This is a genomic window from Chthonomonas calidirosea T49 (assembly GCF_000427095.1).
Classification (GTDB): domain Bacteria; phylum Armatimonadota; class Chthonomonadetes; order Chthonomonadales; family Chthonomonadaceae; genus Chthonomonas; species Chthonomonas calidirosea.
Genome location: NC_021487.1, coordinates 932266 through 989936, shown reverse-complemented (window position 1 = coordinate 989936; position 57671 = coordinate 932266). Strand labels below are relative to the sequence as shown.

Sequence of the window (57671 nt, the reverse complement as noted above, 5' to 3'; positions counted from 1 at the left end):
ACAGGGAGGGGCTGTAGGCTGGCAGGCATCGCGTCTGAGCGCTTTGGCGAAGGCTTTGGCCGCATTCTGGCGTGATTTGGGGGCGCTGATGGCCGAGGTAACCGTGGTTGTTATGACCGAGTTTGGTCGTCGGGCCTATGAAAACGCTGCGGGCGGCACCGATCATGGCCGAGCTGGGGTGATGATGGTGATGGGTGGAGGGATACGTGGCGGAAAAGTTTTTGCGAAGTGGCCTGGGCTTCAAACGGAACAGTTAGAAGGGCCTGGAGACCTAAAGGTTACCACGGATTACCGGGATGTCCTGGCCGACATTCTGCTTCACCGTTTACGAAATGCACAGATAGGCAGCGTGTTTCCAAACTTTGAGCCTCACCTATTGGGGCTTAGCCTGCCAAAAGCCGTGTAGACCCTTATGGCCTAATCAACAAGGAGGTCTAGACGCGGGCCCAGTTGCCGTCGTCTTGCAATGGCGCGTAGGTAACTCGCTTCGAGCTGAGGGCCAATGCGCTCGGCACTATATTCTTGGAGCACCCTCATTCTTGCTTTTGCGCCTAGCTCGCTGCGCAAAGAGGGGTTTTGGAGAAGTTTCAGGATCGCTTGTGCCAGCCTATCCGGGCGATTCGGAGGCACGAGCAGGCCAACCTCTCCATTGGCTAAAATCTCTTTCATTCCTCCGGCATAGCTGCCTATAACGCCTCTACCGGCCGCCATCGCCTCTAGGCAGACATAAGGGAAGTTTTCCCACAGGCTTGGAAACACACAGAGGTCGGTTGTTGCGAGCAGAGCGGGGATTTGCTGGAGAGGAACTGGGTCGTGAAACTCCACACGATCGCGCCATGCCCAGAGTTGTCGCATAAGGTAGGCGCGCATATCTAGTGTGGGACAAGGCGATTCGAGCGGCCTCCCCACAAAACGAAAGCGCGCCTGTGGAAAGCGGTGCAGCACTTTAGGGATGGCTTTCGCCAGATCGAGCACCCCTTTACGAAGTTGCAGGCGTCCATGGAAGGTGATGGTATGTGTGCAGGTGTCTAGAGGGATATGAAGAAGCTCCTGGCTTGGTACATAGGGGTTAGGAATGCGATGGATGCGGCTTTGATCGAGGTGAGCCATTTTAGTGACGAGGTTGGTTATGGCCTCTGAGATGCCCACGATCTCGTCGGCTTGATGGAGATAGATGCGCTCAATGCGATGGAGTTCGCTATAGGGGTTCCACGTTGGCTTCTGTCCATGACGCACAGCGCGGTGGCGAAGACGCGCTCGCCGCCACAAGGGCAGCTGCGCATCCCTTACGCGGCGTGCGAGAAAGTTGGGGGTATGCAGTCGCACCACAAACGGAATATTAGGGGCCGCGCGGACGGCCTCGTAGGCTTCCGCCTGATAGTCGGGCCCTTCAAGCACATCGAAGTTCACCTCACGATGTCGCTGCAGAAAGACGGGCGCAACGAGGCGGGGAAATTCGGCGCGGTCAGGGGTAAGCAAGCGATGAACGTAGAGATCCTGTTCCTGCGTGGAGCAAGTGCGTTGACGACTTGCGGCAAACACCTCTACATGATGCCCACGTTGAGCTAGGAGCGTGGCCGCTTGCTGCACATAGGTGGCGATGCCGCCATCTGCGGTGTCTGGTGGATACTCGTAGCTAATAAAGGCGATTTTCATTTTATGGCAAGTTGGCAGTCTAGCGGTGGCGCTTTGCTGAGGAGCTCTAGATGCTATTTGGCCTCATGGCATTGTTTGTTCAAGAATGTCTCGAATCTCCCCTGGGTTTTTCGCGACGTCATAACGCCAGCAGCCGAAGCCGCCATGTGCGTTGATGGCCCGAACCCATTCGCCGAGATACTGAAGCTTCCCCCGATCCTGTTCCGTGTTCTGTCCTTTCGTTTCCAAGATCAACATTTTGCCGCTCTTAAGCCGCACGAGGAAATCGGGGCGGTACTTGTGCACCACACCGCCATAGACATAGAGTACCTCAAAACCGAGGTGATCGTTCTTTGCCTCGGTGGCCACCGCGTCGCTATTATCTAGCGCGAAGGCATCCGACGCTTCCCAGGGTGTTGCCGTACACACAGACGTTGATGTGGGATTTTTTAGTCCTTGCACACGGCTTATATTGCGATTAAAGGCGGAAGACCATCTTGCATAGTTCTCCAGTGAATGTTAGATCAATGTCAAAATAGGTACAGACCAACCGGTGGCGCATGTCCGTGATCTTTCGCCAAGGGATCGCAGAAATTTGAGCTTTTGTTTCTACGTTTATTTCGCGCAAATGCCTACACATGCTGCGCGGTGTCCAGCATATGGTTGTAGCCTTATGCGATCAACCCTCCGCATACTGAACATCGGCCTCTTTCAACACCTTCTCGCGGAAATAGCGGCTTAGATCACCTAGAGTGCGCAAATCCACTTTCCGCCCACCAAACAGGTCCGATAACTCCTGTTCCATCCCTGCAATGCCGAAAGGGTGGGGATTCGATCGGGATGAAACTCCACCAGCACATCCATATCGCTATCGGCAGAAAAGTCTGGGCGCAGGGCTGAACCAAAAATCGCAATGGGATTCCGTCTGCTTTTTTCGCGTCATCCGCCCTAACCCTCCTGCAAGATTGCAGGGAACTTTATTTTAGCAGTTCGATAACGAATTTCATGCGATAAAAGTGTACCACACGAACCTTAAGGAGGTTCGAGGAGGCGCGTGTTGCGGGGCGTTATTTAGGAAGAGCTCTCTAGAACGTGCTAAGGGTTTTCGAGGTCAGGGTCGGCGATGACCCCTTGGGGGAAAGGTTGGAGGGTAACGGTAACTTTCCGTTCGCCGCGGGCATCGGGCTTCAGAATAAGTAGTTGCACCCTATCGCCAGGTTTGTGTTGCTGAATGACCTCTACACCATCTTCTACGCCCATCACCGCGTGACCATCTATTTTCAAAAGCACATCGCCTTCCTCTAAACCGGCCGTGTCTGCCGGGGATTCCGGCGCAACGCGGGCGATAAAGGCACCCTGATCGGAGCCGAGCCCAAGCTCTCTGGCCAAGTTTTCCGGCACCGGGCCTAGCACGACACCCAGCCAAGGGCGTTTGCTGGGGGGTTCCGACGGTTTCCCATGCTCAATAAGTTGTAGCGCGATTTTTCGCACCTTGTTTGAAGGGATGGCAAAGCCTAAACCGATGTTGCCACCGTTAGGGTCCGAGCTAAGGATGGCGGTGGTGATGCCGATGAGTTGGCCGGCTGTGTTGGCGAGAGCGCCTCCCGAATTCCCTCGATTGATGGGGGCGTCGGTTTGAATGGCACCGTCGAGATAGCGCCCTTCGCTAAGCTGAAGGTGCTGCCGATGCAGCGCCGAGATCACGCCGGCGGTAACGGTGGAACCTAGCCCAAGTGGGTTGCCAACTGCGACACAGGTTTGCCCCACTTCGAGCCGATCGGAGTCGCCAAACTCGGCTGCAATAAGGTGCGAAGCCGGCACGCGTAGCACCGCGAGGTCGTTAGAGGGATCACGGCCAATGACGCGTGCGTAGTAATCGCGTCCGTCGGGGAAGACCACACGAATGCGTTCCGCTCCATCAATAACGTGATCGTTCGTAACGATGAACCCATCGGGGGAGATAACGACCCCCGACCCGCGGCTGCGCACCTCCCGATCGATGTAAAAAGGCTGTCCACGGTCATCTCGTGCCGATTCCTTGCCCACGGTGTCGAGGCTAACAACAGCCGGGGCGATGCGCCGTACGGCGGTGACGATGGGCGATTCCTCGGTAGGCACCTCACGCGGCGGTTGCGAGAGGATGGCGATGGCGCGCCGACGCGCCTGGTCGAGAGCCAGGGGGTGTGGAGAAACCAGATAGAGAACAAGAGCGCCGACGAGGGTACCGATGATAAAGCCGATGAGCGTTGGGAGATAACGTGCTGTTTTCATACCGTTTTTCTTTCACCCGAACTTCCTTCTGAAAGGATGGTACGTAAGAGATTAGCCATTTCAATGGCGGCGAGGGCGGCTTCTGCCCCCTTGTTACCCGCTTTCGTTCCTGCTCTTTCAATGGCCTGCTCGATACTCTCCACGGTAAGGATTCCGAAGGCGATCGGTAGGCCGGTGCGTTCTATCACGCGATTGAGACCGTTCACCACGGAAGAGGCCACATATTCGTAGTGATCGGTGGCGCCCCGTATGATGCATCCGAGGGCGATAAGGGCATCGAAACGGCCAGTACGTGCCATCGCATGGGCTGCCAAGGATATCTCAAAGCTCCCCGGTACGGTCACGACCTCGATCTTATCGGTTTGGGCGCCATGCCGTTTTAAAGTGTCGAGCGCTCCCTCCAGAAGTTGCTTGGTGATAAACTCATTAAAGCGGCTCACCACAATGCCGATTCGCAGGTTTTGGGCGGACAAGTGCCCCTCGATGGTGCGATAGGTGGGTGGCAAGCTCATTATTTCTCCTCCTTTGTTGCAACCGCCTCAACCGTGGGCGACTCGGCGGTATTGTCACGAAGAACAAGGTCTTCCGGGGTGAAAATGTGGCCGAGCTTCTCGCGCTTAGTGCGCAGGTAAGCGATGTTATGTGGGTTGGGAGGAACGCGCAGCGGGACGTGCTCCACAATAGAAAGGCCATACCCTTCTAGCCCAGCCACTTTTCTCGGGTTGTTGGTCATGAAACGAATCTTCTTCAGCCCTAGGTCTACCATGACCTGTGCACCGATGCCATAGTCGCGCAGGTCGGGTTTAAAGCCGAGCATCTCGTTGGCTTCTACCGTGTCAGCCCCTTTTTCCTGCAGTTCGTAGGCACGCAGCTTGTTAATCAGCCCAATACCACGTCCCTCCTGTTCGAGGTAGATCAGCGCCCCACAGCCCTCTTCGGTGATCTTTTGTAGCGCGAGCTGAAGCTGACTACCGCAGTCGCAACGGAGCGAGTCGAGAAGGTCTCCGGTCACACAAGAGGAGTGTACGCGCACAAGAGGAGCTTCCACGCTTTGCAGATCGCCTTTTACGAAGGCCACGACAGCGGTAGGCTCTAAGTCGGTTTCATAGGCATGAACAATAAGTTCGCCATAGCGTTGCGTAGGAAGTCGTGTTGTGGCCACGCGACGGACAAGGCGTTCGGTACGACGGCGGAAGGCAATGAGATCGGCTACGGTGATGATCTTGAGATCGAAGCGCTGGGCGAGCCTTTGCAGTTCCGGCAGTCGCGCCATGCTGCCGTCCTCGCCGACGATCTCACACAGCACGCCAACCGGTTGAAACCCAGCCAACCGGCAGAGATCTACGGTCGCTTCGGTATGCCCTGCGCGGCGCAGCACTCCACCCTCTACGGCCTGTAGGGGGATGATGTGGCCTGGGCGCATGAGGTCGGAGGGTTTGGCGTGAGGATCTGTGAAAACGGCCACGGTGCGGGCGCGATCGTAGGCAGAGATGCCGGTGGTGGTGCCGTGGCGTGCATCCACGGTAACGCTCATGGCGGTGCCGAGACGTGCGGTGTTTTCGCTCACCATTGGGGGCAACTGCAGCTCTTCAAGCCGTTTTCGGGTGGTGGCCACACAAGGAATGCCTTTGCCATAGGTGATAAGAAAGTTCATCACCTCTGGGGTGCACTTTTCTGCGGCGACGACGAAGTCTCCTTCGTTTTCCCTATCCTCATCGTCCACGACGATGATCACCTTACCCTGCTTCAGGTCTTCAATTGCCTCTTCAATGGTGTTAAATGCCATGTAATAGCCTCCAAACCGCTGTTGAACGATCATCTTTAAATTAGCTTACGTTAGAACAAGAGAGTAGGTTCAAACACAGGTGGTTAAGGAGGATTGGCCACTCTCAGATCTCTCGACGCCACTGGAGAGCCGAGATAAGGGTTGCCTGGTCGGCATAGTCCAACTCCCCTCCTGCCGGCAGTCCATGGGCGATTTGAGTTACCTTGACCCCAAGCGGTTTCAGGCGACTGGCGAGATAGAGTGCCGTTGTTTGCCCCTCGGTCGTTGAGTTAAAAGCGAGAATCACCTCTCGAACGCCGTTGGCCACGCGTGGAAAAAGCTCCCGAATGCGCAACATTTCCGGGGTGATGTTATCCATCGGCGAGATCAACCCCTGCAAAACATGGTACAGGCCGTTGTACTCGTTGGTTTTTTCCATGGCGATCAGGTCGCGGGTTTCGGCAACGACGCAAAGCAGAGAGCGGTCTCTTTTCGGATCACGGCATATTTCACAAAGCTCTTGATCGGTAAAGTTCGAGCACTCTTTGCAAAGGCGAATGGTCTCTTTGACCTGCAAGATGGCTTCTGCAAGTTTAGCGGCCTCTTCCTTCGGCTGGCGCAGAAGGTAGAAGGCCATACGTTGCGCCGATTTGGGGCCAACTCCCGGCAAACGCTCTAACTCAGCCACAAGCTTTGCAAGTGGTTTTGGGTAGTGCAGCATCCGTCTCTTAACCTAGCAGTCCTGGTGGAATAGAGCCGAGTGCTCCGGTAATCTCTTGGGCGCGGGCCTCTTGTTCGTTTTGAGCGAGTTGAGCGGCCTCCTTGCTGGCGGTAACAATGAGGTCTTCAAGCAGCTCCACGTCGCCCATCTGGAGGACGTCGGGTTTAATTTTCACTCCAACGAGATGCCCATAGCCGTTGACGGTCACAGTGACCATGCCCCCGCCGGCTTCGGCGGAAAACTGAGCGTTCTTCAGCTCCTCCTGCATCTTTTCTACATTCTCTTGCATCTGCTTGGCCTGTTGCATCAGCTTTTGAAAATCGCCCATGCCAAAGCCACCCGGCAATCCACCAAAACGAGTCATGATTCTTGGTCTCCTTGTGTAGCGTTAGGGTTCTGTTTTCCGTTACGAGTTAACGGCTCCTCTTTTACTTCAACGACGGGAAAAACTTTGCAGACTTCCGCGAGGAAAGGGTCGGTCTCTGGTTTTGGATCGGGGGGTGTGGCCAACACCTCGCTCGTTTCCGCTGGGGGTGTTTGGGCAGGTGTTTCAGCCGAAGGAGCGGTGTGCTCTAAGGGCGAACGAGGTGCTCCCGGTTGCAGTGAGGGCGCGAGCGATAGGGTAGAAGGCGATGGCGACTGCGCTCGTGCTGTGGGAAGGGAAGTCTGCTCTGATGAGGGAATGCAGACGACCTGAATTCCCTGTGTGCGCAACACCTCGTTGATCTTTTTGATGAGCAGGTCGCGCCCTTTGGTGTGTATGCGCTCTCTGGCGAAGTCGTCCTTGAAAGCGAGCACCACCTGATGGCCTTGCAGGTCAATCACTTCCCCTTTTTCGAGAAAGGCTTTGCCGGCCGGGCTTGTTTTCCCGAATCGCTCCACGACCGTTGGCCAAGCACGGCGAATGACCTCAAGGCTTATCTCTTCGGCAAAGCGAGGGTCGGAGGCCTCGGTCTTGGGCGATGGCTCGGAAGATGGCGCCTCCGCGGACTCATCGGCAGGTGATGTTTTTTCCGATGGGGTTTGAGGGGTGCCAAGCGACGTCGGTTTTGGCACAGGGGTAGCCGTTGCGGAGGTTGGGGGAAGGCTTGACCTAGAAGGAGCGGGTTCTTTTGTGCTGACGGGTTCGGCTGGCGCGGATTGTGGACCAGACGCTGTAGAAAGCGATTCCCGTGCAAGCCGATGGAGGGTTGCGAACGCGCGCTCAATGATCCAACGATGATGATTGCTGAATCGCACCTCTTGTTCCGCCTCGGCCAGCACGCGCATCATCTCGAGGAGGGTATTGGTGGAGAAGAGGCTGGCTTGCGGCTCTAACCATTTTACCCTTTCTTCGCCCATCTCCTGCAGTGCAGCCTGTTTAGCGCCTGCCGCGAGAACGGCCAAGTCACGCAGATGCCCCTGAAGAGAAGCAAGCAGCTGACGTGCATCCGCACCTCCCTCCAGCAGCTCACCGGCTAGGCTGAAAACGGCGCCGAGGTCTTCTGTAACGAGCACCTGTGTAACATGGGCGAGCGTATGGAAGTCCACTGCGCCAATGGCCTGCTGCACGGTCTGTGCGGTGATGGTTCCTTCGGAATAGGCCATGATCTGCTCGAGGAGGGAGAGCGCATCGCGCCAGGAGCCTTCGGCCGCGCGAGCAATTTGGTAGACGGCATCCCGCTCAATTTGAAACCCCTCGGCTTTCGCCACACGCTCAATGGCGGTACCAAGGTCTTGTAGGCTGCCGCGTCGGAACTGGAAGCATTGACAGCGAGAGCGGATCGTGATCGGTACTTTATGAAACTCGGTGGTCGCGAGAATGAACACGACGTGAGCGGGGGGCTCTTCGAGGGTCTTTAGGAGGGCATCAAAGGCTTTAGCCGAGAGATCGTGCACTTCGTCAATGATGTAAACTTTATAGCGCGCCTCGGTTGGGGCGTACTGCACGTTTTCAATGACCTTTTCACGAACGTCGTCAATGCCCGTTTCCGAGGCGGCATCCATCTCGACGACATCGAGACAGGTTCCTTCGCGAATGGCCACGCAGAATCGGCAGGTTCCGCAGGGGTTGGGGGTTGGACCCTTTTCGCAGTTCAGGGCACGGGCGAATAGACGGGCTGTGGAGGTTTTTCCGCATCCGCGCGCGCCGTAGAAGAGATAGGCATGCCCAAATCGTTTCGTGGCGATGGCGTTACGGAGGGTCGTTGTGACGGCATCTTGCCCCATCAGTTCCTCAAAATTTTGCGACCTGTATTTGCGATAGAGCGCAACGTAGGCCATAGGGCACCCATCCTATCCCCACAGTAGGCACTGGAAAGGGCACAGGGCGCTCAGAGCCGGGTGAACAGGCCGCACCGGGCAGGCTAATCTTAAGGCTGCTTTCTTCCGAACCTGACCTGGTTCGATTGCCTACCTGTGCAGCTGGCCCGGCTCTCAACGCCCTGCGCTGTCAGAACGTAGACACACTTATTATACTCTAATTCCTAGGAGGACGTCGAAAAGAGGCGTTTCAGACGCCTACCGAGATTTTCAAGGCCTCTTGAGTATGGGCAATCAGTTCCTCAATGATGCTATCCGTCACAATGCCCTCGGCCTGACCTTCGAAGTTAAGAAGGATGCGATGTCGAAGAGCCGGTTTTGCTATCTCAACGATATCCTCTATGGCCACGTTATAGCGCCCTTTGGTGAGCGCACGAATTTTAGAGGCCAGAATCAGCGCTTGCGCGCCACGGGGGCTAGAGCCGAATCGCACGAACTGCTTCACCATGCGAGGGGCCTCGTCGTTCGTGGGATGAGTGCCGAGAATAAGGCGTAGTGCGAACTCTTGCACGTTGGGGGCAATGGGCACAGCGCGTGCTAACTGGCGCCACTGTAGAATGGTGGGCCCGTCAAGCACAGGGCGTACCGTCTCTGTTTTCTCGCCGGTTGTGCGGTCTACAATGGCCGAAAGCTCCTCGAAGTTGGGCGGATAGACCAGCAGTTTAAAAAGGAAGCGATCCAGTTGTGCTTCCGGCAGAGGGTAGGTTCCTTCCATCTCGATAGGATTTTGAGTGGCCAGCACGAGGAACGGCTCCTCAAGTTTGTGAACGACGCCGCCAACGGTAACGGAACGCTCTTGCATGGCCTCTAACAGAGCGGACTGGGTTTTGGGGGTCGCCCGGTTGATCTCATCGGCGAGGAGCACATTGGCAAATACGGGGCCAGGCTGAAAGCGGAATTCCCGTTTCCCATCGGGGGTTTCTGAGAGGATGGTCGTGCCGGTGATGTCGGCAGGCATGAGGTCGGGGGTGAACTGAATTCGGTTAAACTTCAAGCGTACGGTTTCGGCGAGGGTGCGTACCAAGAGGGTTTTTCCAAGGCCAGGCACCCCTTCAAGGAGCGCATGCCCGCCCATGAAGAGGCATATAAGCGCGCCCTCTACGATCTCCTTGTTGCCGACGATAACCCGTCCGATCTCGGTGCGTATCTCATCAAAAGCATGTTGAAACTGTTCCACTTGCTGTGTAATATCCGACATCGTTCTACTTTCCTTCTCCATGGAGGGTATCGAAATAGGCGCGTACTTGCTGCCGCAGCGTTACCGGAACATGCTCTTGGTTGAGCACGCTCTCAGCTTGGCGCTGGTTTGTGATCAGGGCTTGGTAGTAGGGCTGTGAGGCCACGCCCCCTTCGGGATCACCTAAAAACTGGATGGAGAGTTCGTTGCCCTTCTGGGTACGTGTACCCAGAATCATGCCGTTGGGCGCATGGCTGGGCGTGTGAGGATGCATGGCCAGGTAGTGGATAAACTCTTGCAGCGAGCCGGATTTCCCTTGTCCCATTTTATCGCTTTTGCTGTTGGCGATCAGCAGATGCGCTTTGGTTTTTCCTGGGTCTTTCATGGCGGAGAAGCGTCGGTGGCTGCCGAAAAGGGCCGCCCCGTTCGACATACCGCCTGGGATAAGGCCTAACCCAGGAATACCAAACCCAAACTTTCCGTTCTTCTGAAAAGCCGCAAGCAGAGCCAAGAGCGCCTCTTGGTCGAGAGGACTAATCTGCCACCATTGCGCTTGACACTCTCCTAGGCACATACTGGCAATTTGGGCGAGGAGCTTTTGAAGAGATGCCAGCTGCTCTGCGTTGAGGCTGTGCGCGTTCTGGAGCATTTTTGCGATTTGAGCCAGCTGCTGAGCGGTGCGATTTAAGCCGGCCAGCTGCAGTGCCTGCGCGAGGCTTTGGAGCTGTTGCCCCATCTGTTGGGCGAGTTGAGGGTTTCCCATGCTCTGTTGAGCAAGTTGCGATAGCTGCTGCATCGCCTGCTGCATGGCCTGACTGTTCTGCATCTGCAGAGCCTGCTGCATAGCTTGGAGGGCTTGCTGCATTTTTTGTAGGCTGGCCAGCTCCTTTTTAAGCTGCTGCATCTGTTCTGCGTGCTTCTTAAGGGCGTCCAAGCCGTTTTTCTGAGCGCCATGTTGTTGGCGAGCTTGCTGACCATTGCGGAGGGCGTTGTTGGGGTTCATCTGTTGGTTTGCCGCCATCCGTTGCAGAACTTGTTGACGCTGTTGAAGCTGCTTATCTAGTTTTTGCAGTGACTGCTTCAGCTGCTGTGCGGCCTGCTGCGCTTGGGCGGCGTTCTGCTTCTGAGCGGCCAGTCGACGCTGCTGCTCAGCCAGCTTTTGAGTGAGCTTATTCATGGCCACCATGGCATGGACTTTGTCCAACTTGCCCTCGCGCATCTTCGTCCCCAGCTTTTTCAGCTCCTCTGCGGCCTGCTTGGTCATCGGCAGATGCTTTTGGGTGGCCTCTTTTTCTGCCTGTTGTGCCAGGCGCACAATGCGAACGCCCTCCTTCTTCACCTCGTTCATCTCGGCTTTTTTCTCCTTTGACCAAAAGAGCGGAAGGGACGGCAATAGAGTGACACCGGCCAACAGAGCCAAAGCCAGCAGGCTAAGCCAAAACGTGCGAGGAATGCGCAGCGGATAGATAGCTTTCAGATCGACACTGGCGGCGTGGCGCTCGGCATCGTCACGCAGCGCGGGGTAGAAGGGCGACATGCTGTCGGAGGTTTCGAGCGCGATGGCGCTGCTGAGCCGCTCTTTGAGGTCGGCGCGCTGCTCGGTAAGGCGCGCCACGGAGAGAGTAGAGAGGCGAGGTAGCAGAGCAACCGCGGCGCCAATGAACAGACCGAGAAGAATAGGGCCGAACTCCAGCCAGAGTACGGGCGGAAGCAGACGAAGTTTACTAGCACCTAACAAGAGAACGGCGAGCCAGCTGCCCGCGCAGAGCCCGGCTGTGCCGAAGCGGAGCAGCCGTGCCGCCCGTATACGCAACGTGGCTCTGCGAAGAAGCACGTTAAGCGGTGAAGGAACGTATCGCGGAGAGAGATTAGCTTGTAGGCTCATGAGGAACCTCCGACAAGGTCAGAAAGTCAGATTTTTGAGCGATTCGATGCCTACGTAGGACGAGCAGGCAGAGCGTGAAAGAGACAACGCCAATGAGAACCCAAGCGGTGGCGATGTTGAGGAGGGTGTTCGGGTCGAGAGTGCGGAGATTTTCGAAGATGAGGTAGCTTGGCAAGAGCTGTAGAATGGCCTCGCGCAAGCCAGAAAAAGGCAGCAGCCAGGGAATGCCAAAGAACAACCATATCGCTAGAATGGCAATTCGTTGTACATAGAATGAGAGAAACAGGCACACGAACGAGAGGCCAAAGATGTAGGCGAAGGTAAGCCCCAAGAGCGCTAAAAAAGACGATGACGGCCCAAACGCTGCGTCTATCACATTGTGAAGTCCATACACCCAACTAAGACAGAGACAGATTGTAAGGAAGGCCAGGAGGGTTAAAATGGTGACATAGGCTGTGCCCGATGCTGGATAGGCACGTCGAAGGCCGCGCCATGTCCAACCGGAAAGGAGATAGCGGCCGAAGCCAAGCTTCGCGATATCTTCAGGATAGAGCGCGCTGGTTGCACAGCAGGGAACGAGAATCAAAAGATAAGCACACCAGATGCCGGTGAATCGATTAAAAAGCTTTTGTAGCAACGTAGACAGAACGTTGGAGTTGTTTTGGAGGGGACTTGAGCTGATAGCGAAGGGAGAGACGATGGGTAAGTTTGGCCAATGTTGCAACATCCATGCGATAGATACGATGAAGAGGAGGTTCAGTAAAAGAAAAAGGAGGCGTGGCCAGCCAGCATGATCGGCCGGTTCTGCATAGAGTCGTGACAGGGTAACCGCATTCATGCAGAGGGATGCGGGTATAGAGACGATGAAGAGGTATTCGAGGGCAAATTTAAAAAGCATGGACTCATTGCTGGTGACGAAAATGGCAACGGTGTAGGTGGTCACATAAAAAAAGCTATAAATGCTGATCGGAATGGCTGAAAGATAGGTGAAAATAGCCGCCTGCGCCGAGGTTTTTGTAAGGGAAGACCACATCAGCCCTAAGGCGCTGCTAAGGAGGCTAAAGCTGATCAGAAAAATGTAGTAGGTTGCCACGCGTAGGCTGGAGACACCGCCAAATAGGAAGCAGATGGAAACGATCGGCAGGCTCGTGGCGATCATCAGCAAGACAAAGGCGGTGGAGGAGAGCAGCTTGCCGTAGACAATGCGGGCGCGTGAGAGAGGGGTGACTAGCAGCAGGTCGAGGGACTGCTGCTCTTTTTCTTGCGCGATGGAGCTGCTGGTAATGGCCGGAATAATAAAGAGAATCAGGAAGAACTGCACGGCAATGGTGGTGTTAAAGATGCTGTTACTCATTTCGTGGGCGGCGCGTAGATGGCCTGTTGTTGGCGAGTTGAGTCGAATGAGAAGCCCCCAGTAGGTGAAGAGCACAAACAGCACAAGGATCAGCAGATAGCCAAATAGAGTCCAGTAGGCGCGCGTTCCTCGCATACGTGTGCGCATCTCGCGCACGAGCAGGGGTTGGTCTGTAAGAGCTGCTAGCACATTGCGTATCATGCTACCTGTCCCTTGGTGTAGCGCAAGAACACGTCTTCGAGGTCGGTTTTCACGGGGTGGAAGGCTCGCACTTTGACTCCGGCCTGCACCAGAGCGGTCAGCACCTCGTATTCGCCTTCGGGCTCTCCGATATAACCGATGCGCAACGTTCCCCGCAGCGGAGGCGGGGCGGAGACATCCGCATTGGCCATATCCACACCGCACCGTTGCACAGAGTGTACCCATTCCGGCATATTTTGCAGAAGTTGCTCGGCGGTTGGCAAGCCATCCGCGATCGTGATCTCGATAAACTGCTGGCCGCGTATCTGGCGCGCGATCTGCTGTACATCTCCGGCCACTACCATCTCTCCCCGCTCGATGATGCCTATCTTGTTGCAGAACTCCTCCATCTCTGGAAGGATATGGGAAGAGACGATGATGGTTTTGCCCATCGCCTGCAACTCTTTGAGCAGTTCCTTCAGCTCGATGCGCGCGCGTGGGTCGAGACCGGAGGCAGGCTCGTCGAGCAGCAGCACTTTGGGATCGTGAATAAGCGTTTTCGCTAGACAGAGCCGTTGTTTCATTCCTCTGGATAGCGATTCAACGTAAGAATCCTTCTTATCAGTGAGATCGGTAAGAGCAAGCACATCATCAATGATGCCCGCTCGGTGTGCTTTAGGGATGCGATAGGCGGCGGCAAAAAAGTCGAGATACTCCCACACCTTAATATCGTCATAGACCCCAAAGAAGTCGGGCATGTAGCCAATGACCTCGCGCACGGCATCCGGTTCGGCGACAACGTCATGACCTGCGATAAGAGCCGTGCCGGCTGTTGGAGGAAGAAGGGTGGCCAAGATTTTCAGGGTTGTTGTTTTTCCTGCGCCGTTGGGGCCGATGAAGCCGAAGATATCGCCCTGCTCCAGCTCGAGATCGATTCCTTTCACCGCATGGAGCTTTTGGCGCCCCACACGATAGACCTTTTCCAACCCTTTTACCTGCACGATAGCCGTCATGAACCTATTCCCTATGGCGTCGCAAATTGTGGATGATATGATAGATCATTAATGTCCCTAAGACAAGATAGACGAACAGGCCAACACCAAGCTGATAAAGATGATCGGTTGGCTTTTCAAAGAGCAGGCTAAAAAGGTAGATGGGGTTAAGCCAAAGCCAGGGCAGTTGGGAAGAGCTGTTTGTTGTGCCTGTTGAGATGCTGGATAGCACCAGTACGGCGGCCGTTAAGAGAGATGTGCCGATGCATAGTATCCCAATAAGAACGGTATAGGATACGATCTGGGCGTAGAGCGTGCGACTGAGGCACCATGAGGCATAGAGGCTTAGAGAGATGAAGAAGAAGGTGAAAATAAGCAGTGTTAACAGGGTGAGAAAGAAAAGACCGTTTGTATAGTAGCCAAGTGCGAAAGCGATGAGAATTTCCAACGGCAAGATAAGCACGATGGGCAAGAGAAAAATGGCAAAACGCCCCATGAGCTTTCCGAGCACGATCTCGGAGGCTGTAAGCGGAGTCGTTAACAGCAGATCCCAGGTCTGTTGCTCTTTTTCGCGGGAAAAGGCGTTGGCCGCATAGGCAGGCGCAGCAAAGAGCGTGAAGAGAAACTGTACCCATACCAGAATCGCCCATAGGATGTCGGCATCGGAGTTGATGTTCCGTTGAGCCAGCTCGGTGATCATCCGCAGGTAGACGGTGAGGAGGAAAACGGCGGCCATTATCAAAACCCCGATGCGAACGCCTCGGTGTTTTGGAAGTCGAATGCGCATCTCACGTAGAAAAATAGGGTTCTCCCACATGGTTAGCGTCCTCCAGGCAAGGGCATGGTATTAGTGGCCGCCGGACGGTTGCTGGGAATATCGGTCAGGGGTTGTTCTGAAAACGGAGAGATGCCCGGGAAATTGCTAGGCGCGTTTGGAGGCGTAGGAAGATGTACGCACAACAGCGCCGTCTCGTCGCCAGCAACATCGTGGCCGTCTATTTGGGCTGGAACGACGGGTACATCCAGCCAAGCTGTAAGCAGTAGAGAGGCCCGGCCAAAGCCATCGTCCGCTAACATATTTGGGGCACCGCCGAACCCAAAAGACCCCATAATGGTGTTGGCGACATTTGTGCCGCTTAAGAGGTCGGCTAGCGCTTGAGTTAGGAGTCGCTTTTGTGAGTCGGTCGCGGTAAGAGGAGGGGGAGAGACCGTGACCGTGTTTGTAAACCCGTAGTTGGCGGAATAATAGAGAAGAGAAGACATGGGAAGGGTAATGTGAGCGGTACTGTTCGGCGCAATGTCCCCAATACCATAGGATCGGCGCAGCACGGAGACTTCGGCGTTTTTGAGTGCAAAACGGGTTCCATTGTGGATGCTGAGCTGAATAGTATGTGGGGTATACCAGCGCGCCGTAGTTTCTACGCTACCCCCTAAGGCCAGTTCAAACGGCGCTTCAAAGTTGCAGGTGCTCCAAAACGGCACCTGCACATTGCGAAGCTGCACACCCGCATCGTCCACCACCAAGGTACCGGAATTAGGAAGGAGAGAAGGATCGGATACCGCCATAAACTGAGGATAGTAGAGACGATTGTTGGGGGTAGCATCGGTGGAGGAGAGGGTAATGCTCACATTAGCGGGGGTAGGCAAGTAGAGGGCCATTTGCGCCAGGCCGTAGGCCCGATCGGAACCGGCCTGTGTTTCCAACACGGCCACACGATTAAAGGAGACGATATGCGCGCGCATGCTGGCTCCAATGGCGTAGGAGCCGATGGAGAACAGCAGGATGATGGCCGGGGTCGTTAGCCAGGCCAGCTCTTTCCGATCCATGCGTTTTAGCACAAGATAGTTGACGGGAACCAGCAGCAGAACGTAGCCTAGGGTAAACAGAGCGATGAGGCCGAGAGAGGGAAGTTGGGTAGCTTGCGGGTTGGCCAGTGCATCGAGAAGACCATCCATGAGATTGGTTGAGCCTGTCCACATCCCGTCATTAGCGAGTATCTCTACAGGAGAGACCTCAAAATTGCCGCTAAGAAGCAGGTCGCGCCAAAAAGAGGCGGCAGCAGGCCAGGTGGTGAAGGCGGGATCCATATAATCGAACGTTGTAAAGAGCACAACACCGTTGCCATAGGGGCGTTCGAGCACTAAAGGATTCCCCTGTTGATCTGTGAGCAGTACTTTGGCATCGTGTTGAAGCGTGCCGGTGGTGAGGGCGATGGGGTGGTGTAGCAAAAGAGGAGTTTGATAGCGTGTGACCAGCGTGGGCAGTTGGGTTAGGGTGCGAATGCCATTAGGAATCAGTGGGAAGAGATCGTGGAGTGGGCAGCTTTTTAATCGGTTGATATCGGGGCCGCCGGAGACGATGAGCGTGCCACCAGAGCATACGAAGCCGCGCAGGGCGTCCACCTGCGCTTGCGAGGCATGGTTTTCAAGATCGAGGTCGCCAAGGGCGACCGCATCTACCGGGGCATAGGCCTGTGGTGAGGAGGGCAGCAGGGCTGGTGAGGTGGTAAGCAAGACAATGGGGTTGATCATGGCATTTATATTGCCAGAACCGAGAAACGTACCTCCTAAGCTGCCTGTATCTTGACCACGATGGACGATGTCGAATAGATGGTTGGCAAGGAAGTGGAGTGCGGCCGGATGGGAATCGAGCACGAGCAGGTTATAGGAGATATCGCTTAGCGGCACGGAGAGGGGCACCTGCGTTGGGCCTGCCAACAGGTGTCCATCCTGTATCAACTGCACGCTGATCTCTTGCTTCTGTAAGGGATAGGTGAAGGGGTTATCGAGCTTTAGGGGAGACAGGTCAATAGAGAACGTCTCTGTCTGGTCAAGCGGGCCTCCGTCGAACAGTAGGTTACGAATGTAGGTGTCTTGGTGATCACCACGGCGCACGATGACTTGCAGTTGAGTAGCCCCCTTTGGCGCGGTTCCGACCAGGTGAACCGCAAGCAGGTTCCACGAGTGGGGGCGGTAATAGGTGATACCGCCGGTGAACGAGCCAAACCCAAGCAACGGCTGCAGAGCAATGGTAGGCGCGGCGGAGAGAGGCGCGCACAACCCTAGCCACAGCAGTCCGAAGACTGCAACGCAAAGTGGACGTAGATCTGCAATGCGTCTAGGGGTCATCGCCCCTCCCTCATCCTAAGCGTAAGTCTAGTGGTGGCCGGCCGGTGGTGAAGGCATAGAGACAAAAAGGCGGATGCCAACAACGTTCTGTTGTTTAAAGGACAGACGAAGTACGAAGGCCGTGCGTTTCATTTTTTTGCAATGTTCCCGATTCACCCCTCAGAGGCCTCCAGCACCTCGTCGGCAATATCGAAGTTAGCATAGACATGTTGAACGTCATCGTCTTCTTCAAGGCGTTCTAAAAGGCGGAGCATCTGTTGGGCTTCTTTCCCTTCAAGGTGAACCAAGTCCAGCGGCTCCATTGTGTATTCGGCTCGCAGCATCGGGATGCCGGCATCTTCGATAGCTTGGCGCACTTTGGCAAAATCTTCCGGTTGGGTTACGATCTCGTAGTTCTCCTCATCGGTGCGCATATCTTCCGCACCGGCTTCTATGGCAAGTGCGAAGAGTCGGTCTTCCTCCACTGCCGTCCGTGGGATGACAATGAGCCCGATGGGCCTAAAACGATAGGCCACCGATCCCGATTCTCCTATGCGCCCGCCATGTTTGCTGAAGATGCTACGCAGGTTGGCCACCGTTCGGTTGCGGTTATCGGTGGCACACTCCACCAAAATCGCCACACCTCCGGGGCCGTAGCCTTCATAGGTGACCTCCTCATAGGCTTCGCCTTCCAGTTCACCGGTGCCGCGCATGATGGAGCGGCGAATGTTCTCTTGGGGCATGGAGTGTTCGCGAGCCTTTTGAATGGCAAGCCGCAAACGTGTGTTGGTTTCTGGGTTTCCACCGCCTGTTTTCGCCGCAATGATGATCTCACGAGCAAGTTTGGTGAAGAGATTTCCGCGTTTTGCATCCTGCGCGCCTTTGCGCAGGCGAATGTTGTGCCATTTGGAATGTCCCGACATAGTGAAATCGTTCTCCTTACTCCTACAAACCGGCGAGCACGGTGAAAAGCGCTCCCGGAATTCCTATCAAAAATGACTTAATCGCAACTCGGATTATATCACAAACGCCCTTTAGGGAACAACTTCTGTTGAATGCAAGTCCTTCTTTAGAGAAGGCTAGCGGGTATACTGCCTTAGAGATCGTTTGTGGGAGAGGTAACTCATAGCATGCCCCGTGCATTAGTGACGGGTGGGGCCGGATTTTTAGGGTCCCATCTCTGTGATCGGCTGCTCGCCGAGGGCTTTGAGGTGATCGCGATGGACAACCTGATCACCGGAAATACGGATAATATCGTTCATCTTCTGGACAACCCTCGTTTTCGGTTCGTGCGCTACGACGTCACCGAGTATCTCTACATTGATGGTCCCATAGACTATGTGTTTCACCTTGCCTCCCCGGCAAGTCCGGTGGACTTTCCCACGAAGCCCATCCAGATTATGAAGGTAAATGCACTCGGCACGCACAAGGCACTTGGGCTAGCCCGCGCCAAAAACGCCGTTTTCTTTCTTGCGTCCACGTCGGAGGTCTATGGCGACCCTCTGGTTCACCCTCAAAGTGAAGAGTATTGGGGCAACGTGAACCCTGTGGGCATTCGCGGAGTTTACGACGAATCAAAGCGCTTTGCAGAAGCGCTGACAATGGCGTATCATCGTTATCATGGGGTGCCAGTGCGCATTGTACGCATCTTCAATACCTATGGGCCTCGCATGCGCCTCGATGATGGACGCGTGGTGCCCAACTTTGTTGGTCAGGCGCTGCGAGGCGACCCCATCACTGTCTACGGCGATGGCAAGCAGACGCGCTCCTTTTGTTACTGTTCAGACCTCATAGAGGGTTTTTGGCGGTTGGCCCTGTCGGATCTAACGGGGCCGATCAACATCGGGAACCCAACGGAGCGCACCATTTTAGAGTTTGCCCAACTGATAAAGCAGCTCACCAACAGTAAGAGTGAGATCGTTTTTGAGCCGCTTAAAACGCCTGACGATCCCAAACAACGTCGTCCAGACATCACCAAAGCCCGAACGCTTTTGGGCTGGGAGCCAAAAGTGGGATTGGAGGAGGGTCTCCAGTACACGATCGCCTATTTTGCAAAGAAACTAGGCCTTAGTTAAGGAGAAGCCTGGTGCGCGCTGTGGAGTTTATCGCCAAGAAGCGCGATGGTGGTGAGCATACAGAAGAGGAGCTGCGCGATTTTATCGGTAAGGTGACTGAAGGCAGTCTGCCCGATTACCAGGTAAGTGCGTGGCTCATGGCGGTGTTTTTGCGCGGCATGACGATGCAGGAAACCTGTGCGCTCACTCGTGCGATGCGTGATTCGGGTGAACGGATAGACCTTTCCGATCTCCCCAACGGCCCCACGCTCGACAAGCATAGCACAGGGGGAGTGGGGGATAAAACGTCGCTTGTTGTGGCGCCGTTATTGGCAGCTGCCGGCATCCCTATTTTAAAAATGAGCGGCCGTGGGCTTGGTTTTTCCGGAGGCACCATAGATAAGCTAGAGGCCATACCGGGGTTGCGCACCGCCCTAGGGAGGGAGGAGGCCAAGCAGCAGGTACGCTCCATTGGGCTCGCTATTCTTTCTCAATCGTCCCAACTAGCCCCTGCTGATGGCAAGTTGTACGCTCTTAGAGACGTTACCGCCACGGTCGAGTCGATCCCGCTTATCGCGAGCAGCATCATGAGCAAGAAGCTTGCCGGAGGTGCCAAGCGTATTCTGCTGGATGTGAAAGTTGGTAGCGGCTCTTTTATGAGGGAACTCGAGCAGGCGCGGGCATTGGCGAGCACACTCGTAACGATAGGGGTTCAAGAGGGGGTGCCGACGCAGGCCGTGCTAACGGATATGGAGGAGCCTTTGGGGTGGACGGTAGGGAACGCCTTGGAGGTTGAGGAGGCCATTCGCGTCTTACAAAACGCCGATGCTGCGGAGCCGCGCTTTTTAGCACTCTGTTTGGGGCTGGTGGAACATGGGCTGCTTGCGTGCGAACGTGCAAAGAATCCTCAGGAGGCGCAGAACATAGCAGAGCAGTTGCTGCGGTCGGGTACTGGAGCGGCAAAATTAGAGGCAATGATTCGCGCTCAGGGAGGGCCAAAGGCTTTAGAGGCGGTACTGACCGCTCTGCCACGTGCACCTATTACCTATAGGGTAGAGGCGCCTGAGGATGGGTTCATTGCAGCGATAGATGCACGTGTCGTGGGGCTATTGGCTGTGGCATTAGGGGCTGGACGTTCCACGAAAGAGGATAGAATTGACCCTGCAGTAGGAATTGTGCTCCATAAAAAACGAGGTGCTTGGGTTCACGCTGGCGAACCTCTTGCAACCCTGCATTTGCAGGATACGCAGGCATCGCAACGAGACCATTTCAAAACAATGCTTCTATCGGCCTACCGTTTTGCAGCCGAACCCGTCGTTCTGCCTCCAAGCCCTCTCTTAGAGGTTCTGTCCTCTATATGAGGCTTGAAGTCTTCGAGGTTGCCCTTCTAAAGGCGGTGGTTATGTGCAGGCAGGGCAGAATACAGGGGGCTGCGGCTGCTGGTCTCGATTCATAGCCGCCAACCGTGCGATGCGTGCCGACGCACAGGCGCAAGTGGCGAAACGCTCGATGTCCCAAAGATCCACAAAGACGCGCCCCTGTCGCCACCGTAATCCCTCTTCAAGGAGCTGTTCGAGGAGAGAAAGCGTTGGCGGTGCATACCAACCTTGGGCTGCGAGCCTCTCTATGGCGCCATTTCCCCCGCGCGTTGGTATGAGGCAACAGACGGTAGCCCCCTCTTCGAAGGCTATCTGCATGGAACGAATAACCCATTCATAACCCTCTTTCTCATCGAGGAAGGGCGGAAAAACCAGAAGGAAGACTCGCAGGGCGATCTGGTGCGCGCGAAGGAAGCGAGCCGCTCGTCGAAAATCCTCCACCGTCATGCGCTTATTCAGGCGGTCGAGCGCAAGTGGATGGGCGGTCTCCAAGCCGATGGCCACTTCCAACTCGCCCGCAAGTCCCTTCTGAAACGCAAGGCACCGTTTTCCCAGGAAGACCGGGTGGCTCTCCACAATCACGCGCTCGAAGGGGGCGAGCAGGGCTAGCAGGGCGTCGTCGTCCGAGGGAGGAACGGCATGGGGGTCGAAGAAGCTGCCGGCGTTGTAGAGCTTGATCTGTTTTGCCGGTGGTAGCTGTTCGAGCGCCCATCGAATCTGGGTGGGTATGGCCCCTTCCGGCACCGAAGTATCGAGCGTGTTTTTCCAGAGGTCGCACATAAGACAACGGAAGGGGCACTCTTTGTTGGTGAGAAAAACCACGTTGGAAGAGACAATAGCGCCTTTTGGGTCGCGCTCTTCCTCGTGGAGCCATGCATATGGCCGCCAAGGATCCAGAGGGTTCTTCGGCCCGCGCAGGCTTACAATCCAGCGGTTTCGGTCGGCAGGTCGTTCTGGATAGTCTCCTAGGGTGGGCATGCTCTATCGCTTCAAAGACGGTAGGGGAATATTGAGATCGTTGCCCGAGATCCTCTCCGAGGGATCGTCCCAAACGTCCTTGAGGCGCTCTTGCCATTGGCGTAGGAACACTTGGCGACACCAGCCCTTGCCTACGCGCCAGTGGCGGTAGCTGTTATCGCTAACCCCATCTTGGAATCGCCGTTTTGGTGGGGTGGGCATATCCACCCCAATTAGGGCGCGAACGCCAGCTCGAACGACTTCTGCCTTGAGGTTGTAAAGACGCTCTACATCGCCACCGACGAGTTTTGAGAAAGGAATCGCGGTAGAGGCCGCAATAACCGAACGGACCGTGTAAGGCGAAAAGGCATGAAATCCATAACGTGCCGCAGGGGCAAAGGTGCGCACGTAAGAGCGCGAAAGCCCACCGGAATAGGTGAGGCTATGTTTGATGGCGTCTACGCCCCAACCCTCTTGATAGAGCAGTGGATTACGGAGAACGCTAGAGAGGGTGAGATCGGAATCCTCCAAAGGATAGTCTTTTAGATTTTCATCGCCCCCGTCACCATCTAGCAGATATTTCAGGTGCGGGTAGCGCTCGCGAATGCCTTCGAGGAGGCAGATACCCATGGCAGCACACTGGACATCGAGGGGATGGTAGTCTTCGATAAGCTGAATGGCCTCTTCCATGTTCACGCGCGAGGCCTCCCGTTCGATCGGCTCCCAGATACTGCGAAGCCCTAGTTGAGTTACTACCTGTTCGGCCTGAGCCATATCGGCGCCTCCTCCAAGGTTAAGGGTAAAAGCACGTAGGTTTTGGGGATTACGCCCTAGCTCTTGGAGGGCATGATAGGCCATGAGGAGCACGGAGGTGCTATCTACACCGCCGGAGAAGGCGAGGGCGATAGGTTCCTGAGCCGGCAGCGTGCTGAGCCACTGCTTAAGCGCGTTATAGGCCGCCCGTACGTAGGCAATGCCGCATGCTTCGATAGACTCTGGACCTGTCTCGACGGGCGGGCTGAAGAAACGATGGTAGCGAGGGGCCGGATCGGGACAGCCGATCTGTTCGATCTCGATAAGGTAGTGGGCAGGAACCATGCGGGTATAGAGGGGATCGAACTGCCATCCAATTTTATGCTGCTGACACCACTCGAAGATGCGGTCTATGCGATCGGCAACGATCAGAAAAGGGCCGTGAAACATTTTTGCCACAAAGTAGCGCAACGGAATGCCAATGGTTCGGGCCAAGCGAACGGTCTGTCCCTCACGCGCGACCACAGCAAAGTGTCCATCGGTTTGGGCAAGCGCGCTCACGTCGCCCGTTCGCACGGCCTCTTGCACTTCAGCAAGCGTTTTCCCGGTGAGCCCAACCTGCTGTGGTCCGGTTAAATCTACTAAGCGCTCTACGCCGGTAAGCATGTTAGCGGTAAGCTCCTCTACAACGTTTTAAATTTATTTCGCCATCGGCTCTGTTCTTTCCTGCATCCAAAAATGCGCGTCGCTTCGGCAGAGGGGGAGATGTATAGCGAGTGGCGAAGGAGGAGAACTTTTTTGAACACAAAACTTTTGATTTAACGAACCAAATCAGAACTTGAAACGTAGTATTACGAAATGAACCTAATTCGGAGAAGCGCATACCAATGCCGATTCTCGAAACGCTGCCGGAAGAGGTCGAAAACAGTCTGCGCACCCTACGTGCCGGCGACCTAAAAGACGAGCAAGCGGACGAAACTTTACAAAAACTTCTTGGCTCCGACACAGGTTTCCCAACTGCAATTACCCCGCGCATCACCTTCGCCACCGACCTCAACGTTGCCGGTGAGTTTGCCACCGAATGGTTGGTGGTTGACGATACGCACATCTACGTTTTTGCCCCAGATGGCGAAGGCTCGGCGGAGATACGCTATGCCATACCTCTTTCGAGCGTACGCCGTGTGACAGCAGAAATGCAGGTGGGCAACGGCCTTATCGAGCTAGAGACGGATACAACCGTCATTCCGTTGTTACGTTATTCTCTCTCGGTGGTGGCGGAGGCAAACGCCATTGCGCGTCAGCTGAACGCGATGGTCAAAGGCGAAGAGCCTCATTTGGAGGCGCTGAAAGAGACGCGCAAGAGGTTGTGTCCGCGTTGCCATCGTATCTTACCACCGGAGACGAATGTATGCCCCGCCTGTATTGACAAGCGGGCGACGCTCATTCGGCTGTTCAGTTTCCTCGCACCCTATAAAGGGTTGGTGGCGCTGGGGTTGGCGCTTCTGCTCTGTTCCACGGTGACCGATCTCACGCCCCCTTACATTGTGGGCCGCATGGTGGATCTGCTGATTCGCCAGACTCGTGCCAACGATCATCGCCTGCTACCGCTTGTGATGTGGGTTTTGTTGCTCGCCTGCATGCGAGTGCTAAGCGCGGCGATCAACTATGGACAGCAGCGCCTGAATCCATGGCTTGGTGGACGGGTAAGCATGGATATCCGCATGGCGCTTTTCCGCAAGCTAAGCCAGTTTTCTTTGGGGTATTACGACAAGCGAAGCACCGGCTCGGTGATGTCGCGCATCACCAACGATGCCGACAACCTGTGGGACTTCATTACGGGGGGCATACCGTGGCTCGTTTCTAACACGCTTACGCTGGTGGGTATAGGCCTCGTTCTTTTCCGCATTAACTGGCAGTTAGCGCTGCTCATGCTCATTCCGGCGCCTTTCATCTTTTTCCTCACCCGCTGGTTTATGCCGCGCGCTCGCGCTCGATTTCATGTGGTGTGGCATCGTATCAGCAAGCTCTACTCGGCGCTTAACAGCGCTCTATCGGGCATTAAGGTGGTGAAAGCCTTTGCTCAAGAGCATCGGGAGGTGGAGCGTTTTCGACGCCGAGCCGAGGCGGTTTTCCGTGCAAGCTTTGAGGCAAACGCATTTCGTGCGACCTACTGGCCTTTGTTGGGGCTGCTAATGAGCGCGGGCTCCTACATTATCTGGATCGCCGGCGGAAGCAAGGTGTTGCAAAACCACGGCATCATGACCATCGGCGAGTTGACCATGTTTAACGGCTATCTCATGCAGTTTTATCAGCCCTTCATGAACTTCAGCCAGGTAATGGACTGGTCTACGCGCTCCATGACAGCGGCCGAGCGGGTTTTTGAGATCCTCGATACCGAGCCCGACATTCGCGATAGCGAAAACTCGGTGCCCATGCCGACGATGCGCGGCGAGGTGAAGTTTGAGAACGTCTCCTTCTCTTACGACAAGGCGCACTATGCGCTGGAGAACTTTAACCTTGAGGTGAAGCCAGGCGAGATGATCGGTCTCGTAGGGCATAGTGGGGCTGGAAAAACGACCATTATCAACCTGCTGTCGCGTTTCTACGATGTAACTGAGGGACGCATTACGATAGATGGGGTAGATATTCGCGATATTCGGCTAGAGGACTATCATCGCCACTTCGGCATCGTGCCCCAGGAGCCGTTCCTCTTTCCAGGAACGATTCGCGATAACATCGCCTATGCGCATCCGGAGGCGACCCCCGAGGAGGTGATGCGTGCTGCCAAAGCTGCCAACTGCCATGAGTTTATTCTGCGTTTTCCAGACGGTTACGACACGCAGGTGGGCGAAAGAGGGCAGCGCGTTTCCGGTGGAGAGCGCCAGCGCATCTCCATAGCGCGTGCCATTCTGCACAACCCGAAGATCCTTATTTTGGATGAGGCCACGGCCAGTGTGGATACGGAGGCCGAAAAGCAGATTCAAGAGGCCATCGCGCGTTTGGTGGAGGGGCGCACGACCTTTGCCATCGCCCACCGCCTTTCGACATTGCGCAACGCCGATAGGCTTGTGGTCATGAAGGAGGGCAAGATGGTCGAAATGGGCACGCATGAGGAGCTGATGGAGAAGGACGGGGTATACGCGAATCTCGTGCGAATTCAATCGGAGATCAACAAACTTCGCGCTGTCTGACGTTGCATTTTTCTGCGTCTCTAACGTAAAATGATATTAGCGCACACACAAGAAGCTTCTTTTCGGAAGCCGTGTAGAACAGGATAAGGAGTTCGTATGGCCTCTATAGATACTCCGGTTAATCCCGGAATCGTGTTAACTGAGCGAGCCGCTCAAGAGATTCGTGGTCTGTTGGAGAGTCAAGGAAAGGCCGACGCAGCTCTGCGCGTTTTTGTGCAGGGCGGCGGATGCTCCGGCCTAAGCTATGGCATGGCCATTGACGACGTGGTGGAAGAAGACGATTTCGTCTACGACTGCCATGGTGTTAAAGTGGTGGTAGATTCTCTCAGCATTCAGTATATCAAGGGCTCCTCCATTGACTATGTGGAAGACGTCATGGGGGGCGGTTTCAAGATTGATAACCCCAACGCCATCCGCACCTGCGGCTGTGGCAGCTCTTTCTCCACCGAGGAGGCGGGAGAGAGCGACGCCGATGGCGGTTGTGGCCCTGGCTGCGGTTGCCACTAGTTGGTGTTGTCAGGGACGTTTGTGAGCTTATAATTGAGGGCGCCTTTAGGCGCCCTCTTTTTTAGGCGAGAGGCCTCAGCGGTAGAGCCGTGGAGGCCGCGGTCTATGGCTTTTTCTCCGTAAACGGCTCAGCAGGCCGCCTAAACCTAGGGTCGCCAAAAGTGCTGCGGCCCCATTCAACTCTGGGACGGCAGCGCTAAAGGCGTGTACCAAGTAGTGGAAACCGTTTGCTTGGCTTGGGTTCACCCCTCCATTTGCCAAGATGTTGTACGGCGATAGAATGATGGAGCCATGGCGAAAGGAGAAAGGGGGATAAGGGCCTGCCGGCGGGTTGTGCATAACGTCGAAAACCGGCCCAAGGCTGGGATCAAGCGGATTCGGAGCGGTGGAGGCCAAAAAGCCCGTCCCGAACGGAGTGATGGGGGAGTAGGCCTGTTCATTGAAACTCCAATAGCCGGCTACTTCGTCCACAAAGGCGGTTTGCTGGAAAGGATAGAAAAGGTCATAGCTCCAGCGCTGGGTTGGATCGCCGGCAAGCGGGCCGCCGTTTGTCGTTTCGATGTCGAGCACGAGCCACTCTGAGTTTAAAGAGATAGCGTGAATCGATTCGGTGATCTGCAGCTTTCCGTTATCGGCGGAGATGGTGATAGGGGAGGAGCTAATGGAGAATGTGGATGTAAAGTTATCCGGTGCGTTTTGGGCGACGAGAGTGAAAGTGCCTCCTCGTTGAAAGACCTGCGACCGGGCAAGTTGCGAGGGGATAAGCAGGCAAAACGTAAGGCAGAACGTTGTGCGTGATCGCAGATAAGGGTACAGCTTCATCTACTTCTTTTCCGTTCTTGGAGTGTATCGCTGGAGGGCTACTGAACAGCCTGATTTATCCAGTGGGATACCATGATCATTTTAACATACTTCAAATCGCTTGAAAGCGTAATAAGCAAGCAAACATTAGATTATCAACAAAAACCAGCAATTTTACTTGTTTTCGTCTTCCCTTTCCATTTGGCTCCAATGAGCTAGCGCCGCACGGGCCGCTTCTTGTTCGGCCTCCTTTTTGCTTTTGCCTACCCCGTACCCCAGCGGGCGCTCGTGCAGCAGCACCTCGGCCTCAAACGTTTTATCGTGGTCGCTGCCGTACTCCGTTCGGATGCGATAGACCGGGGTAAGACGATATTGGGCTTGGACGAGCTCTTGGAGTGTGGACTTGTAATCGCGGCGGTAGCTCTCTTTAATAGCCTCTTGAATGATGTCGGCCATGGCCCTCTCCACGAACTTTTTGGTGGCAACTAGGCCCCGGTCGAGATAGAGAGCGGCCACGATGGCCTCGAAAGCGTCGGCCAAGATCGCGCGTCCACCGCGCCCCTCTAGGAGGGATTCGGGGTAGGCGACAACGACAAACTCCTCGATGCCGAGTCGGCGTGCGGCTTCGACGAGGGCCTGCTCGCTAACGGCGTAGGCTTTTGCCTTAGCGAGGGTGCCCTCTGTCACGTCGGGATGGTGCTTGAAGAGCCATTCTGCCACGATAAGGCCGATGATGGCATCCCCAAGAAACTCCAACCGTTCGTTGCTTTGAAGCTGATGCGAGGAGACGGCAGAGCGATGCGTGATGGCCTGTGCGAGCAGCTCTTTTCGACGAAAATCTACCCCCAGTCTCTGTTCAAGCTGTTGTAGCTTATCTAAGGGTAAGACGGTGCTATTTTCCGTGAGCTCTTCTCTATCCAGCATACGGCCTTCTCCTCATCACGCGCTTCCTACTCTAGTTTGCGAAGAGCCTGAGCCATCCGTTCCAGGCCTTTCTCGATCTTCTCCATAGAGGTGGCGTAAGAGAGGCGGATGTGCGTGTCGGCACCAAAGCCAGAGCCGGGCACCACGGCCACACCGGCCTCATCGAGAAGGAATTCGGCCAGCGCGTCCGAAGAGGCGATCACTTTGCTTCCCGCTTTGCGCCCAAGCAGGGCCGAGATGTCGGGGAAGGCGTAAAAAGCGCCTCCCGGCATGGGGCAGTGAACGCCGGGCATGGCGTTTAGGCGTTCCACCATGGCGTTACGCCGCGCTTCAAAAGCCTGTCGCATCTGCTCCACCGGTTCCTGAGGCCCAAGGAGGGCGGCAACTGCGGCCTTCTGAGCGATAGAGGTGGGGTTGGAAGTGGACTGATCCTGCAGTCTCCCCATAGCGGCGATAAACTCTTCATTCGCCGAAGCCACATAGCCGATGCGCCAGCCCGTCATGGAGTAGGCTTTGGAGCAGCCATTCACGGTAATGGTATATTGAAAACTCTCACTGCCTAGGGCGGCTGGGCTAACATGTTGGCGGCCATCGTAGATCAGCTTCTCGTAGATCTCGTCACTGATAAGATAGATCTGGTGTTGAATGCACAACGATACGATCTCTTTTATCGTTTGACGCGACGCCACGGCACCGGTGGGGTTGCAGGGTGAATTCAGCACGATGGCCCGCGTTCGTGAGGTGATGGCTTGACGGAGAGCTTCACGAGTTGGCATGAAGTCGTTTTTCGGGTCGGTTGGTACAAAGACGGGGACGCCGTCGGCAAGTTTGACCTGTTCTGGATAGGTAACCCAATAGGGAACGGGGATGATCACCTCATCGCCAGGGTCGAGCAGCGCCTGCATAATGTTGTAAAGGGAGTGTTTGGCGCCGCACGAGACGATGACTTGAGAGGGCTTATAGTGCAGCCCATTATCGCGTGCCAGTTTCTCAACGATGGCCTGCTTAAGGTCGGCATCACCGCTGCTAGGAGTATATTTCGTGTAGCCGGCCTCCAGGGCAGCAACGGCCGCCTGTTTGATGTGGTCGGGGGTATCGAAGTCCGGCTCTCCCGCGCCGAAGCCTATGACATCCTTGCCTTGCGCGGCTAGCGCCTTGGCACGGGCCGTGATAGCTAACGTAGGAGAGGGAGCTGTGTTACGTGCTCGCTGCGAAATGTGCATACTATCTTTCCTTTCATAAGGGATTGTTGATATTAATGAGGACGAGCCCAATAACAAGTAGAACGGTGTAGCCGATAAAGGCAATAAGCCCAGCGCGTTGCCACTTTTTCTGAACCGCGAGAAACGTTTCCAGATCGCTATAGCGGCCACTTTGCCGAGCGATCTGCATGCCGGAAAAGCCATAGTAGAGGCGCAATCCACACCAGATCAGTGTCCAAAGCAAAAAGAAGACGGCCACTTCGTCGGAAGCCTTGCTGTTTGAAGATAGAAAGAGGGCACTGTAACCCAACACCAACAGGAAGAGCGCGTTGAAGACGACGCTTATGATCACATGCGCGCGCAGCCGCTGGCTCTATGCCCAGAAAAGGGTAAGGAAGGCCGCTCCCCAGTGCCAGCTTGATAAAACCGAAGTATCAAGGCGATCGGCTACGCTGCGAGGAGCCATGGACTGGGGAACCACTAAGAGATAGCGGCTACAGGTAGGGTCATAGGGATCAACCACCATCCCTCGTGGGGTGCGACATTGGGGGCACGCTATGTTACGGGCCGGAATCGTTGCTCCGCATACAAGACAGCGTTCCGTTATGGTGGAAGGAGAGGTCGTAGTGGAATAAGACACTGCGCCCGCAGGGGCCTGCTGGATTGTGGTCTGAGGAGTGGGGACTGTTAAGCTTGAGACCTGTAGCCTGGTGCCACAATAGGGGCATGTGGATGCAAAGGGCTCGATCTCTTGTCCGCACTGTTGACACCGCATGGCTCTCTCCTCGTAAAAATTATACCAGTCTAATGGCTACCGCTGTGGCCCCAGGCAGGAGAACATCGGTAGAAAGGCGAATTCAGCAACATGAAATGGTCTCATGTCGTTTTTGTTGTGATGGGATGGATGGTTGGGCAGCAGCTGGCTTTGGCGCAGTCGCCATCGGCTACAAAGCCGGTGATCCCGCCCACACTCGATGCCACCCTGCAGGAGGCGTTGCGCACAGCTCCGGATCAAAGTCGGTGGCCTAACAGTCACTATGTGAAACTGCTAGATCTGGGCGAGCTTACCGTGGAGCCGGATGGCACAACCATAGGAATCTATCGCGAGACCTACAAGCTGTTTGATAGGGCTGCGCGCGCGTTGGCCGAGGTGCATCTGCCGTTTAACAGTAGCTTCCAGGAGCTAACTCTTGTCTCGGCGCGCACCATTGAGCCAGACGGAAAAGTGCTTACCGTCCCTCTCAATTCGTTACGGCAAGAGGGCGTGGAGAGCGACTACCCCCTGTACGACGACGCGGTGGCCATCGGGTTTTCCATGCCCGGCATCCAAGACAACTGCGTTATAGACTACACCTATAAGATCGTCACCCATCCCACATTTTTCCCTGGGCTTGTAACGGCCTATTGGGGGTTTAACGATGCGTTCCCGGTGATGCTAAGTCGTTACACCCTACATGTGCCGGCGAGCATGACGAATCTGCGCATTCGGCTGCATCATATGGAGGGCGTTAAGACCTCGGAAACGATTTCCAAGGATGGGCACACCAAGACGTTAACATGGCAGATGGGGCCTCTCGACCCTATTCCTATAGAGACGGCGATGCCGGCCATTGGGGATGTGCGGGCGTGGATGGAGATTTCTAGCCTGCCAGATTGGCAAGCGATTGGACGTTGGTTTTACAAACTGTGTGCACCGCAGTGGCAGTCCGACGATGCGATGAGGCAAAAAGTCGCTCAGCTCCTCACCGGCCTGACCTCTCCGGAAGCGCGTGCAAGCGCGATCTACCGATGGGTCACCGATCACGTTCGGTATGTAGGGCTAGAGTTCGGGCTTTCGGCCTACAAGCCTCATGCGGCCGCAACGGTGTTCCGCAATCTCTATGGGGACTGTAAAGACAAGGTTATTCTGCTTATCACCATGCTGCGATTAGCGGGCATCGAAGCTCAGCCGGCGCTGCTTTATGCTGGCCGTTTACGTCCTCTCACGGCGGATCTACCCTCGCTCACCGCGTTTAACCACTGCATCGCCTTGGCCTCGGTAAACGGCAAGAGCGTTTGGATGGATCCGACAGCTGAAGACTGCCCCTACGGCGTAGTCCCAGATGCCGATCAGGGGGTACAGGCTTTGGTTGTATCGGAAAACGGGGGAACCTTGCAAACCGTGCCCATCGGCACACCGGAGCAAGAGGGAGCCGATTTCCTCATCACCATGGTTATAGGGGCGAACGGGGCGGCCACGGTTACGGAGAAGGCGATTTTAGAGGGCGAAACGGCGCGAAGCGTAAGGGGCACATGGCGTGACCTTACCGAAGACCGCAGGAAAACCTTTGTGGGGCAGCTCATTCAACAGTTCGGAATCTCAGGTGAGATCAACGAATGCACGCTTTCGGAAAAAGCGCCGGAGCAAGATGCCGTAGGGCTCGATTGTCATCTGCAGGCTGCCAGCGTGGGGCGCGACGCAGGGAATCTCCTTTTACTGCCGGCCTTCTCTGTCCTACTCAACCAGGTGGATGCACGTCCCTACTCCGCACCGAAGCGCGTTTGGCCTATTGTCATCGAGCACCCCTCGCACGTCAGCGACATCGTCTCTGTCACCTTGCCGAAAGGCTGTCGTGTGTTGCACCTGCCCGCCTCGGTTCATATCGAGGGGCCTTTAGAAACCTACGATCGAAAGGTGACCCTCTCGGACGATGGGAGCCGGGTGACGATTTCCGACCGTTTTGTTCAACGGAATGGGGAGGTGGCTGTGGCGGACTATGGGAAAGAACAACAGTTTTGGGGGCAGGTAATACAGGCTTTGCAAGATACCCTCGTTGTGCAAAAACCCTGATCATCCTGAGGTGCAGATGGCGGGAGCGTGTGGGAATCGAACCCACCAGAGACGAGATCGGCTCGCCTCTCGCACGATTTTGAAGACCGGGAGGGCCACCAGACCCCATCCGCCCCCAATAAAAATATAATGCATCTTGTCAAGTACGCACTCTCTTCCTCCCCTTTTCAGGGAAGGTGTTTGGTACGTCCCAAAGCACCTTAAGGTTAATGGTTGTTACGGGTTATCTCCGTCCAGTCATCGGTGCGGAAGGGGAAGGCAGGAAGACCAGCACCATTGTAGAGGTTGCACTCGGGATTATCGGCCCATGCGTATCGAACGGCCACGGGGTTAGGCACATCGGGTGAGGAGAGCACCACGCTGTTGCCATCGATCTGGGCGTCGGCCCAATGCCACTGTTTATCCGAACCGGCAATCGCAAACCCAGTGAGCTTCCCGCCTTTTGCTACGAGGCCTCCATCGGTATGGTCGAAAAAGATCCGTACCGTATGACCCTCCACTTTCATCGAGCGGAACGTGGGGCCGGAGTAGGTCACTTTTTGTCCATAGACTTTAGCTAAGGCGTAGAGCGCGAGGCGCTTTCCGACATCCTGCTTATCTTTGGGGTGAATGTCGTTGGCGTCGCCGATATCTATCGTGCATACGATGCCGGTATTTGGCACCGTGCTGGCGACAATGTATTGGGACTCGCGCAGTTCCGCCCAGGCGCTTTCTGTTGGATCGGGCTTTTGAGGGCCAAAGTTAGGCAGCTGCACGATGAGGAAGGGGAAGTTGCCTTCGTTCCAAGCAGAGCGCCAATCGCGAATGAGGGCGGCGAGCAGGGTGCGATACTGATAAGCCCTCCCAACATTCGATTCGCCTTGATACCAGATCACTCCTCGAATGGCATAGGGCACGAGGGGAGCGATCATGCCGTTGTAGAGCACGGTTGGGGCGGAAGGCATAATCCCAAAGCTGTTCGGTTTAGCATTCGGGTCGTTCTCCACTTTGCGAAGCGCATCTTGAAGATCGGCAATTTGGGAGATGGAGCGAGCGCTGATCCATGCCTCGGCCGGCGTGCCACCCCAGGAGGAGTGGATGAGCCCGATGGGCACTCCCAACGCCTGATAAAGCGCGCGGCCAAAGAAGTAGGCAACGGCAGAGAAACCACCCCAACCTCCCGTCGCCACATTTTGGGGGTTGCATTCTACCCACTGATTTACCAAGTTCGGCTGAGGAGGATTCAAGCAAGCCATGGGGGTGGGAACGGAGTAGAGCTGCACGGAAAAGAGGCGTATTTGAGGGTAGTTGGCGTTGGCGATCTCCTGCTGTGCGTTCAGGCCGTTGGCAATGCCGAACTGCATATTGCTTTGGCCAGAGCAAAGCCAGACATCCCCGGAGAGCACGTTGTCGAACTGTTCCTTTTGGTTATCGGGGCCGGTAACTGTTATTTGGTAGGGCCCGCCAACCGGTAGAGGACCGATGCGTGTCTGCCATGCTCCTTTATCATCCGCTGTGACCACCAGATGTTCTTGGAAATAGGGACCGGTCACGCTGACGGTGACATTGGCGTTCGGGGTGGTCCAGCCCCAAATGGGGTCTCTGCGTTCCCGTTGAAGCACCATGTTGCTGCTGAAGATGCGACTCACCAAAGGGAGATCTGCGTTGCCAGCATTGGACTGAGCAGAAACGGGTCGCAAGGCGAAACAGAGCAGCAGGACCACGAGCAGAGAGAGGGTCGCTTTCATAACAAAAACTCCTTCTTGGAAGGTAGATGCTGGAGGACTTTCTTGGCAGCATTATACCCTCCAAGCAGGTGTTCATCGCTAGCATGGTTGAATGAGGTACAATGACACGCAATCGGCCTAGCGGCCGGACAGGGGTTTCGTTACTCAGGACTGAGGACTCAGGACTGAGGACGGAGGGAGGAGGACTGAGGGATGGGGACTGAGGACTGAGGGATGAGGACTGAGGGAGGAGGGATGGGAAGGACTGAGGACTGAGCGATGAGGACTGAGGACTGAGGGATGGGAAGGACTGAGGACTGAGCGATGAGGACTGAGGGATGAGGGATGGGAAGGACTGAGGACTGAGCGATGAGGGATGGTAACTCAGTCCTCAGTCCTCATTACTCAGCACTGAGCTTTGCTGCTCAAGAATGGTGGACAAGATAAGGCTCTGCTTATGGCGAAAGTCGAGCGTTTCGAAGAGTTGATTGCCTGGCAGAAGGCGCGGGAACTTACGGAGGCCATATACGAGGTGACGCGGCAAGGTGCCTTTGCAAAGGATTTGGGCTTGAGTGGCCAGATTCAACGAGCTGCGGTTTCGATTATGTCGAATATCGCGGAAGGATTCGAACGTGGGGGGCGTGGTGAGTTTCACCAGTTTCTTTCAACCGCCAAGGCCTCTTGTGCAGAGGTCCGTTCGCAGCTCTACGTAGCCCTTGATGTCGGCTATCTTGATCAAACGAGCTTCGACCGATTGATGAAACAGGCAGAAGAAGTTGCTCGCATCCTTGGTGGGTTGCGAGCTGCTGTGGACAAGCAACGAAGGGATGGCGGGAAATGAATCGATCGTCTCAGTGCTGAGGACTGAGGGATGAGGACTGAGGGATGAGGACTGAGTGCTGAGAGATGAGGACTGAGTGCTGAGGGATGAGGACTGAGGGATGGGAAGGACTGAGGACTGAGCGATGAGGACTGAGGGAGGAGGACTCAGTCCTCAGTCCTGAGTCCTCAGTCCTGAGTCCTCAACATCGAGTCGCTAACCGGAGACGTGCTGGAGAAGGTGCGCGGGGCAAATCCAGCGTTGTTCGAGCGCTTGGTGATCCGGCTCCTCGTTGCGATGGGGTACGGAGGCGGCCTGCCTCAAGCTGCTCAGGTCGTGGGTGGGAGCGGCGATGAAGGAATCGACGGCGGCATCAAAGAAGATGAATTGGGCCTGGACGTCATCTACGTTCAAGCCAAGCAATGGGCCAATCCGGTGGGGCGTCCTGAAGTTCAGAAGTTTGTCGGCGCGTTGCACGGAAGAGGCGCAAAGAAAGGCGTCTTCATTACAAGCTCGGAATTCACCAGGGAGGCACGCGATTATGTCAATCGGCTGGAGCCGCGAGTCGTTCTGATCGATGGGACGACCATGGCGCGCTTGATGATCAAACATAACGTGGGCGTAACTACCGAATCTGTTTATGAGCTGAAATCAATAGACCGGGATTTTTTCGAGGATTGAGCCTGATCAGCTCGTTTGAGATAGGAGAGGCCATACAGATGAAGTACGAAAATCTAGTCCAATTCGAGCCCATCGAGTCCGTCGTCCAGCTACGGGATGCCGATGTAGCCGTAAGCGCAAAAAGCTGGTCAGCACCTATGTCCCCTCCGACGAGATGGCCGAACGAATGACTCACCTGGTGATCCCCCAGCTTCAGTTCGATCAGGCCGTCGATAACAAAGGACTGCTTGTCGTCGGCAACTACGGCACCGGTAAGTCGCACCTGATGTTGGTGATCTCCGCTTCAAGGACGAGAAGAAGGCCGATGAAGTGTTCCTTCGCCTGACCAACACGAACCTGCCTGCGCCGCAAAGCGGAGCGACGCGGCAGGCAGGCGAAGAGTTTTGGACCGCGCTGACGAACGACGCCACGGCGCTGGACCTCGCGTCTACCTCGAGCGGCCACGCCAAGGCCACCGGAACGCTGCGGAATCGATTCGCTTAGACCGACCGGCGGCCAACTTGCCCGTTCGCTGGGCGGTCAGCCGCATCACTATCCCAGAGAACGGAGCTTTCACCATGACCGACATGCTGATCGAGACGAACACTCGGGTTGTGGTTCGCGACCGACCCTGGATCGTCCGGGAAGTGAAGAAGATAGCGGATGGGCACCACCTGCTCACGCTCGAAGCCCTGGATGGCGAGGAGCCCATCCGCCTTCCCGTGTCGGTGCCGCCCGAGGAACCGCAGCCCTTGCCTACGGAGGACCTCTGCTTCGAACTGCGCCAGCTCGATTCCCTGATATCGTGGTCGAGCAGCCACCGAATCCTGGCCGCCACGCTGGTGCGGGAGACAGGTCTCCTTTCGGGAGCCCGTTTCGGGCGGGTGGCGCTCGAGGCCTATCAACTGGCGCCAACGCTGCGCCTCTTGGCCAAGCCGCGCCCGAGCCTGCTCGTCGCCGACGACGTGGGGCTCGGGAAGACCATCGAGGCGGGACTCGCGATGCTGGAACTGATGGCCCGCGGGCGTGTGCGCCGCGTGCTGGTCGTCGCTCCCCCAGGGCTTATGGAGCAGTGGCGCGCGGAGTTGCTGGAAAAGTTCGGGCTGGTGTTCCAGATCGTGGGAAACGCCTCCGACCTGGCCGCTGCGCAGGAAACCTTGCCGGCGGGGGTGAGTCCGTGGGATGCACTTCCCTATGTCATCACCTCGATCGACTACCTCAAGAAAGAGACGGTGCAGAACCGGGCGCTGCGCAAGCGCTGGGATCTGATCATCGTGGACGAGGCGCATGCCCTTGCCGAGTCGGGGACACCGCAGAATCCCTACCGCACGCAGCGGACCCGCCTCGGAGGGGCGCTCCGGAATGCGAGCCGCAGCCTGCTCCTCCTCACGGCGACGCCGCACAACGGCTACGCGCATGCCTTCCGCTCCCTCGTGGAACTGGTGGAACCGACCCTAGCCACGTTCTCGGGGTCGCCAGAGGACCTTCGCCGGCGCGTGGAGACGGCCATGATCCGGCGGATGAAGCGACAGATCCGACGCCGGGTCGACGGTGGCGAGGTGCCAGTTTTCCCTCAGCGCAAGGTCGAAGGGCTGCCGGTTCCTCTCTCAGGGCCCGAAAAGGAGCTCCTCGAGAAGGTTTCGTCCTACTGCTCGCGAACCGCACGTCAGGCCGAAGGGACCGACGAGGCGGAGCTTGTCGGCTTTGCCATGCAGATCGTAAAGAAGCGGGCCCTTTCGTCCCGCCGGGCACTGCTTACCACAATCGAAAATCGGCTCGAGGCGCTCGCCAAGGCCGAAGCCCGGGAGGAAGCCCCCTCCCACGCGGAGCTTCGGGACTATCAGGCAGATCTTCCCCTCACCGAATCGCAGAGCGAGCGGACGGCGCGGCGCATCCTCAGGTCCGCCATCCCGAAGGACGAGAAACGCCGCCGTTCCGAACTGCAGAGCCTCAAAAGCATCTGGGCGCGCCTCAAAAAACTGCCCGATCGGGATGCAAAAATTGAGGCTCTGCTCGCGGAACTCAAATGCGTCTTCGCCGACGACCCGGCGGAAAAAGTCATCGTCTTTACCGAATACCGAGACACGCTCGAAGCGATCCGCGCCCGCATCGACGCCGATCCCGACCTGGCGGACCACTACGTCATTCTGCACGGCGGCCTGACCCGGGGACAGCGGCTCCGGCGGCAGGAGCTGTTCGAGCGCCCAGAGATCCGCGTTCTGCTCGCCACGGACGCAGCGAGCGAGGGGCTCAACCTCCAGCATCACTGCCGCCGGGTCATCCACGTGGAGCTTCCCTGGAACCCGAACCGGCTGGAGCAGCGCAACGGTCGCGTGGACCGCTACGGCCAGAGCCGAGAGCCGATCATCCGTTTCCTCTACTACCCCGATAGCCCTGAAGACGATGTCCTGCGCCGTCTCGTCGAGAAGATCGAGCAGATGGCAGCGGATCGGGTATCGACCCCGGACATCCTGGGACTGATCCAAGGCCAGCAGGATTTTTGGCAGGAACTGGTCCGCCTCGACGCGGAGGCGGGCGATGCCGAGTCGGGAAAGCAGGGGTTGGTGCGCACCTTCGAGGACCGCACCGAACAGTTCGTGCGTGACTTGCAACCTCTCCTGCTTGCGAGCGGGGGCGTCCGAAGATGAGTTGCGGCGCATCCTCGACGCGCTCGATACGCCGGAGCCGCTCCTGCCTGACGACGAATCTTTCGAGAGACTTGTCCTTGAGATGCTGGGGGCAAAGGCGGCCACACCGGTGCCCGGCACGGAGGGCATCTACCGGATCGAGGTGCCGTGGTCCTACCGGGGCGAGGGAGTGGAAGCCGTCTACCCGGCGGCCACCTTTCGCCGCTCGGTCGCGGCGCGGACGCGGCCCGAGGAGGTCGAGTACATCACCCCGCTGCATCCCCTGGTCCGGGCCCTCGCGGCCGACGCCCGACGGCGGCTGCTCCTGGTGTACCCGAACGTTCGAGGTCTGCCGCCCCGGCGGCTCGCCGCCCGGATCGTTCCAGCGTCAGAGGTTCCCTCGGCGCTGTTCACATGGCTCGGCAGGATCGAGGGGGGCGGCGGACTCTTGGAGGAACACCTTCTGACGATCCGTGTCGGTCTCGACGGCGGAATCCTGGGCGCGCCCGAGGAGAACCTTCGCTGGCTCGAACCCGACGAGGCTGGCGAGGTCCCGCGCGAGGCCCTGTGCAGCCTCTTCGAGGGAAGGTTCGAGGCGCTTCGCGAGGCGGCTCGAGCCGAGGCCGAGCGCTGGCTCGCGCGTCGTGCTGAGGAGCTCCGCGCCCACCGCCGCCGGCAGGCCGACATACTGCGGCAGGACCTCGAGCGGGACGTCAGGGACCGGCTTCGGGAACTCGACGAGGAGGAGCGTCACGCGCGGGGGATGATCGACAGCACCGGACAGCAAAGCCTCTTCGCCGAGCTCGAGGACCATGGCTTTGCCGCACGCCGCGAGGTCGTTAGGGAATACCGCGATCAGCGATCAGCAGAGATCGCAGAATTCGAGCAAGTGTCCGATCCCCCGCCACCTCGGCCTTTGGGCGCCCTCTTCCTGGTGCCGGAGGGACCTGCACGATGAATCTGAAGCACCTGCGCAACGTCCGGGGTTTCTTTTCCGATTACTATCTCGGCAGCGTTTTCGGCGGGCGCCGAGGCCGGGCCGGCCGCCTCGCCGACCGCGCCATCGAGATCGCGCAAGCCCGTTTCCGGCGCATCCGGGAGCGAGCCGAGGGCCGGGTCGCCGACGCTGCGGCCACGCGCGAGCGGTTCATCCGTCCGCTGCTTCGCGATGTCCTGGGCTTCCACCTGGGAGCGGGTGAGGAGCGTATCCACGCCCTCTTCGCCAGCGCCGAGGCGGAACAGGCCGGCGAGAGGCCGTTGCTTCTCGTCTACTGCGGCGAGTGGGACGAAGACCTCGATTCGGGCCGCGGCCGAGCGAACCCCATGCACCGGCTGGGCGAGGCCCTGGCCCAGAAAAGGCTTTGCCACGGGTTCCTGGTTACCGGCGAGCGGATCCGTCTGATCCGCGCCACCGGCGACGGCCCGCGCGGCGCGTTCCTCGAGGCGGACCTCGCAGGTCTCTATGACGAGGAGGATCCGGAGGCCTTCGCCGTCTTCATGAAGCTTTTCGCCGCCGCGACGTTCCTGTACGCCGACGACGAACCTCCGCCCATCGAAGCGATCGAGCGGGAGAGCCGGGCGCACGCCGAGCGCGTTTCTGAGGACCTGAAGGGCTCCGTCTTTCGGGCGGCCGAATCCCTCGTCTCGGGCCTCATCGCCGACGCCGTCGCCCGGAAGGTGATCGCCTCACCCCTAGATCTCGACGAGAGACAACTGCAGGCCTACCGCGACGCCGCCCTCCTCGCCCTCTACCGCCTGCTCTTCATCCTCTACGCCGAGGCCCGCGACCCGCGTCTGGACGAGCACCAGCTGTACCGCGAAAGCTACTCGGCCACCGACCTGCTGGAGGGGATCCTGCGCACACCCAGCAGGGCATGGCCGGAGAACCGCTGCGCCCTCTGGGAGCGGTTGCGGGCGCTCTTCCGCATCTACGACCAGGGCCTACCGTCCATCACGCCCTGGGAGCACATCCCGCCCCGGGGCGGCGACTTCTTCAGCCGCGAGACCCCGGCGGGCAGGATCCTGGACGAGGCCCGCCTGCCCGACCAGCAGGTGGCCCGCCTGATCCTCGACTTGGCTACCACCCAACCGCGCCGCGGAGTAGGGCGCGAGCGGGTCTCCTTCCGGGAACTGGACATCGAGAACCTGGGTGCGGTCTACGAGGGGCTCCTCGAATACGAGCCCCGCATCGCCCGGGAGACCTGCATCGAGGCGCGGGTTCAGGGGCGCGAGTACGTGCTTACGCCCGAAGAACTCGTTCGACTCTGCGAGCAGAAGAACCTCGTCCTCAAGGGCGACTTCGCCGTGGTGCAGAGGACTGCGGCCGAGCCCCTACATCCGCAGGCCCAGGATGAGGGCGCCGACGCGGAAGAAGACGAGCCGGAAGAGCCGGATCTCGACCCCGAAGCGGCGGTGGAAGAGCCGGAGGCGGAGGAAGGGGCCGAGGACGGCCTCAAGCGGGGCGGCACCGCGCGGCTCCTGCGGCGGCTGGAACCCGGTACCTTCCACTTCGTTCCCGGCCCGGGCAGGAAGGGCTCCGGGTCGTTCTACACCCCGCGGGCCCTGGTGCAGGACCTGGTGCGCCACGCCTTGGGACCGCTGGTGGAGGGCAAGACCGCCGCCGAGATCGAGCGCCTGCGTGTGCTGGATCCCGCCTGCGGAAGCGCCCACTTCCTGGTCGAGGCCATGCGGTTCCTTGGCCAGGCGCTGCACCGCGCCTACGTCGAGGAGCATCGCGGCAAGGCGCCGCCCGAGTTCCGGTCCACCACGGGCCAAGGGTGGGACGACAACTGGCGCGCCAGCGACGAAGCGGCCCGGGCAGCCAACTCCGAGGCCCGCGCCTGGTGCAAGCGGCGCATCGCCGAACGCTGCCTCTTCGGCGTGGACCTGAACCCGACGGCGGTCGAGCTCGCCCGTGTGGCGCTCTGGATCGAGTCGCTCGCCGGCGACCGGCCGCTCACCTACTTCCAGCACCACATCCGCTGCGGCAACTCGCTGTTGGGAACCTGGATGGCACGCCTGGAGCAGCCACCGCTCCCGGGAAAACAGAAGAAAGACCAGAGCCAGGGCTTCCTCCCCTTCCAGGAAAACATCCGCGAGGCCATCCGCGAAGCGGCCCGCCTGCGCAGGTTTATCGACGACGCACGGCCCGAGGACCTCCGTCGCGAGGGCATCGAGCCCGAGAGCACCGATGAGCAGCGCTACAAGGAACACCTGCGCGCGAAGGCCGAGAAGACCCTGGCCGCCGCGAAGCTGCTTTTCGACCTCCGCTCCGCGAGCGCCTTCGTGCCGGAGATTTGGCACGAATGGGATAAGCTCACGAACCACATCCACGATCCCGGACGCGATCCCGAATGCCTTCGTGCTTATGCGGAAAGACGGCCCTGGTGGCAGGATTTCGAGAAAGTGCGCGAGCGCGAGCGCTTCTTCCACTGGGAACTCGAGTTCCCGGAGGTGTTCCTGGACGGCGACCGACCCGGCTTCGACGCGATTCTCGGCAACCCGCCGTGGGACAAGATCAAGCCCGACCGCAAGGAGTTCTATGGCCGCTACGACGTCCTCATTCGCGCCTTCGTGGGCGGGGAGCTGGATCGCAGGATCAGCGAGCTCCAGCGCGAGAACCCTGGACTGGCCGCGGAGTTCAAGGCGCACGAGGCGCGCATCAACACGCTGGCCGCCTGCCTCAAGAAAGGCGGCGATTTCCACTTCCAGGATTGGAAGGTTGATGGCAAGAGCACCGGGGGCGACCCGGACGCCTTCAAGTTCTTCGTTGAGCGCGCCTGGCAACTTGCCCGCGAGGGTGGCCGGGTAGGCTTCGTGGTTCCTTCGGCGATCTACAACAACGAGGGCTGCACAGGACTGCGCTACCTGCTCTTGGAGGAAGCCCAGATCGAGCGGTTCTACGCGTTCGAGAACCGCAAGAAGATCTTTCCGATCGATTCCAGATACAAGTTCGTGAGCCTCGTCTTTCGGAAGGGTCGAGCCGAGCAGGACGGCTTCGAGGCCGCCTTCATGCGCCACGACCTGGCGGAGCTGGACGCCACCGCCCGCTACCGGGACTGGTTCGTGCCCGTCCGCCGTCGGGAGCTGGAGCGCCTCTCGCCAGGAACGCTCGCCTTCCTCGAATACCGCTCCCCGCGGGACCGGGAGATCCTGCTTAAGATGTACGGCTACGACGTGGAAGGAAACCCGGTGAACCCCCGACCGCTTCTCGGCGACCGGGGCCCCGGCACCTGGAACGCGCGGTTCTACAGAGAATTCGACATGACCAACGACCGGGACCTGTGGACGGACTCCGAGACCGGCAGGCTCTACAACCCCCGTCAGATCCTCGGCCCCGTTTCCGGCACCACCTCGCAACCGCCCTATTACGACCCCGCCGCATGGCCCGAAATCCGCGCCCGTATGGCCGAGGCGGGCTTCTGGCCGCTCTACGAGGGCAAGCACATCGAGCAGTTCCTGGTGGACATCAGGCCCATCGAGCGCTGGGTGAGCCTCGAGGCGTGCGAGAAGAAGTACGGCCGGCTCCCCGACCCCGGCCCCAAGCTCGTCTTCCGCGACATCGCGAGCAACACCAACGAGCGCACCTGCATCGCAGCGGTGCTGCCGGAGCGGTCGTGTGCGAACAACAAGCTCCCGATCGTCTCGACGTCAGCAGTAGCTACGGACATCGCGAGTTCGGTGCTCAATTCACTCGCTTTCGACTTCATGATCCGGTTCCGCGTGTCCAGCACGATGAACTTTACCCACGTTTCCCGCGCAGCGGTGCCGCATGTATCGAATGTCCGTGAGCTGTCCATTGCACCCAGCCGTAGCGTCGCCCGCCAACCTGTCTGCCATCTCAGCGAGTTGCGCGAGCTCTGGCCGTCCATCTGGCTCACCAACCGCGCCGTCGCCGAGGCCTACGGCCTCACGCCCGACGATTTCGAATACATCCTCTCCACCTTCCCCGTCTTCGCCCGCAAGCGCCCGGAGTTTTATGCGTATCTGCAGGAGCGGGTCCAAGAATGGAAGCGGGAGGTGGAAGGAGCGAAGGTTTACGCTATCTCGACAGCGGGGCTTGCCCGTGCCGCCGAAACCTCGGAGGTCTACGAAACCAAGCCCGCACGCCAGCCGGCTAATCCAGCTTTTCAGCAAGCGGCCGTCCTTGCCTGGGTCGTCCACAAACTCTATTCCCCGGGCTACCCGGTGAGCCGCTTCCGGGCGCAGAAGATGCTCTACCTCATCGAAGCGGCCACGGGGACGGGCCTCTTCACCGAGTTCTCCAAGCAGGCCGCCGGTCCCTACGACCCCGGCCTCCGCTACCAAGGACCCGAAGACATCGCCGTGCGCGAGAAGGGCTGGCTGGTGGCGTGGGACGACACCCATTTTGAACCAGGTCCCAACATCGACGAAGCCCGGGGCTATGCTGCGTGGTATATCGACACCAGGTCGGCCGAGCGGGTTCTGGAAGAGTTCCGCACCTTCAGAGATGAAACGCTCGAGCGCTGGACCACTGTGCACCTGGCAGCGGTGGAGCTGCAGAGCCAGGGTAAATCTGTGACGCCGGAGGCCATCTTGGACTACATCCGGTCCGTCCCTGTGTGGCAGCCGAAACTCTCGCGGGAGGCGTTTACCCTGGGCCGTGTCACCGATGCGCTTGACGGCCTACGGAAGATGGGCCTTCTGCCTCATGAAAGGAGGGACATGTCATGACCCCCAACATTCCCCTTGCCGTTCGCAATCTCATTGAGGAGTACCGCAGCTTCCTGCGCACGACCTACCGGTTCCTCGACCCGCACCTCCGCAAGCAGTTCGAAGAGCACCTGGAGCGGGCGTACGTGGTGGTCAAGGGGCCCTACGTCACGCTCGCCAGGGATTTTGCCCTCGGTCCCACGCTTGAGGAGCTGGTGCGCATGGGTGAAGCGCATCCCGGTCTCCTCCAGGTCCGCTGGCCATTTGGCAAGGGCCAATTGTTCGCCCATCAGGAGCGCGCCCTCCAGATCGGCCGCGCCGGGCGCTCCTTCGTGGTCACCACCGGGACAGGCTCGGGAAAGACCGAGGCGTTCCTCCTGCCCATGCTGGACGGCATTCTTCGCCGCAAGGCCGGGGGCGTTGAGGGTCTCCAGGCGATCATTGTCTACCCGATGAACGCCCTGGCCCATGATCAGCTTGAGCGCCTCCGCCGGTTGCTCCGAGGGACCGGTCTGAACATCTCCTTTGGCCTCTACACGGGCGAGAGCGACTCGGCCAGTCTGACCCTGCGCGAGGAGCCCGCAGAGACGGAGCGCCTTAGCAGGGCTGCCATTCGTGAGAATCCCCCGGACGTCCTGCTCACCAACTACAAGCAGCTCGACTTCCTGCTGGTGCGCCGCGAAGACCGACACATGTTCCAGCCCTCGCTTCGCTATCTTGTGCTCGACGAGCTGCACAGCTATCGTGGGGCGCTCGCCACCGAGATCGCCTGTCTCCTTCGCCGCCTCAAGACCCAATCGGGCCTCGGTTCAGGGGATCTGGTCGCCATCGGCACTTCGGCCACGGTGGCTTCGGAGAGCGATGGCCTGAAAGCCCTGGCGCAGTTTGCCTCCACCCTTTTCGGCGAGGAGGTCCGGCCAGAGGATATCGTCGCGGAGTCCTACATGCGGCGGGTCGAGGCGGAGGAGGAATACGCTCCACCGCTTGCTGACCTAGATGAGGCGGCGCTGTTGGCGCTCGATCCCAACGACGAGCAGAAGGTCATAGCGCTCGCCGAAGCCCTCACCGGGCGGAGCTGTCCCGCTGAGGGGGCGGTCGCCAATCGCGTCGGCGCGGTGCTTGCGGGCAATAAGGTCGTGCGCGCCCTGGAGGAGTTCTTTACCGAGCCCCGCACGGTGGCCGAGGCGGTCGAGCACCTACGGGAGACGCTGCCCGAGAGGAAAGACGCCGACCCCGAGCGCGTACAGAGGGAGATCGAGGCCTATCTTCTCGTGGGAAGCGTCGGCGACGAGGAGCATCCGCCGCGCCTGCGGCCGAAGCTCCATACCTTCTTCCACGGCGTCTATGACGTCGGACTCTGTCTCAATCCTGAGTGCCGTACGTTGGTGCCCCACGGGGGTGCCGAATGTCCCCGTTGCGGATCGGTCGCCCATCCCGCCGCTCTTTGTCGCACCTGCGGGCAGGATTTCGTAAAGGTGCGGTTCGCCGGGGAGGATGACGATCGGCCGATCGGCACGAGCGATTTCTTCAGCGGCGAGTACACCGGGTTCCTCACCCACGAGATCCGCGAGCTGGACGAAGGGCCGGGGACCTTCGACGAGGAGGACGAAGAGAGGGCGGAGGCAGAGAGAGCGCAGGAACGGGAACGGAGAGACCGTAGACAGAAGAAAGCCGAGGGGAGGCTCTCGGAGGTCGGTGTTTGCATTGGCTGCGGCAGGCTGGTTCCACAGCCGGGGGCGACGTGTCCTTCCTGCAACCGCGCAACGGTGCGCATGCTGCTGCACCGCGGCACGCTCAACACCTGCCCGGCCTGCGGGGACAGCTACACGCGCGCAGACATCGTGACCCCCCTCCACACGGGGACGGCATCGACCGTCTCGGTCCTCGCTAACCACCACCTCGACCATCTGCAGGGTGAGGACCGCAAGCTCCTGGTGTTCACCGACAACCGGCAGGACGCAGCCCACCAGGCCGGCTACACGAAGGACAAGCACCGGGTCTTTGCCCTGCGTCACGTTCTCGCGCACGAGCTTCGGGAGGCTGGCGCGGACGGCCTCTACCTGACCGAGCTTCCGCAGCGGCTCTTCGACCGCTTCCTGCAGATAGGCCTGATTACTCATCGCCCATCCCGTCCCGAACAGAGGCGCTGGTTGGACGCTCTCACCTACCAGGTTGCCAATGAGCTCACCCGCTACAGCCGGCAGCGCGCTTCGCTAGAGAACCTAGGTCTGGTGGCCGTTGAGTACGAGGGCCTCGAAGAACTCAGCGAAGATGGGCGGTTTCTCGCCGCAGCGCAGAACGCCGGCCTTCAGCCAGATACGGCACTGAACCTGGTCCAAGCGGTGCTCGACGTGATGCGAAAGAACCGGGCCGTCGCCTACGACGGCCGCCCGGAGACGGGGACCGATCTTGCCTTCTTCACGGAATACATCGATCCGAGCAAGGAACACCGCTACCGGGAACTGGAAGGCGAACCCTACGCCGTGCGCTTCCCCGACCGGGACCGGGCCCCTAAGGCCTTCGCCCTGGATCGTCCAGATCACATCCGCAATAGCAGCCGGTTGATGGGCTTTGTGCAAGAGAATCCCCGCGCGGGCCAGCTTACTGCAACCCACAAGCTGGTGGCGCGCCTCGTCGGCGGGCGGGAGCCCGCCGAGGCCTTCCTGCACGCTGTCGTCCCGCTGCTGGTGGAATACGAGGTGCTCGTTTCCGTGAGGTTCCCGATTCCGGCAAGGGAGCAGGTTCGGGGCCTGCAGGCCCTCCAGGTCGATCCACGCCGGATCCGCCTGCGCTTTACGCAGGAAGGGTACCGCTGCAACGCCTGTCAGACGTGGCGGGCTTACGAGCTGCCGACATGTCCGACGCCCAAGTGCCAAACCGGTTGCCTGGTTCCCGTGCTCCTCGACAGGGAGAACTACTACGTTCGCCTGTACTTGGAGCGGTCTCCGGGGCGTCTTAAAATCGACGAACACAGCGCCCAGATCGGGGAAGAGGAACGGACGCGCCGGGAGACAGACTTCAAAGAGGGCCGCCTCGACGCGCTGGTCTGCACGCCCACGCTGGAGCTCGGCGTGGACATCGGCCCGCTGTTGACGGTGGTGCTACGCAACGCACCGCCCACTCCCGCGAACTACGCCCAGCGGGTGGGACGCGCGGGCCGGAGGCTGCGTATCGGGTTCGTCTCCACCTTCTGCAGCGGTGGGACCCACGACCGCCACGCCTTCTTGCGGCCCGAGTGGTTCGTCTCGGGGCGCTTCGAGCCTCCCAGGCTCAGGCTCGACAACCCACAGATCGTGTTCCGCCATCTGCGAGCCTACCTGCTATCTCGCCTCGATGCCCAGCTGCCATTTCTGCTCAAAGAGCTGTTGGACGATGTCCAACATCCCAGCCGTTGGCGGCGGGAGGCGCTGGACCAGCTGTTCGGGGAGGTCCACTCCCGGCGGGATGAACTGGTGGAAGAGCTGCTCAAGGTCATGGCTCGGGACCGCGATTTGGGGCTGGTAGGCCGCTACAGCCGCGAGGACATAACGGCCGTGGTGGACGGTTTTCAGAACGAACTCATCGCCGTGCTCGAACGGTGGTGGCATAGGGTGGAGCAACTGGACCGCGAATTCCGGGAGTTTTCCAAAATCGGCTCGACCCGGCAGGACCAGAGGAAAGCCAAAGCACGCCAGCGTGCCTACTACGAGATCACCCAGGACCCAGAGCGGGCCTACATCCTGAACTACCTATCCACACAACAGCTCCTCCCCGCATACCAGTTCCCGGTGGAGACCTTCAGCCTCGACCCCGGTGTCGTGGACACCCCGACGATTTACCGAGCTGCCGCGATTGCGATCGAAGAATTCGCGCCCGGGAACTTCATCTATGCCAATGGGCATAAGCTGCGTTCCATCCGGGTGCTTTACCCGGGCGGGCCCGGTGCGGCCGCGATGCAGAGCGCCCGCAGTGATGCAGAAGCGGCAGGGCGCCTGCAGGCCTTCCACTTCTGCGAGGCGTGTGACGAGGTGGTCGAAAGCGGGCGTAACTCTTGCCCACGCTGTGCTGCCCCCCTAGGGCAAGCTACCGATGTCGTGTTCGTTGATGCCTTCGAGGCGGAGGAGAGCTTTCGCATCACGTCGGAGGAGGAATCGCGCCAGCGGCAGTTTTTCGACCGGCGCGAAGCGCTGCTGGCTCAATCCGCCGTCATGTGCCGGGTTTACCCGTACGCCCTTCACCCCGTCGAGCTGCTGAAGCTGGCAGAGATTCTGGTGACCAACTGGGGGCCCCTGGATAGAAAGACTGGCGAGGGGCGGCGTTTTTGGCTCTGCCCGGACTGCGGACGCCACTTGCCGTACAATCCCGAGGACAAGACGCACGAAAGACAGGTGAGGCAGTGGCGAGAGGATCACGCGCGTTTCTGCCGCGGCGAACTCGTGCAGCTCGTCCTTGCCCATCGCTTCCAGGCTGACTGCCTGATCCTGAACCTCCCGGGGCGGGAGGACGCAGCACCCATAGGCCGCAGAATAATCCCGCAGACGGCTGTCACGCTTGCGGAAGCGCTCCGTGCCGGTGCGGGAAGACTCTTAGAGCTGGAATTGGATGAGCTCGGTGTCTTTGTGCGCCGGCCGCTTGCGGGATCGGGCACCGAGCAGATCGTGTTCTACGAGACGGTACCGGGTGGCGCTGGCTACCTTGAAGAGATGGCGGCACGCCTGCCCGAGGTGGCCCAAGAGGCGCAGCGGGTGTTGTACGATCATGATTGCAGCAGGGCGTGCTATCGGTGCCTAAAGCATTATCGCAACCAGAGATGGCACTCGCTCTTCAACAAGGATCTTGTACGGGACGTGCTGGTTGCCATGGCTAACCTCGACCGCGTACAGCCCGAGACAGCGAACCACGGAGCAGGAGCAGCGAGACTGAAGCAGATGATCGATGCGCGAAGCAGCGTCTCGGACACAACCTTCAGCCGCTATCCCAAGGGGGTGATCGAGGAGCCGCTGCGGGCGGCACTCGAGCGCCTCGGCGTCACGGACGGAGACCGGGACTTCGAGGTGCGGGATGAGCAGGGGAGAATCGTCACCGTACCCGACTTCGCCTGGCCTGATGCCAAGGTCGCGGTCTACTGCGACAGCTATGCTTACCACGGCAACCCAGACATATTGGAGCTCGACGCAAAGAAGCGGAACTACCTCCAGCGCAAAGGCTGGGGCGTCCTCGCATTCTGGGGGCAGACAATCCTGCGCGATGCCGACGGATGTGCCCGCCAGGTGGTCGAGCTGCTCAAAGCGCGTCGTCCCTCAGTGCTGAGTGCTGAGGACTGAGGACTGAGTTCCATGCATCAGTGCTGAGTAATGAGGACTGAGGACTGAGTTCCATGCATCAGTGCTGAGTGCTGAGGACTGAGGACTGAGTTCCCATGCATCAGTGCTGAGTGCTGAGGACTGAGGACTGAGTTTCCATGCCTCATGCCTCAGTGCTGAGTGCTGAGGACTGAGGACTGAGTTTCCATGCCTCATGCCTCAGTGCTGAGTGCTGAGGACTGAGTTCCATGCATCAGTGCTGAGTGCTGAGGACTGAGTTCCATGCAGCAGTGCTGAGTGCTGAGGACTGAGGACTGAGTTCCCATGCATCAGTGCTGAGTGCTGAGGACTGAGTTCTCATCCCTCAGTCCTCCGTCCTCAGTCCTGAGTCCTCAGTCCTCAGTCCTCAGTCCTTGACTTATCTCGCCGACGACCACGCGGGACTCAAGGCCGCGCACCGGGCGGTGTTGCCTTTTTAGGGGCGGGCTGGCAGCCAAACTCCAGTGCGTTCGCCCAATGCTCTACCCAGTCCACGTGGAAGGAGCCGTTAATGCGGGCCACACTTCGAAGGCGCGAGAGCTCCATGCAGCCAGGGTTTCCGCCGTCGTTAACGCGGTAAGAGAACTTGATGGTCTCGCCTGCATCTATGCGCTTTTTGACCCAAGGAATTTCCGACCAGGGAATGGCACACTCCACAATGCGCGTGTTGCCCACCTGTTTGATCACCAGTTTCCCGTTTTTTACAGGGCCATCGTAGGGCGATTTGGGTTGGCGCGGATAGAAATGCTTATGGGGCATTCCTGGGTACTCCAGACGCCATATCTCGGTGCCGCCGCCGTACTGAGGAGCCACTTTGTTCAAGGCATACTCGTAGTCGGTATCTTTGTAGGTTGTGAAGCCGAATTCGGTGCCTTTGGGGTAAGGGTACCAAGGCTTAAGAGACTGCGGAAGCACGTTAAAGGCGATCTGGACGTTATCGAAGTAGGGGGCGTTTCCCGCCGGCAAGATGGGGTCTTTGCGATAAGAGTACCGGCGCACCCCTTTAGGCCAATGGAGAGGAACGAGTTTCACCTTGCCGGACGCATCTTTTTGAGGATAGTAGCAGACTTCGGGGTAAAAGAACGGATCGTCGTCGCGGGTTGCAAAGCGTAGGGTACCTGGCTCTGGGGTGTCATCGGCGATACGGGCCGCAAAGTAGAAATAGTGTTTATCGTAGGCCAAGTAGGCCACAGCAAAGCCTTTTTTCACGTTTTGGGGGAGAGGTTTAAAGGGAAACCAGGCCTGCTCAGTGAGCGAGCTTGCATTGCTGTTGTCGCTTTGAAGAGGCTGGGGCAGCACGCCTTTCCAGTCGCTCAGATCGCCGTCCACCTTGATGGTGCGATAGGCGATGTAGTTGACATGCATCGGCTCGTCCCAAACGGTTTTTCCGTCTTTTCCGGCATCGAAGACCAGGTGCAGAGGATAGGTATTATCGGCCGTGGGAGTGCCACCGATGACCCGCACGTCTACCTCTTTTGTTTGGTTAGGGTTGAACGAGAGCGTGGACGGCGCTGCGATGTGAAGCTGTCCTAGATGGACTTCGAGCCTGCCGGTTATGGGGCGGTTGAGCAGGTTCGTGAGTTCAAGGCGCATCACCGGGTGCTGTGAGATAGGGGCGGTCATATCGTGCGCGACGGTTGCGATGGGTTCGAAGCCTTGAATATCGGCGTGTTGAATGGCCTGAAGAAGGGCGGCGAAAGAGCCTTTCTCCCCATTTCCTCTCAGGAAGAAGCCCCGCCCATCGAGGGGAACAACAATGTGTCCATTTTGAGGTGGCACGGGATTCCCATAGAAGTCGTAGAGGCTATAGGGGCCAACCTCTAAGGTCATCGTTGCTCCTGAGAGCGGTTCGGGGGTTTGGAGAGCGGTGATGAGCTTCTGGCGCTCTGCTGCAGGCGCGTTGGGGGGCAGAGCGGCCAGTTGGGCACGTAGCTGTGCCTTGTGTTGGAGCTCGGCATAGCCTCGCGCCGTCCAGAATGGAAGATTGTAGGCCCCAAACTCGGCACCGAGGTCGCCCACAACTACCACAGTGCCATCTTCGGGATCGGAGCGACCCTCCGAGTCCGGGCGACCACCAAAGACCATCACCCAAGGGAGGCCTGGCCGAAAGAGCAGGCGCTCAAAGGGACGCTCTCCAATAAAGTGAGTTGCAGCGCTCACGGCGGCCGCTGTAGACCAAACCTCGTCGTTGGGCACATATTGACGTTTGCCGTCCGGTGTGTTGATGTACTGATCTTGTACTTCGCACACATTGCCGTGGTAAACGCCCATGGCGCGATCGTAACCGGCCGCCCTGTCGCCAGCCACAACGGCGGCCACTCTATCGTCGGTGTTGGCTACCCAGCTCTCTGTGTCCCATATGCGCACGCGGCCGTAGGGGCCTTTGTGGTTCACCCAAGCTTTCACGGTGGCGTGGGAGTCTAGCCCTTGATAGTGAATGCTGACGAAGTCGAAGATGTTAGTGAACGTATCCTTGCCATCGCAGAAGAGCTTGTCAACAGCGTTGGAGGTGGAGTCGCACCCACCGACCAGCACCTGCACACCGGCATCTTTTCGTGCCTGCAGTATTCCCTGCGCCATGTGCCAGTAGATATCGCGATAGCGCAGCATGTCGGCGCCCCAGCCGGAGATGGATATCCCCTCCCAAGGTTCATTCCACAGCGAAAAGGCGTTGATGGGGCCTTTGGGCCATCCGAATTGAGAGGCGAAGAGATAGCACCACTTTTGGAAATCGGCATCATAGGAGGGCAGCCAGGCGATATCGAACTTCGTATCGAGCATAACCCCTTGGTCATTCAACCAGGGACGGGGACGTCCCAGGGGTTGCGTAGGGCCGTAAAGAGCGCCTCCGCCCGCCATGAACAGCACGGCGATGTCGTTCTGCTGAAAGGTTTTTAGCTGTTGGGCCACATTGTTGTACCATTCATCCCAATCTTTGTCCGTGGTCGGTTTATAGCCGACCCCGAAGCGCACAGCGTGGACGCCAAGGCGTTTTAAGACCGTCGCGGGGATATCCGCATCCAGGCAAAAGTGCGGATATTGAATGCGCTCGGAGGAGTGGGCAAAGGTGCGGATGCAGGTGGTGACGAAGATCCTTCCGTAGTTGCCGAAGTCAAGGACGAGCGCGTATCCGCCGAAGCGCGACGGAATATCAGGCTGTAGGGTATAGGTTGCGGAAGCTTTAGGGGCAAGGGTTAGGGTGAACGGCTTTTGCAGGGTTTTGGAGATCCGGTAGAGATGGGGAAGCCAAATGTCGCCAGGAACGCCATAGGTGCCGTAGCCGATGATCTCCGGGGTACAGAGGGTGTTAAGCGATTGATCGGTAAGGTTTTGAATCTGTACGACAAACGTCGCCTGCTCGTCTGGGGTCAGCACGTTGTCGACCCCTGCCATTTTCAGCAGAACCACAGAGAGAAAGCGATTCTTTTGATGGGGCACAACGTTGAAGGTCTGTTGAAAGTTGGCCATATCCTCTCCCTCTACCATTTGGGCATGGCAGGCCGGGAGGATGCCGATCAGCAAGCAGAGCAGAAGGGCCACGAAGCGGGCCTTGTGCTGAAAGCGATATCGGTTCATCGTGCGGTTCTCTCCTATAATGCTACGTATCATTAAGTTTGCCTCATAGTCGGTTAGGCGTTCAGTGTGTAGGAACGCCTAACCCTAAGCGGGCTTTAGGGGACGCGTTCTCCCCTTGCGGCCACCCAAAGTTTATACCAATCCTGGCGGGTAAGTTGAATTTGAGCTGCGCCGGCCGCCTCGCGGATATGGTCGGGGTTGTTGGAGCCGACCAGCGGTAGGATGCCTGCGGGATGTCGCAAGAGCCACGCGATGGCCAGTTGCGCAGGAGTTGCTCCGCCGTAGTTGGGGCTAAGCTCTCGCATGGCGGCAAGAATCCTTTCGATGCGCTCTTTCTGGGGGTGATCGTTGGGCACCTCTCGCCTTCCGGTGAGCCAGCCTCTGCCGACGGGGCTATAGGCTAAGGGGGTGATCTGCAGCTCCTCGCACTGATCGAGCACGCCATCGCCGCCTCCTCCGGCAGCCCCCTCGTAGATGGGGTCGAGGCGCAAGAGCGAGATCTCTATTTGGTTGGAGACAAGAGGGATATTGAGATAGCGTTTGAGGGCGAGCGTTTGATGAGGATAGTAGTTCGATACGCCGACATAGCGCACTAGCCCCTCGCGCACCAACTCTTCCAACACCTTGGCCGTCTCGGCAGGGTGGCTGAGTGGGTCTGGACGATGGAGTTGGTAGAGGTCTACATAATCAACACCCAAGCGTTGCAGCGACCCACGAATGGATTGGCGAATATAGTCTGGGTCGTGTTCGTAGTAGCCGGGGCGGATGCCAACTTTGGTGGCGATAAAAATCTTTTCTCGAATGCCTGGGATGGCGGCCAGGCACTCTTTAAAGATCGATTCGCAGGCGGTGCCCCCATAGATGTCGGCGTGGTCAAAAAACGTAATACCGCTTTCGATGGCGGCTTCAAAGGCGGCGATGGCACGCCGAATATGTTCCGGCCCCACCTCGTTAGGGTTCCATGTGCCCGCAAGCCCCATGCATCCGAGCCCGATGCGAGAAACGTGCACGCCATCTGGGCCAAAAGGCTGTGTCGGCATTGCAAAGGTCATCTTCTCTCACTTCCTTTCCTGATTGCAGCATATTGGGGGGAACGCACACACGTCCGTGCTTACCCGAAATCTATCGCACAGCGATGGAGGGGTCGCGCGGGCGTGGAAGACTGTACCACACGGCGTCGCAAACTTCCAACTCCTCTTGATCCAGCTGCAGATGAACGGCTTTGAGGGTCTCTTCGAGCTGTTCTGGGCGCGTTGCGCCGAGGATGGCGCTGGTGACGTCGGGTTGATGTAGCACCCACGCGAGGGCCACTTGCGCCAGCGATTTACCTCGCGGCTCAAAAAAGGCGCGCAAAGTCTCCACGGCCGTAAACTGCGCCTCTTGCCAGTAGCGCTGATGGTAGAGGGGGGAGCGGCCCTGCATGATATCGAAGCGCGATCCGGCTGCGGGAGGGGCGTCACGGCGATATTTGCCGGTGAGGAAGCCCCCTGCCAACGGGTTATAGGTGATCACGCCGATCTCCTCTTCTCGGCAAAGAGGCAGGAGCTCGTACTCGATCTGGCGGAACAGCAGATTATATCGCGGCTGCACGGTATCGAAACGGGCAAGGCCATACTTATCGCTGACCCACAAAGCCTTTGCCAGTTGCCAGGCCTGGTAGTTGGAGCAGCCAATATAGCGTACCTTTCCCTGATGCACCAAGTCGTCCAAAGCGCGGAGGGTCTCATCAATGGGCGTATCGGGATCGGGCGAGTGCGTCTGGTAAAGGTCAATATAGTCGGTTTGAAGCCGTTTCAGGCTCGCCTCCACGGCCTGCAGGATATGTTTACGTGAGAGGCCCTCGTCCCAGGGCCTAGGCCCCATGGTACCACGGCATTTCGTGGCGAGAATAAAATCCTCTCGCCGATTTTTAAGCCATTTCCCGACGATCTCCTCGGTGCGTCCCACTGTCTCGGGGGTCACCGGCACCGGGTAGACATCCGCGGTATCTATAAAATTGATGCCAGCCTCGGCGGCTTTGTCCATAATGGCAAATGCCGTGGCTTCATCGGCCTGCATTCCAAAGGTCATGGTGCCCAGACAGATTTCAGAGACTTTCAGGCCGGTGCGTCCAAGGCGCTTAAGCTTCATGTTTTGACTTCTCACTCCAAAGAGGTTCTACTACCCCCTAATTTCATGCAAAGTCCCCTCAATTCCTGCCGGTCGTAGGCTGTTCTTGTAGGACTCCCTGCGCCAAACAGTTTTTTTGCGAAGCACTTGACAACTCCGTGCAGCTTTGCTATCATGTCGTTATACAAAGGCTTCCTGCTAGGGATATGTTGATGGAGAACTGTCTATTTAAGGATAGGTTGTGACTGCTATTCTTCAAGATCATGTGCGATTTGGGGGCAGGCGCATGCACCGCGGCTGATAGAGAACGGGCTTGCCATCCATAACGGATACGGGGCTCCAAGCGATGGCCTACGTGTTGAAAGAGCTCAACGATGCGCTTTCTGGCGTGCGATAGTGAGCGGGAGAGCATGAAGCAATGGTACGGAAGATATCATCGCCTGTGTATCAATGTCTAGACCCTACAGCGAGGTGAGGAAGATGGGATGGGATAGCAAAGACATAAAAGATACCTTACCTAAGAAGACCCGCTCTGAGAAAATCCGAAAGGTTTCCTACAAGATCTTGATAATACTAGATGGACTATTTCAGAGACTATCTTATGTATTATATGGACTAGGTGGTGGCTATATCTTTGAGTACTTATGCAAAGTCTACTGGCGTTTTCGGGAAGATATCGTAAGAGAAGCCTTACAGAGAAAGGAAGCGCTTAGCAAGCCGACCTTCCCTTTGTTTCGTTATGTGGGCCGGGATGGTCAGTGGTACCAGTGGGTGGGCTTTCAGGACGAAGCCTTCTGGTGGAGAGAGGAGCCTTATGACGCGGTGGAGACTAAGCAAGCACCCTCTTCTCCTACCCAAGAGGGGCACCCGAAAAGACACAGCGTCCTGAAACGTCTCACCGGTAAGCTGTTTACCATGACACCCGCTCTGGTGAAATGGATGTCTTTGGGGTGGTTGCTATCCTTTGTAATTGTGCAGATGCTAGCAATGTGCTGGACAGTGTGTATGTGGTTCAGCTTGATACTCATTCCATTTGATTTTCACGGCAAGGAGTCTTTTGAGCCACTGCTTTTTTTTCTTGTGACGGGAAGTGTCTTGTGGGTTTGTTGTTATGTTGCCTTGCCATTGGAAGACAACCTGTCTCGACACATCCTATGGCTCTATCTAAACCGAAAACTCTGTTACCCTCTGAACTACTTGATTAGCTGCTATAAGTGGGTTACTGAGCGAGGTCATGAAAATATGGTTTTTAATATACAGGAAGCATGTCGTTTGTTCAAGCGTTCGTATGTCCCCACAGGGAAAGAGATCGTTGTTGGTTTGTTACAGCACAGTCTTCAAGAAAAGCTTCAAGCCTCCTCGGTAGAGCTTACCAAGGAGGAGCGCGTTGCCTTGGTAGAGTTTCTGAAAGAAGACTATTTTAACACACCTCAGATAGCCCAGGTTCTGTGCCGATTAGTTTTTGAACTCTGTGTGGCTGCAGAGTGCACCGAGGCTTTGGAGGCGCTCGAGCGGCTCTCCCGCGGAGAGGGATGGTTAAAGAGGTGGATAGTGTCGGAGGACTGTTTGATACGTGAAACGGGTCAGGAGTTGAAGGAGTTAGCAGCGAGCAGTGTCAGGCAATTGCGCGCCGTACAGCAGCGGCACCTTTTGGTAAAGGAGTACCTGCGCCCTGCGGAGGGGACGCCCTTGGATCTGTTAAGGCCTGTGGGGTTTGGGGGTGAGGAGCTGTTACGGGGTGCTAGTTTGGCTGAGGAGTCTCAGGCAGAGCCGTTTCAGAGCGGTGAGGCGGAGGAGAAGGAACAGAAGCTAGAGGAGAAGAAATAGTTTTTGGGATTTGGTCTATAACGAGTTACAGCGATGCGCTTCGTGCGTACGGCGGCTATGGCGGGCTGATAGGTTCCTAAACGGATTGGGAGAGGGGGTTAAGCTTGCGAGGTTTTCGGTACTACGATGTGGCTGCTGGTAGGTTCTTAACCTGAGATCCGATAGGATACGTCTTCGGCAAGTGGGTGAGCAAACACATTTGTCCAAGTGGAGCCTTAAGCGAGGTAAAATAGGTACATGCAGACCCAAAACAAATCTATTCTCAGGAACGATACCGAGCCGTTTCATCCGCCTTATGTGCTGCGCGACTGGCGTACGCTTAGCTTTGGTTGTGGAACCGTTGGCGTAGTGATCTTGTGGGCCTTTCTCGGCTGTATCTTTCTTCTGTTTGGGTTTGTCAACGTAATAAGCTTTTTCGAGCCGAATATGCTCTATGCCCGGATCAAAACGTTCGGGATACTGCTGTTCCTTTTAGCGTTCGCTTGGCCTAGAATGGTGGGCTACCGTTGCTTTCATACCGACGGGATCGTGGTGTTTAATGGTCTCAAAAAGCGGCGTCTCCCCTATGCCGAGGTATCACGGGTGGCCGTTCAAACGGTGACCCGCTATACAACCGGCGGAGGGGTAATGCCCATCCCAGACACCTTTCTTATCTACGGACCAGACGGCACCGAGTTCACTTGCATTTGGCCGATAGACCCCAACCGTGAAGAGATCATTGCGTTTGTCTTATCTTGTTTGCCGGAAAGGGTTCGGAACTGCTTAGATGCGAGCTCTCAAGAGGCAGCAAAGCCGGAAGCAACCCAAAGCACCCCAGCGGCTAATGCGGTTCCACTCGCTGACGAAGGATCGGATTTTGAGAAAGAGAGTCTGATTTAGAGAAAGGGGCGTTTTTCGATGAAGCAAAGAGATATCAACCGGGTGGTGATAGTTCTTGTTGTAGCGTTAGTACTAGCTTTAGGCATGATGCAATTCGAATACAACGCGACAGTCATCGTTTAGAAGAGGTCAACCAAGTCCTACAGCACGGCGTACGGGTGCAGGGGCAAGTGACCCAGGTGGAGTGGACGCAACATTCAGGGGATTGGGTGCACTATGTGTTTCAAGTGAACGGTTCCGAATATACTGGTGAGAGCCCTTTGGGCGCAATGGCCTCTCCAGCAGTAGGTCAATCAATCCCGATCGTCTATCTCCCATCGAACCCGCACATCAATACTCTAGCCAATGGAGAGGAGGCGGATTGGTTGCAGAGCCTGATACGGGCATTACGGTTGGTGCAAGTGCTGGAGGTCCCGTTGGGAGTTTTAGCTGTCGGTTATCTGCGCTATTTGGGGAAGCGTTATGTCCGAGGCAAGTAGCAAGAAG

43 protein-coding genes, 1 tRNA gene, 1 other RNA gene and 2 pseudogenes (1 of these 47 running past the window's edge) are annotated in these 57671 nt (G+C 57.7%); 16 read left to right on the top strand and 31 right to left on the bottom strand.

Going from position 1 to position 57671, the window contains the following annotated elements:
* A protein-coding gene (locus tag CCALI_RS04150) for a DUF1501 domain-containing protein (protein ID WP_016482221.1) crosses the window boundary here: on the top strand, positions 1-406 show its 3' portion. It extends 950 nt beyond the left edge of the window; the window shows 406 of its 1356 coding nt (coding positions 951-1356); the start codon falls outside the window, past its left edge; it ends in the stop codon at positions 404-406.
* An 11-nt stretch (positions 407-417) separates the two neighbouring features.
* Here CCALI_RS04150 and CCALI_RS04145 read toward each other — a convergent pair whose 3' ends face one another.
* The 19 genes and pseudogenes from CCALI_RS04145 to CCALI_RS04070 form a co-directional block, all read right to left on the bottom strand.
* A complete protein-coding gene (locus tag CCALI_RS04145) occupies positions 418-1656 on the bottom strand; it encodes a glycosyltransferase family 4 protein (RefSeq protein WP_016482220.1) in 1239 nt (412 codons plus the stop codon).
* Between the two features lie 63 nt (positions 1657-1719).
* A pseudogene (locus CCALI_RS04140) lies at positions 1720-2104 on the bottom strand (BPTD_3080 family restriction endonuclease); the annotation flags it as partial.
* A 9-nt stretch (positions 2105-2113) separates the two neighbouring features.
* A complete protein-coding gene (locus CCALI_RS16895) occupies positions 2114-2275 on the bottom strand; it encodes a HepT-like ribonuclease domain-containing protein (RefSeq protein WP_155850474.1) in 162 nt (53 codons plus the stop codon).
* A gap of 39 nt (positions 2276-2314) precedes the next feature.
* Positions 2315-2440 carry a hypothetical protein gene (locus tag CCALI_RS16715; RefSeq protein WP_269431609.1) on the bottom strand — a complete coding sequence of 42 codons (126 nt, stop codon included), beginning with the start codon at positions 2438-2440 and terminating at the stop codon, positions 2315-2317.
* A complete protein-coding gene (locus CCALI_RS16850) occupies positions 2383-2529 on the bottom strand; it encodes a hypothetical protein (protein WP_343123217.1) in 147 nt (48 codons plus the stop codon). Before CCALI_RS16850 ends, CCALI_RS16715 begins: the two co-directional genes overlap by 58 nt.
* A gap of 201 nt (positions 2530-2730) precedes the next feature.
* The gene (locus tag CCALI_RS04130; protein WP_016482219.1) at positions 2731-3906 is read right to left on the bottom strand and encodes a S1C family serine protease; all 1176 of its coding nucleotides are present in this window, start codon (positions 3904-3906) and stop codon (positions 2731-2733) included.
* On the bottom strand, positions 3903-4418 hold the full coding sequence (gene ribH, locus CCALI_RS04125; RefSeq protein WP_016482218.1) for a 6,7-dimethyl-8-ribityllumazine synthase: 516 nt from the start codon (positions 4416-4418) through the stop codon (positions 3903-3905). The genes CCALI_RS04130 and ribH overlap by 4 nt, the downstream gene beginning before the upstream one ends.
* Positions 4418-5692: a bifunctional 3,4-dihydroxy-2-butanone-4-phosphate synthase/GTP cyclohydrolase II gene (locus tag CCALI_RS04120; protein ID WP_016482217.1), complete on the bottom strand. Its 1275-nt coding sequence runs from the start codon at positions 5690-5692 to the stop codon at positions 4418-4420. Before CCALI_RS04120 ends, ribH begins: the two co-directional genes overlap by 1 nt.
* A gap of 103 nt (positions 5693-5795) precedes the next feature.
* On the bottom strand, positions 5796-6392 hold the full coding sequence (gene recR, locus CCALI_RS04115; RefSeq protein ID WP_016482216.1) for a recombination mediator RecR: 597 nt from the start codon (positions 6390-6392) through the stop codon (positions 5796-5798).
* Positions 6393-6399: 7 nt separating this feature from the next.
* Positions 6400-6756, bottom strand: coding sequence for a YbaB/EbfC family nucleoid-associated protein (locus CCALI_RS04110; RefSeq protein WP_016482215.1), 357 nt, complete (start codon positions 6754-6756; stop codon positions 6400-6402).
* Positions 6753-8654 (bottom strand): DNA polymerase III subunit gamma/tau, encoded by a 1902-nt coding sequence (dnaX, locus tag CCALI_RS14835; protein ID WP_016482214.1) that lies wholly within the window; start codon positions 8652-8654, stop codon positions 6753-6755. Before dnaX ends, CCALI_RS04110 begins: the two co-directional genes overlap by 4 nt.
* A 51-nt stretch (positions 8655-8705) precedes the next feature.
* Positions 8706-8806, bottom strand: an RNA gene (gene ffs / locus CCALI_RS15665) — signal recognition particle sRNA small type.
* 77 nt (positions 8807-8883) lie between these two features.
* A complete protein-coding gene (locus CCALI_RS04100) occupies positions 8884-9891 on the bottom strand; it encodes an AAA family ATPase (protein ID WP_016482213.1) in 1008 nt (335 codons plus the stop codon).
* A 4-nt stretch (positions 9892-9895) separates the two neighbouring features.
* On the bottom strand, positions 9896-11755 hold the full coding sequence (locus tag CCALI_RS04095) for a hypothetical protein (protein WP_016482212.1): 1860 nt from the start codon (positions 11753-11755) through the stop codon (positions 9896-9898).
* Positions 11739-13310: an ABC transporter permease gene (locus tag CCALI_RS04090; protein WP_016482211.1), complete on the bottom strand. Its 1572-nt coding sequence runs from the start codon at positions 13308-13310 to the stop codon at positions 11739-11741. Before CCALI_RS04090 ends, CCALI_RS04095 begins: the two co-directional genes overlap by 17 nt.
* The gene (locus tag CCALI_RS04085) at positions 13307-14302 is read right to left on the bottom strand and encodes an ABC transporter ATP-binding protein (RefSeq protein ID WP_016482210.1); all 996 of its coding nucleotides are present in this window, start codon (positions 14300-14302) and stop codon (positions 13307-13309) included. Before CCALI_RS04085 ends, CCALI_RS04090 begins: the two co-directional genes overlap by 4 nt.
* Positions 14303-14306: 4 nt before the next feature.
* Positions 14307-15098 (bottom strand): ABC transporter permease subunit, encoded by a 792-nt coding sequence (locus CCALI_RS04080; RefSeq protein WP_016482209.1) that lies wholly within the window; start codon positions 15096-15098, stop codon positions 14307-14309.
* 2 nt (positions 15099-15100) lie between these two features.
* Positions 15101-17410, bottom strand: coding sequence for a hypothetical protein (locus CCALI_RS04075; RefSeq protein ID WP_016482208.1), 2310 nt, complete (start codon positions 17408-17410; stop codon positions 15101-15103).
* Between the two features lie 152 nt (positions 17411-17562).
* Positions 17563-18312: a YebC/PmpR family DNA-binding transcriptional regulator gene (locus CCALI_RS04070; RefSeq protein ID WP_016482207.1), complete on the bottom strand. Its 750-nt coding sequence runs from the start codon at positions 18310-18312 to the stop codon at positions 17563-17565.
* Between the two features lie 207 nt (positions 18313-18519).
* Here CCALI_RS04070 and CCALI_RS04065 point away from each other — a divergent pair, with 207 nt between their 5' ends.
* Positions 18520-19464, top strand: coding sequence for a UDP-glucuronic acid decarboxylase family protein (locus tag CCALI_RS04065; RefSeq protein ID WP_016482206.1), 945 nt, complete (start codon positions 18520-18522; stop codon positions 19462-19464).
* Between the two features lie 11 nt (positions 19465-19475).
* Positions 19476-20804 carry a thymidine phosphorylase gene (locus CCALI_RS04060; RefSeq protein WP_016482205.1) on the top strand — a complete coding sequence of 443 codons (1329 nt, stop codon included), beginning with the start codon at positions 19476-19478 and terminating at the stop codon, positions 20802-20804.
* A gap of 39 nt (positions 20805-20843) precedes the next feature.
* Here the strand turns inward: CCALI_RS04060 and CCALI_RS04055 are convergent, their stop codons facing one another.
* Entirely contained in the window at positions 20844-21800 is a 957-nt protein-coding gene (locus tag CCALI_RS04055) for a Fe-S oxidoreductase (RefSeq protein WP_016482204.1), read from the bottom strand.
* 3 nt (positions 21801-21803) lie between these two features.
* Positions 21804-23198, bottom strand: coding sequence for an asparagine synthase-related protein (locus CCALI_RS04050; protein WP_016482203.1), 1395 nt, complete (start codon positions 23196-23198; stop codon positions 21804-21806).
* Between the two features lie 221 nt (positions 23199-23419).
* On the opposite strand from CCALI_RS04050, the gene CCALI_RS04045 reads away from it, so the two are divergent.
* Together CCALI_RS04045 and erpA are read left to right on the top strand one after the other, a co-directional pair.
* Positions 23420-25723, top strand: a complete 2304-nt coding sequence (locus CCALI_RS04045) for an ABC transporter transmembrane domain-containing protein (RefSeq protein ID WP_016482202.1) — start codon at positions 23420-23422, stop codon at positions 25721-25723.
* Positions 25724-25819: 96 nt separating this feature from the next.
* Positions 25820-26230: an iron-sulfur cluster insertion protein ErpA gene (gene erpA, locus CCALI_RS04040; protein ID WP_016482201.1), complete on the top strand. Its 411-nt coding sequence runs from the start codon at positions 25820-25822 to the stop codon at positions 26228-26230.
* Between the two features lie 75 nt (positions 26231-26305).
* Here the strand turns inward: erpA and CCALI_RS04035 are convergent, their stop codons facing one another.
* From CCALI_RS04035 to CCALI_RS15660, 5 genes are all read right to left on the bottom strand, one after another.
* A complete protein-coding gene (locus CCALI_RS04035) occupies positions 26306-27052 on the bottom strand; it encodes a hypothetical protein (protein ID WP_016482200.1) in 747 nt (248 codons plus the stop codon).
* A gap of 153 nt (positions 27053-27205) precedes the next feature.
* Positions 27206-27955, bottom strand: coding sequence for a ribonuclease III (gene rnc, locus CCALI_RS04030; protein ID WP_016482199.1), 750 nt, complete (start codon positions 27953-27955; stop codon positions 27206-27208).
* A gap of 26 nt (positions 27956-27981) precedes the next feature.
* Positions 27982-29178: a pyridoxal phosphate-dependent aminotransferase gene (locus tag CCALI_RS04025; protein WP_016482198.1), complete on the bottom strand. Its 1197-nt coding sequence runs from the start codon at positions 29176-29178 to the stop codon at positions 27982-27984.
* Positions 29179-29191: 13 nt separating this feature from the next.
* On the bottom strand, positions 29192-29509 hold the full coding sequence (locus CCALI_RS04020; RefSeq protein ID WP_016482197.1) for a hypothetical protein: 318 nt from the start codon (positions 29507-29509) through the stop codon (positions 29192-29194).
* A gap of 21 nt (positions 29510-29530) precedes the next feature.
* Positions 29531-29932 carry a double zinc ribbon domain-containing protein gene (locus CCALI_RS15660; protein WP_016482196.1) on the bottom strand — a complete coding sequence of 134 codons (402 nt, stop codon included), beginning with the start codon at positions 29930-29932 and terminating at the stop codon, positions 29531-29533.
* Positions 29933-30022: 90 nt separating this feature from the next.
* On the opposite strand from CCALI_RS15660, the gene CCALI_RS04015 reads away from it, so the two are divergent.
* Complete coding sequence (locus tag CCALI_RS04015; protein ID WP_016482195.1) at positions 30023-31987, top strand: DUF3857 domain-containing transglutaminase family protein; 1965 nt, start codon at positions 30023-30025, stop codon at positions 31985-31987.
* A gap of 17 nt (positions 31988-32004) precedes the next feature.
* On the opposite strand, the gene CCALI_RS15945 is transcribed toward CCALI_RS04015, so the two are convergent.
* Positions 32005-32104 (bottom strand) — tRNA-Sec (locus tag CCALI_RS15945).
* Between the two features lie 89 nt (positions 32105-32193).
* Positions 32194-33714: a sialate O-acetylesterase gene (locus CCALI_RS04010; protein ID WP_016482194.1), complete on the bottom strand. Its 1521-nt coding sequence runs from the start codon at positions 33712-33714 to the stop codon at positions 32194-32196.
* A 436-nt stretch (positions 33715-34150) separates the two neighbouring features.
* Here CCALI_RS04010 and CCALI_RS04005 point away from each other — a divergent pair, with 436 nt between their 5' ends.
* From CCALI_RS04005 to CCALI_RS03980, 7 genes and pseudogenes are all read left to right on the top strand, one after another.
* A complete protein-coding gene (locus CCALI_RS04005) occupies positions 34151-34534 on the top strand; it encodes a four helix bundle protein (protein ID WP_016482193.1) in 384 nt (127 codons plus the stop codon).
* Positions 34535-34741: 207 nt separating this feature from the next.
* Entirely contained in the window at positions 34742-35194 is a 453-nt protein-coding gene (locus CCALI_RS04000; protein WP_052572324.1) for a restriction endonuclease, read from the top strand.
* Between the two features lie 38 nt (positions 35195-35232).
* Positions 35233-35477 (top strand): annotated as a pseudogene (locus tag CCALI_RS16710) (DUF6079 family protein); the annotation flags it as partial.
* Between the two features lie 274 nt (positions 35478-35751).
* Positions 35752-37821 carry a helicase-related protein gene (locus tag CCALI_RS03995; protein WP_016482192.1) on the top strand — a complete coding sequence of 690 codons (2070 nt, stop codon included), beginning with the start codon at positions 35752-35754 and terminating at the stop codon, positions 37819-37821.
* Between the two features lies 1 nt (position 37822).
* Entirely contained in the window at positions 37823-38758 is a 936-nt protein-coding gene (locus tag CCALI_RS03990; RefSeq protein WP_044948843.1) for a hypothetical protein, read from the top strand.
* Positions 38755-43494, top strand: a complete 4740-nt coding sequence (locus CCALI_RS03985; protein WP_016482190.1) for an Eco57I restriction-modification methylase domain-containing protein — start codon at positions 38755-38757, stop codon at positions 43492-43494. The genes CCALI_RS03990 and CCALI_RS03985 overlap by 4 nt, the downstream gene beginning before the upstream one ends.
* Complete coding sequence (locus CCALI_RS03980) at positions 43491-48776, top strand: DEAD/DEAH box helicase (RefSeq protein WP_016482189.1); 5286 nt, start codon at positions 43491-43493, stop codon at positions 48774-48776. Before CCALI_RS03985 ends, CCALI_RS03980 begins: the two co-directional genes overlap by 4 nt.
* Positions 48777-49199: 423 nt before the next feature.
* Here the strand turns inward: CCALI_RS03980 and CCALI_RS03975 are convergent, their stop codons facing one another.
* The 3 genes from CCALI_RS03975 to CCALI_RS03965 form a co-directional block, all read right to left on the bottom strand.
* Entirely contained in the window at positions 49200-52370 is a 3171-nt protein-coding gene (locus tag CCALI_RS03975) for a hypothetical protein (protein ID WP_016482188.1), read from the bottom strand.
* A gap of 95 nt (positions 52371-52465) precedes the next feature.
* Positions 52466-53422 carry an aldo/keto reductase gene (locus CCALI_RS03970; RefSeq protein ID WP_016482187.1) on the bottom strand — a complete coding sequence of 319 codons (957 nt, stop codon included), beginning with the start codon at positions 53420-53422 and terminating at the stop codon, positions 52466-52468.
* A 70-nt stretch (positions 53423-53492) separates the two neighbouring features.
* Positions 53493-54500, bottom strand: coding sequence for an aldo/keto reductase (locus tag CCALI_RS03965; RefSeq protein WP_016482186.1), 1008 nt, complete (start codon positions 54498-54500; stop codon positions 53493-53495).
* A 1251-nt stretch (positions 54501-55751) separates the two neighbouring features.
* On the opposite strand from CCALI_RS03965, the gene CCALI_RS15940 reads away from it, so the two are divergent.
* The 3 genes from CCALI_RS15940 to CCALI_RS03950 all read left to right on the top strand — a co-directional run bounded on the left by CCALI_RS15940 (position 55752) and on the right by CCALI_RS03950 (position 57664).
* Positions 55752-56306, top strand: a complete 555-nt coding sequence (locus tag CCALI_RS15940; protein ID WP_155850473.1) for a hypothetical protein — start codon at positions 55752-55754, stop codon at positions 56304-56306.
* A gap of 237 nt (positions 56307-56543) precedes the next feature.
* Complete coding sequence (locus tag CCALI_RS03955; RefSeq protein ID WP_016482184.1) at positions 56544-57185, top strand: hypothetical protein; 642 nt, start codon at positions 56544-56546, stop codon at positions 57183-57185.
* A gap of 158 nt (positions 57186-57343) precedes the next feature.
* Positions 57344-57664 carry a DUF3592 domain-containing protein gene (locus CCALI_RS03950; protein WP_044948841.1) on the top strand — a complete coding sequence of 107 codons (321 nt, stop codon included), beginning with the start codon at positions 57344-57346 and terminating at the stop codon, positions 57662-57664.
* Positions 57665-57671: the final 7 nt, after the last annotated feature.

Excerpts from the sequence above, each read along its gene's own strand:
- CCALI_RS04075 (WP_016482208.1), bottom strand. The coding sequence starts at position 17,410 with ATGACCCCTAGACGCATTGCAGATCTACGTCCACTTTGCGTTGCAGTC.
- CCALI_RS04005 (WP_016482193.1), top strand. The coding sequence starts at position 34,151 with ATGGCGAAAGTCGAGCGTTTCGAAGAGTTGATTGCCTGGCAGAAGGCG.
- dnaX (WP_016482214.1), bottom strand. The coding sequence starts at position 8,654 with ATGGCCTACGTTGCGCTCTATCGCAAATACAGGTCGCAAAATTTTGAG.
- CCALI_RS16715 (WP_269431609.1), bottom strand. The coding sequence starts at position 2,440 with ATGGAACAGGAGTTATCGGACCTGTTTGGTGGGCGGAAAGTGGATTTG.
- CCALI_RS03995 (WP_016482192.1), top strand. The coding sequence starts at position 35,752 with ATGACCGACATGCTGATCGAGACGAACACTCGGGTTGTGGTTCGCGAC.
- CCALI_RS04110 (WP_016482215.1), bottom strand. The coding sequence starts at position 6,756 with ATGACTCGTTTTGGTGGATTGCCGGGTGGCTTTGGCATGGGCGATTTT.
- CCALI_RS04055 (WP_016482204.1), bottom strand. The coding sequence starts at position 21,800 with ATGCCCACCCTAGGAGACTATCCAGAACGACCTGCCGACCGAAACCGC.
- CCALI_RS04080 (WP_016482209.1), bottom strand. The coding sequence starts at position 15,098 with ATGTGGGAGAACCCTATTTTTCTACGTGAGATGCGCATTCGACTTCCA.
- CCALI_RS03970 (WP_016482187.1), bottom strand. The coding sequence starts at position 53,422 with ATGACCTTTGCAATGCCGACACAGCCTTTTGGCCCAGATGGCGTGCAC.
- CCALI_RS04015 (WP_016482195.1), top strand. The coding sequence starts at position 30,023 with ATGAAATGGTCTCATGTCGTTTTTGTTGTGATGGGATGGATGGTTGGG.
- CCALI_RS04070 (WP_016482207.1), bottom strand. The coding sequence starts at position 18,312 with ATGTCGGGACATTCCAAATGGCACAACATTCGCCTGCGCAAAGGCGCG.
- CCALI_RS04145 (WP_016482220.1), bottom strand. The coding sequence starts at position 1,656 with ATGAAAATCGCCTTTATTAGCTACGAGTATCCACCAGACACCGCAGAT.
- CCALI_RS16895 (WP_155850474.1), bottom strand. The coding sequence starts at position 2,275 with ATGTGTAGGCATTTGCGCGAAATAAACGTAGAAACAAAAGCTCAAATT.
- CCALI_RS03965 (WP_016482186.1), bottom strand. The coding sequence starts at position 54,500 with ATGAAGCTTAAGCGCCTTGGACGCACCGGCCTGAAAGTCTCTGAAATC.
- CCALI_RS03955 (WP_016482184.1), top strand. The coding sequence starts at position 56,544 with ATGCAGACCCAAAACAAATCTATTCTCAGGAACGATACCGAGCCGTTT.
- CCALI_RS04035 (WP_016482200.1), bottom strand. The coding sequence starts at position 27,052 with ATGAAGCTGTACCCTTATCTGCGATCACGCACAACGTTCTGCCTTACG.
- CCALI_RS03985 (WP_016482190.1), top strand. The coding sequence starts at position 38,755 with ATGAATCTGAAGCACCTGCGCAACGTCCGGGGTTTCTTTTCCGATTAC.
- CCALI_RS04085 (WP_016482210.1), bottom strand. The coding sequence starts at position 14,302 with ATGACGGCTATCGTGCAGGTAAAAGGGTTGGAAAAGGTCTATCGTGTG.
- CCALI_RS04100 (WP_016482213.1), bottom strand. The coding sequence starts at position 9,891 with ATGTCGGATATTACACAGCAAGTGGAACAGTTTCAACATGCTTTTGAT.
- CCALI_RS04090 (WP_016482211.1), bottom strand. The coding sequence starts at position 13,310 with ATGATACGCAATGTGCTAGCAGCTCTTACAGACCAACCCCTGCTCGTG.
- recR (WP_016482216.1), bottom strand. The coding sequence starts at position 6,392 with ATGCTGCACTACCCAAAACCACTTGCAAAGCTTGTGGCTGAGTTAGAG.
- CCALI_RS04050 (WP_016482203.1), bottom strand. The coding sequence starts at position 23,198 with ATGCTTACCGGCGTAGAGCGCTTAGTAGATTTAACCGGACCACAGCAG.
- CCALI_RS04010 (WP_016482194.1), bottom strand. The coding sequence starts at position 33,714 with ATGAAAGCGACCCTCTCTCTGCTCGTGGTCCTGCTGCTCTGTTTCGCC.
- CCALI_RS04120 (WP_016482217.1), bottom strand. The coding sequence starts at position 5,692 with ATGGCATTTAACACCATTGAAGAGGCAATTGAAGACCTGAAGCAGGGT.
- rnc (WP_016482199.1), bottom strand. The coding sequence starts at position 27,955 with ATGCTGGATAGAGAAGAGCTCACGGAAAATAGCACCGTCTTACCCTTA.
- ribH (WP_016482218.1), bottom strand. The coding sequence starts at position 4,418 with ATGAGCTTGCCACCCACCTATCGCACCATCGAGGGGCACTTGTCCGCC.
- CCALI_RS04095 (WP_016482212.1), bottom strand. The coding sequence starts at position 11,755 with ATGAGCCTACAAGCTAATCTCTCTCCGCGATACGTTCCTTCACCGCTT.
- CCALI_RS04045 (WP_016482202.1), top strand. The coding sequence starts at position 23,420 with ATGCCGATTCTCGAAACGCTGCCGGAAGAGGTCGAAAACAGTCTGCGC.
- CCALI_RS15660 (WP_016482196.1), bottom strand. The coding sequence starts at position 29,932 with ATGCGGTGTCAACAGTGCGGACAAGAGATCGAGCCCTTTGCATCCACA.
- CCALI_RS04065 (WP_016482206.1), top strand. The coding sequence starts at position 18,520 with ATGCCCCGTGCATTAGTGACGGGTGGGGCCGGATTTTTAGGGTCCCAT.
- CCALI_RS03980 (WP_016482189.1), top strand. The coding sequence starts at position 43,491 with ATGACCCCCAACATTCCCCTTGCCGTTCGCAATCTCATTGAGGAGTAC.
- CCALI_RS04130 (WP_016482219.1), bottom strand. The coding sequence starts at position 3,906 with ATGAAAACAGCACGTTATCTCCCAACGCTCATCGGCTTTATCATCGGT.
- CCALI_RS04025 (WP_016482198.1), bottom strand. The coding sequence starts at position 29,178 with ATGCACATTTCGCAGCGAGCACGTAACACAGCTCCCTCTCCTACGTTA.
- CCALI_RS03975 (WP_016482188.1), bottom strand. The coding sequence starts at position 52,370 with ATGAACCGATATCGCTTTCAGCACAAGGCCCGCTTCGTGGCCCTTCTG.
- erpA (WP_016482201.1), top strand. The coding sequence starts at position 25,820 with ATGGCCTCTATAGATACTCCGGTTAATCCCGGAATCGTGTTAACTGAG.